At 27.3% G+C, this 57,671-nt stretch carries 54 protein-coding genes and 12 tRNA genes (2 of these 66 only partly in view); 29 read left to right on the top strand and 37 right to left on the bottom strand.

All coding sequences use genetic code 11. From position 1 onward, the window contains the following. The 3 genes in view from CKV87_RS09515 to gpmI are tightly spaced (at most 3 nt apart) and all read right to left on the bottom strand, a layout consistent with a single transcriptional unit that may run on beyond the window. A protein-coding gene (locus CKV87_RS09515) for a transglycosylase domain-containing protein (RefSeq protein ID WP_012147826.1) crosses the window boundary here: on the bottom strand, positions 1–261 show its start. 1,719 nt of this gene lie to the left of the window's left edge; 261 of the gene's 1,980 nt are visible here — the first part of the coding sequence; its start codon is at positions 259–261; its stop codon lies beyond the left edge, outside the window. 3 nt (positions 262–264) lie between these two features. Then, a complete protein-coding gene (locus CKV87_RS09510) occupies positions 265–954 on the bottom strand; it encodes an ATP-binding cassette domain-containing protein (RefSeq protein WP_012147825.1) in 690 nt (229 codons plus the stop codon). Then, a complete protein-coding gene (gene gpmI / locus CKV87_RS09505; protein WP_012147824.1) occupies positions 954–2,429 on the bottom strand; it encodes a 2,3-bisphosphoglycerate-independent phosphoglycerate mutase in 1,476 nt (491 codons plus the stop codon). Before gpmI ends, CKV87_RS09510 begins: the two co-directional genes overlap by 1 nt. 69 nt (positions 2,430–2,498) lie before the next feature. Between gpmI and mraY the strand changes: the two genes are divergently transcribed. The 19 genes from mraY (at position 2,499) to CKV87_RS09410 (ending at position 19,637) form a co-directional block, all read left to right on the top strand. Further along, positions 2,499–3,560, top strand: a complete 1,062-nt coding sequence (gene mraY / locus CKV87_RS09500; RefSeq protein ID WP_004511264.1) for a phospho-N-acetylmuramoyl-pentapeptide-transferase — start codon at positions 2,499–2,501, stop codon at positions 3,558–3,560. 9 nt (positions 3,561–3,569) lie between these two features. Further along, a complete protein-coding gene (gene murD / locus CKV87_RS09495) occupies positions 3,570–4,748 on the top strand; it encodes a UDP-N-acetylmuramoyl-L-alanine--D-glutamate ligase (RefSeq protein ID WP_012147823.1) in 1,179 nt (392 codons plus the stop codon). Between the two features lie 37 nt (positions 4,749–4,785). Further along, positions 4,786–4,861, top strand: a tRNA-Phe gene (locus tag CKV87_RS09490). Between the two features lie 11 nt (positions 4,862–4,872). Then, positions 4,873–4,949 (top strand) — tRNA-Thr (locus CKV87_RS09485). A 57-nt stretch (positions 4,950–5,006) separates the two neighbouring features. Next, positions 5,007–5,091 (top strand) — tRNA-Tyr (locus CKV87_RS09480). 9 nt (positions 5,092–5,100) lie between these two features. Then, positions 5,101–5,177, top strand: a tRNA-Gly gene (locus CKV87_RS09475). Positions 5,178–5,386: 209 nt separating this feature from the next. Continuing rightward, on the top strand, positions 5,387–6,595 hold the full coding sequence (gene tuf, locus CKV87_RS09470) for an elongation factor Tu (RefSeq protein ID WP_004511262.1): 1,209 nt from the start codon (positions 5,387–5,389) through the stop codon (positions 6,593–6,595). A 12-nt stretch (positions 6,596–6,607) separates the two neighbouring features. Further along, positions 6,608–6,778 carry a 50S ribosomal protein L33 gene (gene rpmG, locus CKV87_RS09465; RefSeq protein WP_004511261.1) on the top strand — a complete coding sequence of 57 codons (171 nt, stop codon included), beginning with the start codon at positions 6,608–6,610 and terminating at the stop codon, positions 6,776–6,778. Between the two features lie 40 nt (positions 6,779–6,818). Further along, positions 6,819–6,894 (top strand) — tRNA-Trp (locus CKV87_RS09460). Between the two features lie 78 nt (positions 6,895–6,972). Continuing rightward, positions 6,973–7,155 carry a preprotein translocase subunit SecE gene (gene secE / locus CKV87_RS09455; RefSeq protein WP_004511260.1) on the top strand — a complete coding sequence of 61 codons (183 nt, stop codon included), beginning with the start codon at positions 6,973–6,975 and terminating at the stop codon, positions 7,153–7,155. A 9-nt stretch (positions 7,156–7,164) separates the two neighbouring features. Further along, positions 7,165–7,692: a transcription termination/antitermination protein NusG gene (gene nusG, locus CKV87_RS09450; RefSeq protein WP_004511259.1), complete on the top strand. Its 528-nt coding sequence runs from the start codon at positions 7,165–7,167 to the stop codon at positions 7,690–7,692. Between the two features lie 94 nt (positions 7,693–7,786). Further along, a complete protein-coding gene (gene rplK, locus CKV87_RS09445) occupies positions 7,787–8,212 on the top strand; it encodes a 50S ribosomal protein L11 (protein WP_004511258.1) in 426 nt (141 codons plus the stop codon). A gap of 75 nt (positions 8,213–8,287) precedes the next feature. Beyond that, on the top strand, positions 8,288–8,986 hold the full coding sequence (rplA, locus tag CKV87_RS09440; protein ID WP_004511257.1) for a 50S ribosomal protein L1: 699 nt from the start codon (positions 8,288–8,290) through the stop codon (positions 8,984–8,986). Positions 8,987–9,146: 160 nt separating this feature from the next. After that, complete coding sequence (gene rplJ, locus CKV87_RS09435; RefSeq protein ID WP_004511256.1) at positions 9,147–9,635, top strand: 50S ribosomal protein L10; 489 nt, start codon at positions 9,147–9,149, stop codon at positions 9,633–9,635. Between the two features lie 51 nt (positions 9,636–9,686). Continuing rightward, entirely contained in the window at positions 9,687–10,058 is a 372-nt protein-coding gene (gene rplL / locus CKV87_RS09430) for a 50S ribosomal protein L7/L12 (RefSeq protein WP_004511255.1), read from the top strand. Positions 10,059–10,214: 156 nt separating this feature from the next. Beyond that, entirely contained in the window at positions 10,215–14,363 is a 4,149-nt protein-coding gene (gene rpoB / locus CKV87_RS09425; protein ID WP_004511254.1) for a DNA-directed RNA polymerase subunit beta, read from the top strand. Beyond that, the gene (gene rpoC / locus CKV87_RS09420; protein WP_012147822.1) at positions 14,353–18,888 is read left to right on the top strand and encodes a DNA-directed RNA polymerase subunit beta'; all 4,536 of its coding nucleotides are present in this window, start codon (positions 14,353–14,355) and stop codon (positions 18,886–18,888) included. Before rpoB ends, rpoC begins: the two co-directional genes overlap by 11 nt. A gap of 236 nt (positions 18,889–19,124) precedes the next feature. Beyond that, positions 19,125–19,307, top strand: a complete 183-nt coding sequence (locus tag CKV87_RS11785) for a hypothetical protein (RefSeq protein WP_226790377.1) — start codon at positions 19,125–19,127, stop codon at positions 19,305–19,307. Positions 19,308–19,349: 42 nt separating this feature from the next. Continuing rightward, a complete protein-coding gene (locus CKV87_RS09410; RefSeq protein WP_004511250.1) occupies positions 19,350–19,637 on the top strand; it encodes a YciI family protein in 288 nt (95 codons plus the stop codon). 52 nt (positions 19,638–19,689) lie between these two features. On the opposite strand, the gene trxA is transcribed toward CKV87_RS09410, so the two are convergent. The 6 genes from trxA to CKV87_RS09380 form a co-directional block, all read right to left on the bottom strand. Next, positions 19,690–20,007 (bottom strand): thioredoxin, encoded by a 318-nt coding sequence (gene trxA / locus CKV87_RS09405; protein WP_012147820.1) that lies wholly within the window; start codon positions 20,005–20,007, stop codon positions 19,690–19,692. An 11-nt stretch (positions 20,008–20,018) separates the two neighbouring features. Next, positions 20,019–20,615, bottom strand: coding sequence for a peroxiredoxin (locus CKV87_RS09400; protein WP_004510345.1), 597 nt, complete (start codon positions 20,613–20,615; stop codon positions 20,019–20,021). A gap of 165 nt (positions 20,616–20,780) precedes the next feature. Next, positions 20,781–20,855: transfer RNA gene (locus CKV87_RS09395), tRNA-Gln, on the bottom strand. Between the two features lie 17 nt (positions 20,856–20,872). Then, positions 20,873–20,949, bottom strand: a tRNA-Thr gene (locus tag CKV87_RS09390). Between the two features lie 10 nt (positions 20,950–20,959). After that, positions 20,960–21,036 (bottom strand) — tRNA-Met (locus CKV87_RS09385). 234 nt (positions 21,037–21,270) lie between these two features. Then, positions 21,271–22,725: a hypothetical protein gene (locus CKV87_RS09380; protein WP_041645005.1), complete on the bottom strand. Its 1,455-nt coding sequence runs from the start codon at positions 22,723–22,725 to the stop codon at positions 21,271–21,273. A gap of 278 nt (positions 22,726–23,003) precedes the next feature. On the opposite strand from CKV87_RS09380, the gene CKV87_RS09375 reads away from it, so the two are divergent. Further along, entirely contained in the window at positions 23,004–23,723 is a 720-nt protein-coding gene (locus CKV87_RS09375; RefSeq protein ID WP_012147818.1) for a hypothetical protein, read from the top strand. A gap of 22 nt (positions 23,724–23,745) precedes the next feature. On the opposite strand, the gene CKV87_RS09370 is transcribed toward CKV87_RS09375, so the two are convergent. The 5 genes from CKV87_RS09370 to CKV87_RS09350 all read right to left on the bottom strand — a co-directional run bounded on the left by CKV87_RS09370 (position 23,746) and on the right by CKV87_RS09350 (position 28,769). Next, entirely contained in the window at positions 23,746–24,498 is a 753-nt protein-coding gene (locus CKV87_RS09370; RefSeq protein ID WP_041645004.1) for a replication initiation protein, read from the bottom strand. Positions 24,499–25,070: 572 nt separating this feature from the next. Further along, entirely contained in the window at positions 25,071–26,606 is a 1,536-nt protein-coding gene (locus tag CKV87_RS09365) for a tyrosine-type recombinase/integrase (protein WP_012147816.1), read from the bottom strand. A 154-nt stretch (positions 26,607–26,760) separates the two neighbouring features. Continuing rightward, positions 26,761–26,837, bottom strand: a tRNA-Met gene (locus CKV87_RS09360). Positions 26,838–26,870: 33 nt separating this feature from the next. After that, positions 26,871–26,947: transfer RNA gene (locus CKV87_RS09355), tRNA-Gly, on the bottom strand. A gap of 118 nt (positions 26,948–27,065) precedes the next feature. Further along, the gene (locus CKV87_RS09350) at positions 27,066–28,769 is read right to left on the bottom strand and encodes a sensor histidine kinase (RefSeq protein WP_012147815.1); all 1,704 of its coding nucleotides are present in this window, start codon (positions 28,767–28,769) and stop codon (positions 27,066–27,068) included. A gap of 75 nt (positions 28,770–28,844) precedes the next feature. On the opposite strand from CKV87_RS09350, the gene CKV87_RS09345 reads away from it, so the two are divergent. After that, on the top strand, positions 28,845–29,525 hold the full coding sequence (locus CKV87_RS09345; RefSeq protein ID WP_041645002.1) for a response regulator transcription factor: 681 nt from the start codon (positions 28,845–28,847) through the stop codon (positions 29,523–29,525). Between the two features lie 23 nt (positions 29,526–29,548). Here CKV87_RS09345 and CKV87_RS11740 read toward each other — a convergent pair whose 3' ends face one another. From CKV87_RS11740 to CKV87_RS09320, 6 genes are all read right to left on the bottom strand, one after another. Next, on the bottom strand, positions 29,549–29,689 hold the full coding sequence (locus CKV87_RS11740) for a hypothetical protein (RefSeq protein ID WP_012147813.1): 141 nt from the start codon (positions 29,687–29,689) through the stop codon (positions 29,549–29,551). Between the two features lie 33 nt (positions 29,690–29,722). Next, entirely contained in the window at positions 29,723–29,941 is a 219-nt protein-coding gene (locus tag CKV87_RS09340) for a cold-shock protein (RefSeq protein ID WP_004511244.1), read from the bottom strand. Positions 29,942–30,147: 206 nt separating this feature from the next. Further along, complete coding sequence (locus tag CKV87_RS09335) at positions 30,148–31,305, bottom strand: TolC family protein (protein WP_012147812.1); 1,158 nt, start codon at positions 31,303–31,305, stop codon at positions 30,148–30,150. Continuing rightward, a complete protein-coding gene (locus CKV87_RS09330; protein WP_012147811.1) occupies positions 31,305–32,003 on the bottom strand; it encodes an efflux RND transporter periplasmic adaptor subunit in 699 nt (232 codons plus the stop codon). Before CKV87_RS09330 ends, CKV87_RS09335 begins: the two co-directional genes overlap by 1 nt. Positions 32,004–32,005: 2 nt before the next feature. Then, positions 32,006–35,086 (bottom strand): efflux RND transporter permease subunit, encoded by a 3,081-nt coding sequence (locus CKV87_RS09325; RefSeq protein WP_012147810.1) that lies wholly within the window; start codon positions 35,084–35,086, stop codon positions 32,006–32,008. Next, complete coding sequence (locus CKV87_RS09320; RefSeq protein ID WP_012147809.1) at positions 35,086–35,640, bottom strand: hypothetical protein; 555 nt, start codon at positions 35,638–35,640, stop codon at positions 35,086–35,088. The genes CKV87_RS09325 and CKV87_RS09320 overlap by 1 nt, the downstream gene beginning before the upstream one ends. A gap of 212 nt (positions 35,641–35,852) precedes the next feature. On the opposite strand from CKV87_RS09320, the gene CKV87_RS09315 reads away from it, so the two are divergent. From CKV87_RS09315 to CKV87_RS09290, 6 genes are all read left to right on the top strand, one after another. Beyond that, complete coding sequence (locus tag CKV87_RS09315) at positions 35,853–37,979, top strand: TonB-dependent siderophore receptor (protein WP_012147808.1); 2,127 nt, start codon at positions 35,853–35,855, stop codon at positions 37,977–37,979. Between the two features lie 114 nt (positions 37,980–38,093). Further along, entirely contained in the window at positions 38,094–38,435 is a 342-nt protein-coding gene (locus CKV87_RS09310) for an ArsR/SmtB family transcription factor (protein ID WP_012147807.1), read from the top strand. A 4-nt stretch (positions 38,436–38,439) separates the two neighbouring features. Continuing rightward, the gene (locus CKV87_RS09305) at positions 38,440–40,563 is read left to right on the top strand and encodes a heavy metal translocating P-type ATPase (protein WP_012147806.1); all 2,124 of its coding nucleotides are present in this window, start codon (positions 38,440–38,442) and stop codon (positions 40,561–40,563) included. A 128-nt stretch (positions 40,564–40,691) separates the two neighbouring features. Continuing rightward, positions 40,692–40,997, top strand: coding sequence for a hypothetical protein (locus CKV87_RS09300; protein ID WP_004511235.1), 306 nt, complete (start codon positions 40,692–40,694; stop codon positions 40,995–40,997). Between the two features lie 8 nt (positions 40,998–41,005). Next, complete coding sequence (locus CKV87_RS09295) at positions 41,006–42,589, top strand: PepSY-associated TM helix domain-containing protein (protein ID WP_012147805.1); 1,584 nt, start codon at positions 41,006–41,008, stop codon at positions 42,587–42,589. 10 nt (positions 42,590–42,599) lie between these two features. Continuing rightward, positions 42,600–43,091: a hypothetical protein gene (locus tag CKV87_RS09290; RefSeq protein WP_012147804.1), complete on the top strand. Its 492-nt coding sequence runs from the start codon at positions 42,600–42,602 to the stop codon at positions 43,089–43,091. A gap of 20 nt (positions 43,092–43,111) precedes the next feature. Here CKV87_RS09290 and CKV87_RS09285 read toward each other — a convergent pair whose 3' ends face one another. The 13 genes from CKV87_RS09285 to CKV87_RS09225 form a co-directional block, all read right to left on the bottom strand. Next, positions 43,112–43,414, bottom strand: a complete 303-nt coding sequence (locus CKV87_RS09285; protein WP_012147803.1) for a hypothetical protein — start codon at positions 43,412–43,414, stop codon at positions 43,112–43,114. 43 nt (positions 43,415–43,457) lie between these two features. Continuing rightward, positions 43,458–45,914 (bottom strand): ferrous iron transport protein B, encoded by a 2,457-nt coding sequence (feoB, locus tag CKV87_RS09280; RefSeq protein ID WP_012147802.1) that lies wholly within the window; start codon positions 45,912–45,914, stop codon positions 43,458–43,460. Next, positions 45,911–46,135, bottom strand: coding sequence for a FeoA family protein (locus CKV87_RS09275; RefSeq protein ID WP_004511231.1), 225 nt, complete (start codon positions 46,133–46,135; stop codon positions 45,911–45,913). The genes feoB and CKV87_RS09275 overlap by 4 nt, the downstream gene beginning before the upstream one ends. A 13-nt stretch (positions 46,136–46,148) precedes the next feature. Continuing rightward, the gene (locus CKV87_RS09270) at positions 46,149–47,762 is read right to left on the bottom strand and encodes a DUF4857 domain-containing protein (protein WP_012147801.1); all 1,614 of its coding nucleotides are present in this window, start codon (positions 47,760–47,762) and stop codon (positions 46,149–46,151) included. Next, complete coding sequence (locus tag CKV87_RS09265) at positions 47,762–48,604, bottom strand: ABC transporter ATP-binding protein (RefSeq protein WP_012147800.1); 843 nt, start codon at positions 48,602–48,604, stop codon at positions 47,762–47,764. Before CKV87_RS09265 ends, CKV87_RS09270 begins: the two co-directional genes overlap by 1 nt. After that, complete coding sequence (locus CKV87_RS09260) at positions 48,594–48,713, bottom strand: hypothetical protein (protein WP_004511228.1); 120 nt, start codon at positions 48,711–48,713, stop codon at positions 48,594–48,596. Before CKV87_RS09260 ends, CKV87_RS09265 begins: the two co-directional genes overlap by 11 nt. A gap of 181 nt (positions 48,714–48,894) precedes the next feature. Further along, positions 48,895–48,971, bottom strand: a tRNA-Ile gene (locus CKV87_RS09255). A gap of 4 nt (positions 48,972–48,975) precedes the next feature. Further along, positions 48,976–49,066, bottom strand: a tRNA-Ser gene (locus tag CKV87_RS09250). A 94-nt stretch (positions 49,067–49,160) separates the two neighbouring features. After that, complete coding sequence (gene pyrF / locus CKV87_RS09245) at positions 49,161–49,847, bottom strand: orotidine-5'-phosphate decarboxylase (RefSeq protein WP_197697170.1); 687 nt, start codon at positions 49,845–49,847, stop codon at positions 49,161–49,163. A 13-nt stretch (positions 49,848–49,860) separates the two neighbouring features. Continuing rightward, the gene (nusB, locus tag CKV87_RS09240) at positions 49,861–50,256 is read right to left on the bottom strand and encodes a transcription antitermination factor NusB (protein ID WP_004511226.1); all 396 of its coding nucleotides are present in this window, start codon (positions 50,254–50,256) and stop codon (positions 49,861–49,863) included. 2 nt (positions 50,257–50,258) lie between these two features. Beyond that, positions 50,259–50,729: a 6,7-dimethyl-8-ribityllumazine synthase gene (gene ribH / locus CKV87_RS09235; RefSeq protein ID WP_004511225.1), complete on the bottom strand. Its 471-nt coding sequence runs from the start codon at positions 50,727–50,729 to the stop codon at positions 50,259–50,261. Positions 50,730–50,762: 33 nt separating this feature from the next. Then, positions 50,763–51,566 carry a 3-deoxy-8-phosphooctulonate synthase gene (kdsA, locus tag CKV87_RS09230; RefSeq protein ID WP_012147798.1) on the bottom strand — a complete coding sequence of 268 codons (804 nt, stop codon included), beginning with the start codon at positions 51,564–51,566 and terminating at the stop codon, positions 50,763–50,765. A 12-nt stretch (positions 51,567–51,578) separates the two neighbouring features. Continuing rightward, positions 51,579–52,463, bottom strand: coding sequence for a DMT family transporter (locus CKV87_RS09225; protein WP_012147797.1), 885 nt, complete (start codon positions 52,461–52,463; stop codon positions 51,579–51,581). Between the two features lie 117 nt (positions 52,464–52,580). Here CKV87_RS09225 and murA point away from each other — a divergent pair, with 117 nt between their 5' ends. Beyond that, positions 52,581–53,849, top strand: a complete 1,269-nt coding sequence (gene murA / locus CKV87_RS09220) for a UDP-N-acetylglucosamine 1-carboxyvinyltransferase (protein ID WP_012147796.1) — start codon at positions 52,581–52,583, stop codon at positions 53,847–53,849. A gap of 2 nt (positions 53,850–53,851) precedes the next feature. Next, positions 53,852–54,418: an HNH endonuclease gene (locus CKV87_RS09215; protein ID WP_012147795.1), complete on the top strand. Its 567-nt coding sequence runs from the start codon at positions 53,852–53,854 to the stop codon at positions 54,416–54,418. Here CKV87_RS09215 and CKV87_RS09210 read toward each other — a convergent pair. The 4 genes in view from CKV87_RS09210 to bcp are tightly spaced (at most 11 nt apart) and all read right to left on the bottom strand, a layout consistent with a single transcriptional unit that may run on beyond the window. Beyond that, a complete protein-coding gene (locus tag CKV87_RS09210) occupies positions 54,415–55,200 on the bottom strand; it encodes a YihY family inner membrane protein (protein WP_012147794.1) in 786 nt (261 codons plus the stop codon). The genes CKV87_RS09215 and CKV87_RS09210 overlap by 4 nt on opposite strands. A gap of 7 nt (positions 55,201–55,207) precedes the next feature. Further along, positions 55,208–56,596 (bottom strand): FAD-binding oxidoreductase, encoded by a 1,389-nt coding sequence (locus CKV87_RS09205; protein ID WP_012147793.1) that lies wholly within the window; start codon positions 56,594–56,596, stop codon positions 55,208–55,210. Further along, a complete protein-coding gene (locus CKV87_RS09200) occupies positions 56,596–57,600 on the bottom strand; it encodes a plasminogen-binding N-terminal domain-containing protein (protein WP_012147792.1) in 1,005 nt (334 codons plus the stop codon). The genes CKV87_RS09205 and CKV87_RS09200 overlap by 1 nt, the downstream gene beginning before the upstream one ends. 11 nt (positions 57,601–57,611) lie before the next feature. After that, a protein-coding gene (gene bcp, locus CKV87_RS09195; RefSeq protein WP_004511217.1) for a thioredoxin-dependent thiol peroxidase crosses the window boundary here: on the bottom strand, positions 57,612–57,671 show its 3' end. Its footprint extends 447 nt past the window's final position; the window shows 60 of its 507 coding nt (coding positions 448–507); its start codon lies off the right edge, out of view; the stop codon is at positions 57,612–57,614.

Raw genomic sequence — 57,671 nt, 5'->3', positions numbered from 1 at the left:
AAAAAATTGTGTATCTTCAATAGCAACTAATCCTTCTATTACACGAGCAGGGATATCATCATATTTCACATATTCTCTATTTTCGTCTTTAAAAGTATTTGCTAAAAGCCTTCCTTCTTTATCAAAGAACTGTGTACTTTGTTTTGGAGAATAGTTTACAACTTTATCAACGTCATCTTTTATTTGATCGTACAAATCATATAAAAAACCTGCAATGGCAAGTCCTAAAACAACAGCTAAACCAAAAATATATTTCATCATATTTTAAATCCTAAAATCTTTATTTTTAAAAGTCGAATTAATCAAACTTTTTGTGTATTCATCTTTTGGTGAAGATAAAACATCTTTTGTCAAACCTTTTTCAACAATCTCTCCATTTTTTAAAATAACAATATTTTCACAAATATCTTTAATCGATTCTATATCATGAGTTACAAAAAGAATTAAAATATTTAGTTGTTTTTTTAAATCATTTACTATATTTATTATATTATTTTTATTTTCTATATCCAAAGCTGTTGTTGGTTCATCAAGCAAAAGTAATTTTATATTTCTGCTTAATGCTATTGCAATAACAACTCTTTGGATTTGACCACCACTTAGTTGTGATGGAAATTTATTTAAGATTGATTTATCTAAATCTAAAAGTTTTAAAACTTCCTCTTTTTTTTCATTTGAACAGAAAAATTGATTTTTGATTTTTGTCATAGAAGATAAAGAAGTAAATGGATTTTGTGGAATAAATCCTATTGAATCATAGTTTAACTCAAAAGGTGAATCTATCTCTTTTTTTAATTTCAAATTTGATGGAAGAAGATTTAATAATGCTTTTAAAGTTAAAGATTTTCCACTTCCACTCTCTCCTATTAATGCACAAGAGTTAGTTATCTCAAAAGAGATATTTACTAACATTTTGTTTTGTGAAGAGATTTGTAATTTTTTTATATTTAACATTATATTAAAGGTTCATCCATCTCTTTTGGAATCTCTAAATTCATAAGTTTTAAAACTGTTGGAGCAATATTATTTAAACTTCCAGTTTTTACTTCTTTTACTTTTGGTGAATAAACAAAACAATAAACATCTCCAACTGTATGATTTGTTAAGATATTTCCTTCATCATCTTTCATCATTTCACAATTTCCATGGTCTGATGTTAAAATAATATTGTAATTTTGTTTTTTTGCTAATTCAAAAATTTGACCTAATTCAAAATCAACTGCTTCAACTGCTTTAACTGCAGCTTCAAAAACTCCTGTGTGCCCAACCATATCACCATTTGCAAAATTTACAACTATAAAATCTATGTTGTTATTCATAGCAGTTCTTACAGCACTTCCAACTTCAGGAGCTGACATTTCAGGTTTTAAGTCATAAGTTGCAACTTGAGGAGAAGGAATTAAAACTCTTGATTCATTTAAAACAGGTTCTTCAACTCCTCCATTAAAGAAAAATGTAACATGAGCATATTTTTCAGTTTCAGCTGTGTGAAGTTGAGAAAGTCCTGCATTTGAAATAACTTCTGCTAAAGTATTTTTTGGATTATCTTTAGGGAAAAGTACAGGAATAAATACATTTTTATCATATTGTGTCATAGAAGCAAAATTTAAACTACCTTTAAAAGTATCAAATTCATTAAAATCAGCTTTTGCAAAAACACTAGAGATCTCTCTCATTCTATCACTTCTAAAGTTACAGAAGATTATTCCATCATTTTTTTCTATTCCATTATATCCTTCAAAAGAAGTTGGTTCGATAAATTCATCAAAAATTTCATTTTTATATGAAGTTTCAATATAAGATAAAATATCATCTTGAGTTTTTGGATTTGCAAAAGTTATTGAATCATAAGCTTTTTTTACTCTATCCCATCTATTATCTCTATCCATAGCGTAATATCTTCCAGAAATTGTAGCGATTTTTATATCTTCATCACAAATTTCTAAAATCTGATTTATATAAGTTTTTGCACAATTTGGTGCAACATCTCTTCCATCAGTGATAATATGAATAAAAACTTTTTTGCCCATGTTTTTTGCTATTTTTGCCATTGCAATAATATGATTTATGTGAGAGTGAACACCACCATCGCTAGCAAGTCCTAAAAGATGAATATTATTTGATTTTGAAATTGTATTTTTTAAAACTTCATTATCTTTTAATGTATCATTTTTTATTGCAAGATGTATTTTTACTAGATCTTGATATAAAACTCTTCCACTTCCTATTGTCATATGTCCTACTTCACTATTACCCATTTGCATATCAGGTAATCCAACATATTCTCCATAAGTATGAATTAATGAATATGGTACATTTTCAAATAGATAATCATAAGTTGGTTTTTTTGCTGTATAAAAGGCATTATTCTTATTTGAAGAGTTATGTCCTATTCCATCTGTTATTATAAGTAGTGTTTTATTACTCATTTATTTAAACCTTTTAAAAAGTATAATATATTATAATCGCGCCTATTATATCAAAATCAAGGTTTAATTTTGTTTTATTGGCTTTATAGACACCTAGAAATCAACATCTTACAGTATATTTCTGTTCGTGCAGGAATCAGTTTTTTTATAGCATTTGTTTTAACTATGTATTTGATGCCTAAATTTATTAGGTGGGCAAGAGCCAAAAAAGCTTCTCAACCGATTTATGAATTAGCTCCTGAAAATCATAAAATAAAAGCTGGAACTCCTACTATGGGGGGAGTTGTTTTCATATTTTCTACAATTATTGCTACTGTTTTAACTGCCAAACTTAATAATTTTTATATAGTTGGTGGAATTTTAACTCTTGCTCTTTTTTCATTAATCGGAATTCAAGATGATTACTCAAAAATATCAAAAGAGAAAAATAGTGCAGGTTTAACTCCTAGAATGAAATTAATATTTCAGTTTTTATGTGCTGCTTCAATAGCTGGGATTCTTTTTTTATACGGTCATTCTACTGAACTTTTTACACCATTTTATAAGTTTCCATTATTTGAAATGGGAGTTTTTGGGATAGTATTTTGGATGTTTGTAATTGTTGGATCTTCTAATGCAGTTAATTTAACAGATGGATTAGATGGACTAGCAACTGTGCCATCAATTTTAGCATTTTCTACTTTGTCAATATTAGTTTATGTTGTTGGTCATGCTGTTTTTGCAAACTATTTATTATTTCCAAATATTCAAATTGCTGGTGAATTAGCTATTATGGGAAGTGCAATTTGCGGTGCTTTAATTGCTTTTTTATGGTTTAATTCTCATCCTGCTGAAGTTTTTATGGGAGATTCTGGTTCTTTACCTCTTGGTGCATTTATGGGATATTTAGCAATAGTTGCAAAATCTGAGATTTTATTACTTGCAATTGGGTTTATTTTTGTTTGGGAAACAGTTTCTGTTATTTTACAAGTTGGTTCATATAAATTAAGACAAAAAAGAGTTTTTTTAATGGCACCAATTCATCATCACTTTGAGCAAAAAGGTTGGAAAGAAAACAAAATTATTGTAAGGTTTTGGATTATTGCATTTATGTCAAACTTAATTGCATTGTTAAGTTTAAAAATCAGATAAAGAAAAATTATGAAAATAGATAATAGAAAAATTAGAGTTTTAGGAAAAGGTGTTACTTCTCTTGCATTAAAAGATAAATTCCCAAATGCAACACTTTATGATGATAGCGATTTTAATTCATATGATAAAAATTCAGATGAATTAACAGTTGTAAGTCCTGGAATTCCTCCTTACAATCAAATGATTTCAAATTCAAAGAATCTTATTAGTGATTATGATTTATTTGAGGACATTATGCCTTTTTCTATTTGGATATCAGGAACAAATGGAAAAACTACGACAACACAAATGTGTCAACATTTATTAGAAAAATATGATTCAATCTATGGTGGAAATATTGGTGTTCCTTTAAGTTACTTAGATGAAAATAAAAAAATTTGGATTTTAGAAACTTCATCATTTACTTTACATTATACATATAAAGCAAAACCAAACATTTATATATTACTTCCGATTACAGAAGATCATATAACTTGGCATGGAAGTTTTGAAGAATATAAAAAAGCAAAATTAAAACCTTTAGAATTAATGAATGAAAATGATATAGCAATAATTCCAAATGAATTTAAAGATGTAAAAACAAAGGCTTTTGTAATCACATATAATGATAGTGATGATTTATGTGAATTTTTTAATATTGATAAATCAAAAATTAAATTTAAAGAACCATTTTTATTAGATTCGATTTTATCATTATGTACAAGTAAAATAATTTTTGATGAAATTAACTATGATTTGATAAATGAATTTATTATTGATAAACATAAAGTTGAAGAATTTTATGATAAAAAAAATAGATTATGGATTGATGATAGTAAAGCTACAAACGTTGATGCAACAATAAAAGCATTAATTCCTTATCAAAAAAGTAATATTCATATTATATTAGGCGGAGATGATAAAGGTGCAAATTTAGTTCCATTATTTGAAAATATAAAAAATTTAGATATTACAGTTTATGCTATTGGAACAAATGCAAATAGAATTTCGCAATATTGCGAAGAATTTTCTATAAATGTGTTTAAGTGTGATTTTTTAAATATAGCAGTTGAAAAAATTAGTGAAAATATGAATCAAGATAGTATTGCAATTTTATCTCCTGCAGCTGCTTCTTTGGACCAATTTAAGTCTTATGCTCATAGAGGAGATGAATTCAAAAATAAAGTGCATAATTTAAGTTTAGATTAATATATTAAGATGTATAATCTCACTCCAATTTGGCATTGGTTCGATAGCTCAGTCGGTAGAGCAAAGGATTGAAAATCCTTGTGTCGACAGTTCGATTCTGTCTCGAACCACCATTTTATTTGGCGCTGGTGTAGCTCAGTTGGCTAGAGCAGCTGATTTGTAATCAGCAGGTCGGGGGTTCGACTCCCTTCACCAGCTCCATTTTGTCGTGCGTAATCTAAATGAGCAGCGCTTGACCAGAACAATAATTTTTTTAACGGTGAGGTTGGAGAGTGGTCAAATCCTGCGGACTGTAAATCCGCCGCCTACGGCTTCGAAGGTTCGAATCCTTCTCTCACCACCACGCAATGTTGCGGGAGTAGCTCAGTTGGCTAGAGCTTCTGCCTTCCAAGCAGACTGTCGCGAGTTCGAGTCTCGTCTCCCGCTCCATTTTATTGATTACTGGGAGCTGAGTTATAAGCACAACTTTTTATAACTCTTTTATTAATTTACTCCCATTAAAGTTATTTTTAGTATTTTTATTATATAATACGCAACACAATTTTGTGTATAAAACACAATCCCCTCTGAATAGAGAAGCCTTTGGGCTTATCTACTCAGAGGGCAATTAAGCAAAAAATTTTAGAAGGAGATTTCCTATGGCAAAAGAAAAGTTTTCAAGAAATAAGCCACACGTTAATATTGGTACAATCGGTCACGTTGACCACGGTAAAACTACTTTAACAGCTGCTATTTCTGCGGTTCTTGCAGTTAAATATGGTGGAGAGATGAAAGATTATGATCAAATCGATAACGCTCCAGAAGAAAGAGAAAGAGGTATTACAATTGCTACTTCTCACATTGAGTACGAAACTGCAAAAAGACACTATGCTCACGTAGATTGTCCAGGACACGCGGATTATGTTAAAAACATGATTACTGGTGCTGCTCAAATGGACGGAGCTATCTTAGTTATCGCTTCAACTGATGGACCTATGGCACAAACAAGAGAGCACATCTTATTATCAAAACAAGTTGGTGTTCCATACATCGTTGTATTTATGAACAAAGAAGATCAATTAGATCCTCAAGATAAAGAAGAGATGTTAGAACTTGTTGAAATGGAAATTAGAGAATTATTATCTACTTACGATTTCCCAGGTGATGATACTCCAATTATTGCTGGTTCTGCATTCCAAGCGTTAGAAGAAGCTAAAGCTGGTGCTGTTGGTCCTTGGGGAGAAAAAATCGTTGCTTTAATGGACGCAGTTGATGAATATATTCCAACTCCAGAAAGAGATATCGATCAAGCATTCTTAATGCCAGTTGAAGACGTATTCTCTATCTCAGGAAGAGGAACAGTTGTTACTGGAAGAATTGAAAAAGGTACAATTAAAGTTGGTGAAGAGATCGAAATCGTTGGATTTGGAGATACTAGAAAAACAACAGTTACTGGTGTTGAAATGTTCAGAAAAGAAATGGATCAAGGACAAGCTGGAGATAACTGCGGTATTCTTTTAAGAGGTATCAAAAAAGAAGATGTTGAAAGAGGACAAGTATTAGTTAAACCAGGTACAATTACTCCACATACTAAATTTAGATGCGAAGTGTATATCCTTTCTAAAGAGGAAGGTGGAAGACATACTCCATTCTTCTCAGGATATAGACCACAGTTTTATGTAAGAACAACAGACGTAACAGGTTCTTGTACTTTACCAGAAGGTACTGAAATGGTTATGCCAGGTGATAACGTAGAAATGACAGTTGAATTAGTTGCTCCAATTGCTCTAGACAAAGGTACTAAATTTGCTATTAGAGAAGGTGGTAGAACTGTAGGTGCTGGAGTTGTTGCTGAAATTATCGCATAATAAGGATTGTTTATGGCAAATGCAGTAAGAATTAAAATAGGATTAAAATGCCAAGAAAGTGGAGATATTAACTACACTACTTGGAAAAATCCAAAAACTCACACTGAAAAGTTTGAAGTTAAAAAATATTGTCCAAGATTAAAAAAACATACTACTCATAAAGAAGTTAAGTTAAAATCTTAAGACAACTTTTCTTGGACTTGTAATTTTACAAGTCCAAATTAGGTCAGTAGCTCCAATGGTAGAGCGCCGGATTCCAAATCCGATGGTTGTGGGTTCGAATCCCCCCTGGCCTGCCACTAAATTTTTCTTAAAGAAGTTGAGACTTTTTTAAAAAGAATTTAAAATCTATATAGTAATTAAAATCGGAGTTAACTGTGAATAAATTAAAAAATTATTATTCTAGTGTAAAGTCAGAATTATCAAAAGTAATTTTTCCTATAAAAGAACAAATTAGAACAGCTTATATATCTGTTTTTATTGTAGTAACAGTAATATCTCTATTTTTAGCTTTGATTGATGGAATAATGTCAATAAGCTTATCTTCTATTATAAATTAAGGGTATAAAATGGCACATAAATGGTATGCAATACAAACTTATTCAGGTAGTGAGTTGTCTGTAAAAAAAGCTTTAATTAAATTAGCTGAAGAGATGGCTGATGATAGAATTCAAGAAGTTTTAGTGCCAACAGAAGATTTAATTGAAATTAAAAAAGGTAAAAAAACTATTGTTGAAAGACCTTTATATCCAGCATATGCGTTTGCTAAAATCGATTTGGATACTGGGTTATGGCATAGAATTCAATCAATGCCAAAAGTTGGAAGATTTATTGGCGAATCTAAAAAACCAACTGCTTTATCTGATAAAGATATTAATTTAATTTTAGAAAAAGTTAAAAATAGAGCAGCTGCTAAACCAAAAGTTTCTTTTGATACAGGGGAAATGGTTAGAATAAATGAAGGTGCATTCGCAAACTTTAACGGTTTAGTTGAAGATTTTGATATGGTTTCTGGAATTTTGAAATTAAATGTATCTATATTCGGTAGAAATACTCCTGTTGAGATTTCTTATACACAAGTTGAAAGAATAGTATAATTCTTTTTAATATAGGCATTAGGCAAAAAAACTAGCTTCTTTATAGTTTTCTTGCCTAATGTCTAATCATTAAAATATTTTTTAAAGGAATAGCATGGCTAAGAAAATACAAGGGTTTTTAAAACTTCAAATACCTGCAGGTGCAGCGAACCCATCACCACCAGTTGGACCAGCTTTAGGTCAAAGAGGTGTTAATATTATGGAATTTTGTAAAGCATTTAATGAAAAAACAAAAGATAAAGCGGGATATAGAATTCCTGTTGTTCTTACAATTTATACAGATAAAAGCTTTACTTTCGAATTAAAACAACCACCAATGACAGAATTAATTAAAAAAATTTCTGGGGTTAAAAAAGGTAGTGATAATCCACTTAAAAATAAAGTTGGAAAATTATCAAAAGCACAAATTATGGAAATCGTTGATATGAAAATCAAAGATTTAAATACAGATGATAGAGAAGTTGCAGCAAAAATTGTTGCTGGTTCAGCTAGATCAATTGGTATTGAAACAGAATTATAAGATTCTGTTTTAAGAAAGTCTTACCACCGGACTTTATAATGGCGGTAGCAAAATAAAAATATTGCGGAGAAAATAATGGCAAAAGTTTCAAAAAGATATAAAGCGTTAGCTGAAAAAGTTGAAGAAAGAAAATACTCTTTAGCTGAAGCTTGTACAACTGTAAGAGATTTAAAATCAGCTAAATTTGATGAGAGTGTTGAAATCGCTCTTAACTTAAACGTAGATCCAAGACATGCTGATCAAATGATTAGAGGTGCAGTTGTTCTTCCAAATGGTACTGGAAAAACAGTTAGAGTTGCAGTATTTGCAAAAGGTGTTAAATTAGATGAAGCAAAAGCAGCTGGTGCTGATGTTGTTGGAAATGATGATTTAGCTGAAGCTATTCAAGCAGGAAATATTAACTTTGATGTATTAATTGCAACTCCTGATTGTATGGGAATTGTTGGTAAAGTTGGAAGAATTTTAGGACCAAAAGGTTTAATGCCAAATCCTAAAACTGGAACTGTTACAATGGACGTTACAAAAGCAGTTAATGACGCTAAAGGTGGACAAGTTACATATAGAGTTGACAAAAAAGGTAATATGCAAGCAGCTGTTGGAAAAGTTTCTTTTTCTGCTGAAGCTATTAAAGAAAATGTTGAAGCATTCGTTGCTGCAATCAACAAAGCAAAACCTTCAACTGCAAAAGGAAGATATATCACTAATGCAGCGATTTCTTTAACTATGAGCCCATCTATTATTTTAGATAATATGGAATTAATGGAAATAAGATAAGGATTTTCCTTATCTTTTCTAATATTCAAATGTGTTGATATTTTATCAATATTTTTGAGTGTTATTCAAAGCACTGAAATAAAACTAAAGACAGCTGGTAAGAAACTTTCCTCGTTTCTTGTAAGTCCCGCCTAAGTCGATGTTTTGAAAGGAGGAAAATATGACAAGAGAAGAAAAATCGCAAGTTATTGATTTTTTAACAGCAGAATTTAAAAGTTCATTAGCAGTTGTTGTTTGTGACTATAAAGGACTTACTCATAAAGAGTTAGAAACTTTAAGAAAAGAAGCAAAAGCTAATAATACAAAAGTTCAAGTAGCTAAAAATACTTTAGTTACAGTTGCAGTTAAAAATGCTGAACTTGGAGATATCGAATTAAGTGGAACAAATATTTTCTTATGGTCTGATGATCAAATTTCAGCTTGTAAAGTAGCTGATAAATTTGCATCTGCAAATAAAGAAAAATTTGCTATTAAATCAGGAATCATTGAAGGTCAAATTTCAGATGCATCTAAAGTTAATGCATTTGCTAAATTACCATCTAGAGAAGAACTTCTTGGAATGCTTGCATCTGTATGGATGGGACCAGTTAGAAACTTTACTATTGGTCTTGATGCTCTTAGAAGAAAAAAAGAAGAAGAGGCTGCTTAATTATTAAGCAATAAATAAAAATTAAAAAAATATATTAAAAAGGAAAATGAAATGGCTGTTTCTAAAGAAGATGTTTTAGAATTTATCTCTGGTTTATCAGTATTAGAATTATCAGAATTAGTAAAAGAATTTGAAGAAAAATTTGGTGTATCTGCTCAACCTGTAGCAGTTGCTGGTGGTGCTGTAGCTGCTGTTGAAGCTGTTGAAGAAAAAACTGAATTCGATGTTATCATTGTAGATTCAGGAGATAAAAAAATCAACGTAATTAAAGAAATCAGAGCAATCACTGGTTTAGGATTAAAAGAAGCTAAAGATGCTGCTGAGCAAACTCCTTCAACAATTAAAGAAGGAATCTCTAAAGCTGACGCTGAAGCATTTAAAGCTCAATTAGAAGCTGCTGGTGCGAAAGTAGAAGTAAAATAATTTAACTGTTATGCAGGGATTTATCCTTGCATATAGTTTAGCATCTTTGAGGGTTAAGATTAAAATTTAAGGGAATTTTAATCTTATCCTTTATGGATGCTTTTGTGCTTTATACTAAAAAAGCAAACTTAACCAAATTTTATAACAAGGCCTAAAATGTTAAACTCTTTAAAATCTGGTAATAGACTTAGAGTTGATTTTGCAAAAAATCCACAAAAAATTGAAATTCCAAACTTACTACAGTTACAACAAACTTCATATGACACATTTTTAATGATTGGTCAGGAAGATAGAACTACTGCTGGTATAGAAAAAGTATTCAAATCTATTTTTCCAATTCATGATGTTCAAAATAGACTTACACTTGATTATTTAGGTAGCGAAGTTGGTAAACCTAAATATGATGTTAGAGAGTCAATGGTTAGAGGACTAACTTACTCAATTCCTCTTAAAATTAATATTAGATTAACTTTATGGGATTTAGACGAAAAAACTGGTGAAAAAATCGGTGTTAAAGATATGAAAGAACAATCTTTATTCATCAGAGAAATTCCTTTAATGACTGATAGAACATCTTTTATTGTTAATGGTGTTGAAAGAGTTGTTGTTAATCAATTACATAGATCTCCTGGTGTTATCTTCAAAGAAGAAGAATCAAATACTGCTGATAATAAACTTATTTATACTGGGCAAATTATTCCAGACCGTGGTTCATGGTTATATTTTGAATATGATTCAAAAGATGTATTATATGTAAGAATTAATAAAAGAAGAAAAGTTCCTGTAACAATTTTATTTAGAGCATTAGGTTATTCTAAAGAAGATATTATCAAACTATTTTATCCAATTGTTAATATTAAAATTAAAAATAATAAATTTTTAACTGAATTTAATCCTGACGATTTTATGGGAAGAATTGAATTTGATGTTAAAGATGACAAGGGTAACTTAGTTATTGGTGCTGGAAAAAGATTAACTGCTAGAAAAGCTAAAGCTTTAATTGAAGGTGGATTAAAATTAATTGAATATCCATTAGAATTATTAATGGACAGAAGTACAGCAAATACAATTTATGATCCAGAATCTGGAGAAGTTTTATTTGATGCTTTAACAAATCTTGATGAATTAAAATTAAAAAAACTTTTAGATTTAGGATTTGAATCATTTGATATCGCAAATGATTTAGCTGTTGGAATTGATGCTTCTATTATAAATGCATTCAAAGCTGATGCTGAATCTTTAAAATTATTAAAACAAACAGAACAAATTGATGATGAAAATGATTTAGCAGCAATTAGAATTTATAAAGTTATGAGACCAGGTGAGCCTGTAACTAAAGAAGCTGCAAAAGATTTTGTTAAAAAACTTTTCTTTGATCCAGAAAGATATGATTTAACAAAAGTTGGAAGAATGAAAATGAATCATAAATTAGGTGTAAATGTACCTGAGTACGTTACAACTTTAACTTATGAAGATGTTATCAAAACTGTTCAATATTTAGTAAAAGTTAAATCTGGTCATGGTCATATCGATGATAGAGATCACTTAGGAAATAGAAGAATTAGAGCAATTGGTGAATTACTTGCAAATGAATTACATGCTGGTTTAATCAAAATGCAAAAAGCTATTAGAGATAAAATGACTACTTTAAGTGGAACATTAGAAGACTTAATGCCACATGATTTAGTTAACTCTAAAATGATTACTTCAACAATTACTGAATTCTTTACAAGTGGTCAATTATCTCAATTTATGGACCAAACAAATCCATTATCAGAAGTTACTCATAAAAGAAGACTTTCTGCATTAGGAGAGGGTGGTTTAGTAAAAGAAAGAGCTGGATTTGAAGTAAGGGACGTTCACCCAACTCACTATGGAAGAATCTGTCCAGTTGAAACTCCAGAGGGTCAAAATATTGGACTTATCAATACTTTATCAACTTTCTCAAAAGTTAATGATTTAGGATTTATTGAAGCTCCATATAAAAAAGTTGTAGATGGTGTTGTTACAAATGAAATTTCATACTATACAGCTACTCAAGAAGAGGGACTTGTAATTGCTCCTGGTTCAACAAAAGTTGATGAGAATGGAAAAATTATTGAACCATTGATTGAAGTTAGAAAAAATGGTGAAATTTTATTAATGGAAAGAAATAGTGTTGATTTAATAGATATTTCTTCTCAAATGGTTATGGGGGTTGCAGCTTCTTTAATCCCATTCTTAGAACATGATGATGCCAATAGAGCACTTATGGGTTCAAACATGATGAGACAAGCGGTTCCTTTATTAAGACCAAGTGCTCCTGTTGTTGGAACTGGATTAGAAAAAATCGTTGCACGTGATGCTTGGGAAGCGATTAAAGCTAATAGAGCTGGACTTGTAGAAAAAGCAGATGCAAAAAATATTTACATCAGAGGTGAAGATGAAAACGGTGCTTTCATTGATCACTATACTGTAAATAAAAATGTAAGAACAAATAATAATACATCATTTGGACAAAGAATTGCAGTTAAAGAGGGTGATTTTGTTCAAAAAGGTCAAGTAATTGCTGATGGTCCATCTATGGATAAAGGTGAACTTGCTGTTGGTATTAATGCAATGGTTGCATTTATGCCATGGAATGGATATAACTACGAAGATGCTATTATTTTAAGTGAAAGATTAATTGAAGAAGATGCATTCACATCTGTTCATATTTATGAAAAAGAGATTGAATGTAGAGAATTAAAACATGGTAATGAAGAGATAACAAGAGATTTACCAGGTGTAAAAGAAGAATCAATTTCTCATTTAGACAATTCAGGAATCGTAAAAGTAGGAACTTATGTTACTCCTGGAATGATTTTAGTTGGAAAAGTAACTCCTAAAGGTGAAATTAAACCAACTCCAGAAGAAAGACTACTTAGAGCAATTTTTGGTGAAAAAGCAGGACATGTAATAAATAAATCTTTAGTGTGTCCAACATCAATGGAAGGTACTGTTGTTGATGTAAAAGTATTTACTAAAAAAGGTTATGAAAAAGACGATAGAGCTGTAGCTGAAATCGAATCAGAAAAAGCAGAACTTGATTTAAAACACCATGATAAATTATTGATGTTAGATAGAGAAGAGATTTTAAAAATCAATGATTTATTATTAAAAGCTACTTTAACTAAAGATGTAGAATTAGATGATGTTGTTTATAAAAAAGGTGAAACAATTCCTGTTGATGTTTTAAATAATGTTAATAGATTTGCTATGAAAAAAGTTGTATCTTCATATTCTAAAGAGATAGAAAAAGCATACAATGATATTAAAGAATACTTTATTAAACAAAAAGCTCATTTAAGAGAAGAGCATGAAGAAAAACTTCAAATTTTAGAACACGATGATATTTTATCTTCAGGTGTTATAAAACAAGTAAAAGTTTATATAGCAACTAAAAGAAAAATCAAAGTTGGTGATAAAATGGCTGGGCGACACGGAAACAAAGGTATCGTTTCTAACATTGTTCCAAAAGTTGATATGCCATATTTAGAAGATGGAACAACAGTTGATGTTATTTTAAATCCACTAGGGGTTCCTTCTAGGATGAATATTGGGCAAATTCTTGAAGTTCACTTAGGATTAGCTGGTAAAAAACTTGGTAACCAAATTCAAGATATTTTTGAAGCAAAAAGAGCTGATTTTATTGCAGAACTAAGAGCAAAAATGACTGAAATTGCAAGTGTTGCAAAACTTATGAATGGTAAAGCATTTATGGATTCTTTAAATGATGAAGAATTAGTTCAATATGCACAAGATTGGGCAAAAGGTGTAAGATTTGCTACTCAAATCTTTGATGGAGTAAAAGCAGAAGAATTTGCAAAATTATTTGAATTAGCAAAAATTGATAGCGATGGTAAATGTGTTCTTTTTGATGGGAAAACTGGTGAAAAAATGAAAGAAAGAGTAAACGTAGGTTATATGTATATGCTTAAACTTCACCACTTAGTTGACGAAAAAGTTCATGCTAGAAGTACAGGTCCATATTCTCTTGTAACACAACAACCAGTTGGAGGAAAAGCTCTATTTGGTGGACAAAGATTTGGAGAGATGGAAGTTTGGGCATTAGAAGCTTATGGTGCAACAAATGTACTTAAAGAGATGCTTACAACAAAATCTGATGATGTTGAAGGTAGAACAAAAGCTTATAGAGCAATTGCGAATGGTGAAAATGTTCCTAATTCTGGAGTTCCAGAGACATTCTTCGTATTAACAAAAGAGTTAAAAGCTCTAGCACTAGATGTAGAGATTTTTGGAGAGGTAGAAAACAATGAGCAATAATGAAAAAGTATTGTCACCAATTGAGATAAAAGAGTTAGAAAGACCACAAGATTTTTCAGCTTTTCAACTAAAATTAGCAAGTCCAGAAAAAATACTTTCTTGGTCTTGTGGTGAAGTTAAAAAACCTGAAACAATTAATTATAGAACATTAAAACCAGAGAGAGATGGATTATTTTGTGCTAAAATTTTTGGACCAGTAAAAGATTATGAGTGTCTTTGTGGTAAATACAAAAAGATGAGATACAAAGGTGTTGTTTGTGAAAAATGTGGAGTTGAAGTAACTTCATCAAAAGTTAGACGACATAGAATGGGACATATTGAGTTAGTATCTCCTGTTGCTCATATTTGGATGGTTAGTTCTCTTCCTACAAGAATAGGAACACTTTTAGGTGTAAAATTAAAAGACCTAGAAAGAGTATTATATTATGAAGCATATATTGTAAGTAATCCTGGTGAAGCTTACTATGATAATGAAAAAACTAAAAAAGTTGAAAAATATGATATTTTAAATGAAGAGCAATATAGAACTATCTCTGATTTATTTGAACATACTGGTTTTGAAGCTAATATGGGTGGAGAAATTGTAAGAGATTTATTAGCAGGACTTGATTTATTTGAATTATTAACTCTATTAAAAGAAGAGATGGAAACAACTAAATCTGAAGCTAAAAGAAAAACAATTATCAAAAGATTAAAAGTTGTTGAAAACTTCTTAAATTCAGGAAATAGACCTGAGTGGATGATGCTTACACAACTTCCAGTTCTTCCACCAGATTTAAGACCACTTGTTTCACTTGATGGTGGAAAATTTGCTGTTTCAGACGTAAATGACTTATATAGAAGAGTTATTAATAGAAATAACAGATTAAAAAGATTAACTGAACTTGATGCTCCAGAAATTATTATCAGAAATGAAAAAAGAATGCTTCAAGAAGCAGTTGATGCTTTATTTGATAATGGAAAAACTGCAAATGCAGTTAAAGGTGCAAATAAAAGACCTTTAAAATCTTTATCAGAAATTATTAAAGGTAAACAAGGACGATTCAGACAAAACTTACTTGGTAAAAGGGTTGACTTCTCAGGAAGATCTGTTATCGTTGTTGGACCATCTTTAAATATGGATCAATGTGGTATTCCTAAAAAAATGGCTCTAGAGTTATTTAAACCGCATTTAATGGCTAAATTAGAAGAAAAAGGTTATGCAACAACTTTAAAAGCTGCAAAAAGATTGATTGAAAATGAATCAAATGAAGTTTGGGAATGTTTAAATGAAATCGTTGATGAATATCCAATTTTATTAAACAGAGCTCCAACTCTTCACAAATTATCAATTCAAGCTTTTCACCCTGTTTTAATTGATGGAAAAGCTATTAGATTACACCCACTTGTTTGTGCTGCATTTAATGCGGACTTCGATGGTGACCAAATGGCAGTTCACGTGCCTTTATCACAAGAAGCGGTTGCAGAAGCAAAAATTTTGATGATGAGTTCAATGAATATTCTTTTACCTGCAAGTGGTAGAGCAATTGCTGTTCCTTCTCAAGATATGATTTTAGGAATTTATTATCTATCTTTAGTAAAAGAGGGTGTAAAAGGTGAACATAAACTATTTACTGATGTAAATGAAGTAAAAATTGCATTAGACATGGGACAAATTGATCTTCATGCTAAAATCAGAACAAGAATTGGTGATAGAATAATTCAAACAACTGTTGGAAGATTAATTATTCATGAAATTTTACCAAGTTTTGTACCTGCAAATTTATGGAATAAAATATTAAAGAAAAAAGATATTGGTATATTAGTTGATTATATCTACAAAGAAGCTGGATATGAAGTAACACCAAGATTCTTAGATGACCTTAAAAATTTAGGTTTCAAATATGCAACAATTGCAGGAATTTCTATCTCTATTGATGATATTAGAGTTCCAGAAAATAAAATTATGCATATTAGTAAATCTAAAAAAGATGTTATCGAAGTTCAAAAACAGTTCTCACAAGGACTTTTAACTGAGCAAGAAAGATATAATAAAATTATTGATATTTGGACAGAAGTAAATAATAAACTTGCATCTGAAATGATGGAGCTTGTTAAAGGTGATAAAAATGGATTTAACTCTATTTATATGATGGCTGATTCAGGAGCTAGAGGATCTGCTGCTCAAATTAGACAGTTATCAGGTATGAGAGGACTTATGGCAAAACCAGATGGTTCTATTATTGAAACACCAATTATTTCAAACTTTAGAGAAGGTCTAAACGTACTTGAGTACTTTATTTCTACTCACGGAGCTAGAAAAGGTCTTGCGGATACAGCGTTAAAAACAGCAAATGCTGGATATTTAACAAGAAAACTGATTGACGTTTCTCAAAATGTAAGAATTACAATTGAAGATTGTGGAACGCATGAAGGTATTGAAATTACAGATATTACATCTGGAAATGAATTAATAGAGTCTTTAGAAGAAAGAATTACAGGAAGAGTAATTGCTGAAGATATTATTGATCCAATTTCAAATGAAATTTTATTTGCTGAAGGAACTTTAATAACTGAAGAAGATGCAAAAGTTGTAACTGAAGCAGAAGTAAAATCAGTAGTTATTAGAACACCTTTAACTTGTAAAGTTGAAAATGGATTATGTTCAAAATGTTATGGACTAAATCTTGGTGAGCAAAGAAAAGCTAAACCTGGTGAAGCAGTTGGAGTTGTTGCAGCTCAATCTATTGGGGAACCTGGAACTCAGCTAACACTAAGAACTTTCCACGTTGGGGGAACTGCAAGTGCAACTCAAACAGAAAGAGAGTTAAAAGCAGATAAAGAAGGATTCATTAGATATTACAATATTAAAAAATATGTAACAACTGATGGAAAAATCATTGTAGCAAATAGAAGAAATGCTGGATTATTATTAGTTGAACCAAAAATTAATGCACCATTTAAAGGTAAAGTTACAGTTGAAACAGTTCACGAAGAGATTATTTTAACTATTGCTAATTCAACAGAAGAGAAAAAATACTTCTTAAGAAAAAATGATGTTGCTAAAGCAAATGAGTTAGCAGGAATTTCTGGAAAAATTGAAGGTAAATTATATTTACCATACAAAGATGGTGAAGAAGTTAATCTAAATGAATCTATTGTTGAAATAATCAAAGATGGATGGAATGTTCCAAACAGAATTCCATTTGCTTCTGAGTTAAAAGTTGAAGATGGAGCACCTGTTACATCTAAAATTATTACTGGAGCAAAAGGTATTGTTAAATACTACAAATTAACGGGTGATTATTTAGAAAGAAGACATGATATCAAAGCTGGAGATATAATAACAGAAAAAGGGCTTTTTGCTGTTATTGCTGATACAGAAGATAGAGAAGCTTTAAGACACTATATTTCTAGAGGATCTTGTATTGCTTTAAATGATAATACTGAAGTTGAAAAAGATACAGTTATTTCTGCTCCTGCAAAAAATGAGCAAGTAGTAATTGCAGAATGGGATCCTTATGCAAACCCAACAATTGCTGAAAAAGCTGGGGTTATTTCATTTGAAGATGTTATTCCAGGTGTTACTGTTTCTGAACAATTCGATGAATTAACTGGAACATCAAAACTTGTTATTAACGAGTATATTCCAAGTGGATATAAACCAACTGTTATTTTAACAACTGATGATAATGAAATTATTAGATATTCTTTAGATCCAAAAATTTCATTAAATGTTAGTGAAGGAAAAAGAGTAGAAGTTGCAGATATCATTGGTAAAACGCCAAAAGCAACTCAAAAATCAAAAGATATTACTGGAGGTCTTCCAAGAGTATCTGAATTATTTGAGGCTAGACGTCCAAAAAATATTGCGATTTTAGCATCTTTTGATGGAGTTGTATCATTTGGAAAAGGATTAAGAAATAAACAAAAAATCCTTATTACAGATTCAACAGGAAATAGTGTAGAATATCTAGTAGAAAAATCTAAACAAGTTTTAGTTCATGAAGGTGAGTTCGTTCATGCTGGTGAAGCTTTAACTGATGGACAGATTTCTCCTCATGATATTTTAAGAATTCTTGGAGAAAAAGCATTACATTACTTTATTGTTTCTGAAGTACAACAAGTATATAGATCTCAAGGGGTAAATATTGCGGATAAACATATTGAGGTAATTACATCTCAAATGTTAAGACAAGTTTCTATTTTAGATGGTGGAGATACTAAATTCATTGTTGGTGATATGATTTCTAAAAAGAAATTTAAACTTGAAAATGAAAAAATTATAAAATTAGGTGGAAATCCTGCAATTGCTGAACCTTTATTACTAGGTATTACAAGAGCTGCTGTTACATCTGATTCTATTATCTCAGCTGCTTCTTTCCAAGAAACTACAAAAGTTTTAACAGAAGCTGCAATTAGTGCTAAAATGGATATGTTAGAAGACTTAAAAGAAAATGTTGTTATTGGTAGAACAATTCCAGTAGGAACAGGTCTATATAAAGATCAAAAAGTTAAGTTTTCTGAGCAAGAAATCTCTAAATAATAAGGCTTTCTAGCCTTATTAGCTTTAAATATAAAATGGAATATTTATACTTACTTATTATTTTTATTGCTTTTGAGTTATTTGAAGTAAATTGGCAAAAATCCGATTCTTTATATGGCTTACTAGATAATAACTTTTTAGTTTTTAAAAAGAATGTTTTTTTGTATTTCATTTTGCATCCTTCATTTTTTTATACAATATTTTTATCTTTTTATTTAAATAATTTTGGTTTTTTTATGAGTTCTATATTAATATTAAAATTTTTTGATATTAGTATAAAACTTTCTTTGATGAAAGGACTATCAAAAAATAAAGAGATGGAAGATATTGTTCCTTATAATATTAAAATGTTTCCTATAATTAGATATTTTAATGTAATTACATATCCTTTATTTTTTTTACTCGCAACCACTTTATAAACTTTGTGATAGAATAACGCAATCAATTAATAAAGGATATTTATGCAATATTTAGTAATAGCTTATGATAATGACGGTGCATTAGAGCGAAGACTTGAATCAAGAGAAGCACATATTGAAGGTGCTAGAAAATTAATGAGCGAAGGTAAAATAATAGATGCTGGCGCTTTAATAGAAGATGATATGATGGTTGGATCAACTTTATTTGTTGATTTTGAAAATGATGAAGAGATTGATGAATGGCTTTTAAATGAACCTTATGTAAAAAATAATGTTTGGAATATGGATGAATTCCAGATGGTTCCTGTTAAGTTGCTTCCAAAAAACTAATTAAAATAGATTTTAATATATTAAAATTTAGAAGAGTGATTTCTTCTAAATTTTATAATAAACTGTTTAACTTTTCTTCAAGTTTAGCTTTAGTTGTTGCTCCAATCATTTGATCAACAATTTCTCCATTTTTAAAGAAAAGAATAGTAGGAATTGATCTTACTTGATATTCACTTGTTAAATCTGGTTCTTCTTCTGTATTAACTTTGCAAATCTTTGCTTTGTTTTCAAATTCTTCTGCTAATTGATCAATAGCAGGAGCAAGCATTCGACAAGGTCCACACCATGGTGCCCAAAAATCAACTAGAACGACACCTTCTTGAATATTTTCTTTTATATTATTTTTATTTAAATCTATGTATTTTCCCATTTTATAACCTTTTATAATTTACCTTCGTTTTTAGCAAGATAATCAGCAACACCATCTTTGTTTGCTTTCATACCTTCATCACCTTTTTGCCAACCAGCTGGACAAACTTCACCATATTCATTAGTAAATAACATAGCATCAACCATTCTAATCATTTCATCTACGTTTCTTCCTAATGGTAAATCATTGATAACTGCATGTCTTATTGTTCCATCTTTATCAATTAAGAAAGATCCTCTTAATGCAACTGATTCACCAAATAGTACATCATAGTCTTTTGAAATTTGTTTATTTAAATCAGCTACCATTGGGAATTTTACTCTTCCAATTCCACCATTTTCAACTGCTGTTTCTCTCCATGCAAAGTGTGAGAATTGAGAATCAACTGAACAACCAATTACGTTGATTCCTCTTGCTTTAAACTCATCTGTTCTTTTTGAAAAAGCAATAATTTCTGATGGACAAACAAATGTAAAGTCTAAAGGCCAAAAGAATAAAATTGCACCTTTCTCACCAATGTTTTCATATAAGTTAAAATTTTCTACAATTTGACCATCCGCAAGTACAGCTGTTGCTGTGAAATCTGGAGCTTTTTTTGTTACTAACATTTTTAATCCTTTTTTTATAATTTAACTGATGAAATGATATTAATTTAAAGCTTAATTTATGATAAAATTTATTAAAAGAAAAAAATTATCCAATAAAATGGGAAAAATATGATTTTTTAAATAATTTCAATTTATGAATTAAAAGTGTCTTTTGGAAAATAAAAGTGGATGGGGTAGAAGGATTCGAACCTTCGAGTGACGGTACCAAAAACCGTTGCCTTACCGCTTGGCGATACCCCAGAAGATTGATTAAAAAGTGGAGCTGGTGAAGGGAGTCGAACCCCCGACCTGCTGATTACAAATCAGCTGCTCTAGCCAACTGAGCTACACCAGCACACTTAAAATGGTGTCAAGAGAGGGACTCGAACCCTCGACCTCCGGCTTATGAGACCAGCGCTCTAACCAGCTGAGCTACCTTGACATATCTTTGAAACTAGGCTTTTTCTTTGTTTCAAGGTCGAGATTATAACGGGATAAAACTTAAAAAAAGCTAAAAACTATAACAAAACTATTACAAAAAACAACTACTTTTTAACTGGATGATGCGCCGCAAGCAAAGAGATAAAGTAGAAGAGAAAAATGAATAATAAGATAGCACTAGTTTTATTTCCTTTTTAAATTTTTTAAAAAGAATTAAAACTAGGCTACAGGATATTTATATCCTGCTAAGGTTGTTGAGTTCTTGTTTTCTAATTAAAGATTGTTCAATCTTTTTAGATTTAGGTTTAGGTTTGTTTAGAGCTAGTCTAATCTGATCTCTAGTAATTTTTATATTCTGATCTTTTAAAATCTTTTTTAAATATTTAGTTCTATCTCTTAATTTTTGATTTTGTTGTTTTAATGTACCTAGAAATGATTTTTGTTCTTTTTCAAGATTTTGTATATCTAAAGTTAGTTTTTGCTTAATTTGGGTGTTTTCTTGATTTAAAACATTATTTGTATCATTTAATTTATTTTTTTCAACTATTAATTCATTAATTCGATTTTCTTTTTTATCTAATTTGTCATTAAGTTCTTTAATAATTTTGTCTTTTTCTTCAATTTCTTTAACTTTTGAGTTTAATGGTTCACTTATTTTTGAGACAAGTTCCTTATACATTTGAGTAATATTTTCTACCTCAATTCTACTTACTCCTAAGATTGAATTTACTTGTTTTGTATTTTTTCCTAAAATGTTTTTAATATCACTTTTTAATGAATTTAAGTAATTATCAAGATTATCAATTTCTTTTAATTCTTTTACTTTTTCCCGCAAAGTTTTTTCTTCCACTTGTAACTGCTTAAAAACTATTGTTAAATCTTTGTATTCTTGACTAGTTCTATCGTAACTAGATCTTAAATCTTTAATCTCATTCTTTTTAAAATTTACTTCTGTATAAAGTTCTTTTAATGATTTTTCTATATCTTGTTTTTTATTGTTGTATTGTGCTTCAAGACTTATAGTTTTATTTTTTAAATCTATTCCTAGAGTTTTCCAATATTTTGCAGCACTAATATAATTAGAGTTTGTAAAATCTTTTTTTATACCTCTTTCCATTCCAAGTTTTCCAAAGTGTTTATAGGCTATATCTTGTAAAGGTGATAAGTCTTTTGTTTCTCTATTTTTAAAAGTAATAGAGGCTCCCATATTGTCAAAATTTGTAAAAAAATATTGAAAGTGTGGAGTTTTTTCATCAAGGTGTAAAACCATATATTTTGTTTTAATTCCTAAATGTTTTTCCATATCTTTTAAACATTCAATAGCTAGATTTGATAAATCAATTAAACTATATTTTTTGTTTTTCAAATCTTCTTTTAGTTGTTCACTAAAAGTAAAAACACCTTCACCCCATGAGCCACAAGTATCTCTTAGATTTCTTTTATTATATTTTTTATAAATTTCGGTATGTTCAAGTCTATCTTTTTTATATTCACTTGATATTTTTGTATAGAGTTCTTTTTTATTTTCTTTTGTAATTTTAGTAGCTTTTCCATCCAAAAAAATATAATTGAAATTGTTGTTTTCGAGTTGAGATAAGCTCTTGTGAGTGTGTCTAAGATTGTGTTTAATTGCATTTCTAATTTTAAGATTATTGTGTGCTTGTATCCTTGAATTAATATAATTATTCATAGTGTATCCCTTCATTTTGATACCTATTAATTATAAGTTAAAAATTTCGAGTAATGGTAATACTTACATTTGACTTACTAGATTACCACTTCGTGTTAATCTTTAGTAAGTTTAAGGGGTGAACACCCTTAAAAATCCCCTTGAACTTCCCCACCTCTAAGAGAAGAATCACAAAACATTTTTGTTCTTCTAATCTGTAAAAAAACATAAATTTGATTATTTAAGCAACACTTCTATAAGATATAAAAATATATAAATCTATTAGGGGATAAGCTTTTATGTTTATAGGAATTAGTAAAAATTTGGGGAATGGTTTTAGGATTGGTATAGGTACTAAAATAAATTTGGATAACAATAATAAAAAAAATGAAAAGGATAAAAAAGAACAAGAATTTCAAGAATTTTTAAATTCTATGAATACAAAAACTTTAGATTCTGTAAAAAAATTTGTTGAAACAAATGGATATAATTTTGAAGAAATAAGTAAATATGAAATAGATTTAGATGATTTATTTATTGGTAGCAAGAAATATGAAGAATTTATGAAAATAGTATTAGATATAAATAAAATTGCCATGAGAACTTTAGAAATTAAAGATTATGGAGTAGTTGCAAAAAGAAAAATATCAGATTCAGTTTATAATCTTGTAGACTTTGTAGAAGATTATAATAAAAATTTTAATACTTATTTAGAACAAGGTTTAGCAACTAAATCAATAGAGATTGATTATACACAATATAAACGTGTAGAAATTAAAAAAGAAAAAAATATTTCAGAAATTAGTATGGTATATAAAATTTTTATATACATAGGGGTAATTTTTATGCCTTATATTTTTGCTTGGTTTACACTTAAAAAAGGATTTTCAAAAACTTCAAGAATAATATCTTTTGTTTGGCTTGTTCTATTATTGATAGGATTTATTAATTCTCCTAAAAATGATCAAAATACGAATACTACAAATACTACTCAAGAAGTTAATAAAAATATTAAATAGGGAATAAAATTTCCCTATAACTTTAATTATCTTCTATTTTTAATGCTTTCATTTTTTGTTGCAAAGTATTTGCACCTTCTTGTCTTTTAGCTTTTCTTTCTTTTTTGATTTTTTCTATTGTTTCAAAATTATCACAGATCTGAAAATCTATTGAATGAAATGATTTACCAAGTTTTTTAAAACTAAATTCAAATTTTATAGTTGTATTTTTTTTTAAATCTTTTTGTACACTTTCTATCATTACCCTAATATCTTTATTTGTATAAGTATTTGGAATTTTTAAAAGTTTTCTAAATTCATCTATTGTAATTGTTCTATTACCTATAGTTTTATATTGTGTTAGTAATTCAAAAACTTGTATTGAATAAGCACTTCTTAGTTTTAAAATATTACTTATGTTGTATCTTGTGAAATTATCTTTTAGTTCTAATAAATATGGTTTTAATCTTTTATCAAAAGCATATTCTATAACTCCATCATCATAAACTAATCCACTAAACCAATTGAAAACACCTTTTCCAATTTTAAATGGTTTTGACATAATTGACTCACATAAGTTTGTTATATATTCTACGTTTGTTATATCTTTTTCTGAAAAGTTCAGATCTCTTAAATTCATATATTTAATATCAAAACTTTTGTCTTTTTGATTATCTATATTTGATATTAATGTACAAATTAATTTTAATTCGTTTGTTTCATATTTATATTTAGTAGTTGCATTTATTAAAGCATTATGTTTTACTACTAAATTTTCTTTTTCTACTTTACTCATTTTAAATCCTTTTTTAAATTTAAAATTAGTTTTAAGTAACATAAAAATCAAATGGTAAAGAAATTAAAATCTTTTCCTTTTATCTATCAAAAGTTTCCCATTATCTATCAATATTTTCCCATTATCTATCAAAAGTTTCCCATTTAGAGTAAATTAGCTTCGATTTCATGGGGCTTACAAGGGGGCGAAAAAGAGAAAAAGAGAAAAAAGATGATTTTTTCCTACACCTCGTTCCGGTGAAGCAATTAAAATCGCTTCAAAAAATCATATTAAGTTACTTTTTTAATGCTCTGGTGAAACTAAAGTTTCACTTGAACATATTTAAAATATGATTTTAAATATATTCACAAAAAGTATATAATTTTTGCGTGGAAGCTAATCGCCGCAAAAATGTTAATAAATAAACTTCGTTTATTCTCTTTTTACATTCCATCTCTTTTTTTGCCTGCGGCGCATTATCCAGTTAAAAAGTAGTTGTTTCTTTTTTTTATTTTTATTCTTATCTTGTTTTTTTCTATAGTAATCTTTTTCTCAAAACGCTACGGCAAGTTTAATAATTATTTTAGTTATTTTTAATAATTGATATAATCTAACAAACCTTTTAATAGTTTTATATTAATTGGATTACTATATCCAAAAGTAGTTTTATCACTTTGCGCATGTCCTACAAAAGCTTTTATATGTTCCATCTTTTGATTACTTTGAATTAGAGTATCTATAAAACTATGTCTTAATGAATACAAAGTTTTATTTTCATTAATTTGGTTTTTATATGTTTTTCTAAAATATGTACTAAAACTTTTATTATCAATATTGAATAAATTATTATTTTTAGATTTTACAAAATCTAAAAAACCTAGTTCTATTAATTTTGGGTGTATAGGTATTGTTCTAATACTTGCGTCGGTTTTAGTTGTTTTATTTTCTTTTGTGTTAATACTTATGCAAGGTGTACCACCAATTTCAACAATATCTTCTGATCTTAATTGAGTTATCTCTTTTAATCGCATTCCTTGGTATGTTGCTACTCTTGTTATAAATTGATTTTCAATAGTATCATTTTGCATTAAATTTTCAATTTTTTGTATTTCTTCTCTTGTATAATTTTGACGCTTCTTTGAATCTGAACTAAGTTTTGGAATTTTAAAATTTTCTTTTGCAATACAATCTATTTTATACATATAGTCAAGATATTGATTAACTCTAATAATATATTTGTTTACAGTATCATTGGACAAAGTTTCATAGTCATCATTATTACTAATAATAAAGTCTAAATCTTTGTTTTTAAAAAAGTTTTTTGTAGTATATGCTAAAGGTATCTCCAATAATGTATCCCTAAAATCTATCAACTCATCAAATTTAATATCTTTTAAATCTTTATCTTTGAAATACATATTTAAAAGTTTAAAAGCTCTTATGTTTAATTGTAGAGTATCATTTGTCCAATTATCCTGTGTACTTTGATATTTGATATATTTGTCAAAAGTTGAAGCAATAGTATTAACTACTTTAACTTCTTCTTTTACTTCTTTTTTAGTAGGTGTTATTGTTTCATTTGCAGCAAGATTATTTTTTACTAAGTTTATTTTTCTAGCTTTATAATATAGACCTTTGTTTATCTTGTCATTAATAGCCTTTAAATGATTTATTTTACTATTTAGTAGGATTTTACCTATTTTTATTATTTCTTCATTATTGGGCTTGTAATCAAGTTTATTTAGTATAAACTCGACTTCTTCTACTTCAAAGATATTATTTTGATAATTATGTTGTAGTTGTTCAATACTATCTTCCAGCATTAAAGCAAAAATTGTATCTTCAGGTTTTGGTGTATTGTATAAGTCTTGTTCGGTAAGTTCTAATTGTGTATTGTGAAATTCTTCCACTAATTGATATATAAAGTCAATGTCAAAAGACATATTATAAACCTCTTTTATAGCATTAAATTTGTTATTTAATAGTGTAGCATATTTTAACGCTAGTTTTTTAGATTTTGTACTTAGTGTACGAACATAAAGAGTTTTATTTTTGAAAAATAATTTTAAATGATTTGGGATTGATTTTCGATAATAGAAAATATTGTTTCTAAGATATATATTTGTCATTTTCAAACTTTACTTAAAATTTTGAAACGTGAAAAACTATAACAAACTATTACAAAAAAGTTATATTTTATTGAAAAGATAGATTTCATGGGATTTGTCAAAGCTTATGAGACCAGCGCTCTAACCAGCTGAGCTACCTTGACATTTTATAAATTGGTTGCGGAAATAGGATTTGAACCTATGACCTTCGGGTTATGAGCCCGACGAGCTACCTAGCTGCTCTATTCCGCGATATGTGAAAAAAATTTAACTTTAAAGTTAAAGTGGAGCGGGAGACGAGACTCGAACTCGCGACAGTCTGCTTGGAAGGCAGAAGCTCTAGCCAACTGAGCTACTCCCGCAAAATCTTTAAAAACTATATAAAGCTTTTAAGGAGTGTGATTATAATTGAATTTATATTAAAAAAGACTTAATATTAAACTATTTTAATAACTATTTATAAAATAAATAAAATATTAGTCATATTTCAATAGAAAAAGCGACTCCATCTTTTATATTAAAGACATTTATTTTTCCTTTAAAGTGAGATTCTATAATCATTTTTGACATATAAAGTCCAATTCCTGTTCCTTTTTCTTTTGTTGTAAAATATGGATCAAATATTGAGTTTAAATGCTCTTTTTCTATACCACCAGCATTATCAAGGATAGTTGTAAATGATTTATTATTTTTTGTTTCAAGAATAATTTTTATTTGTGGATTAGATATTTTTCTTAAGATAATTGCATCTTTTGCATTTGTTAAAAGGTTTAATATTACTTGAGAATACTCGTTTTCATAAGCAATTATTTGAGTATCTTCTTTTATTTTAAATTCAAAATTTATATTTAGATTATCAAAAATAGGTTGCATTATTTCGATGGCTTTATATATCTCATCGCTTAAATAAAAGTTCTCTTTTTGTTTATTAACTTTGTAAAAATCTTTAAAATTATCAATTGTTTTTGACATAAAGTCCAATTGAGAATTTGATTCTTTTATTTTTTCATTTAAGTATTTTATATCTATTTTTTTATCTTCTAAGGCTAATTGAAAATTCATATTTATAAAACCTAAATGAGTTAATGGTTGTCTCCATTGATGAGCAATATTATTTATCATTTCACCCATTGAAGCCAATTTACTTTGGTGAATTAAAAGTTTTTCTTTTTCATTTTTTTCTTTTACTAAAATTTTTAACATATATCCTAATGCAAAACTAAAAATCAAAGATTCTAAAGGTGCGCCAATATGTACAGTATAGATTCCACTAATTGGAATTAAATAGTGTTCGGCTGCATATATAAAAATACAAACCACTAACCAACCAATAGTATAAACTAATGCATTTTTATCGCCTTTAATTACTGCAATTGCTCCTGCAATAGTTGGAATTAAAAATCCTATATAAAAAGGAACATAAATATATAAAATAGAGTATTTATATATAAAAATTGCTATTAAATCCAAGATATTAAGTAGTATAAATATATTTATAAATATATGAATGGCAGGCATTTTTTCTTTAGTTTTTAAAATAGCTTGTGCAAATAAAAGAGTGAATAAAAAACTAAGAGTTTCTGCTGTATCAACTAAAGCTTGATATATAGAAGAGAGGTAAGAGTGATAACTAAAATACATAAATCCAACAAGAGATAAAAGAACAAAAAGTTGCATTAAAGAATAGTATAAAAAACATTTCATTCTAGTTGAAAAAAATATGATTAAATAATATAAAAAAGCACAAAAGATTATTCCATATGCAACTCCATATAATATGCCTTCATATTTTAGAAAATATTTGTATTCAAAGTTATTTATATAATTCCATCGAAATTGGGCAATTTTTTTACTATCATATTTGTATTTAAAAAATATCTCTTTTTCTTGAAATTTATCGAGTTTTACAACTATTATATTATTTATTATTTCATATTTAATATTTGTATAAATTAAACTATCTTTGTCAGAAACGATTGTTAAATAGTAAGTTTTATTTTCAAGTTTTTCAAAATCTAGTTCAAACTTAATTGTAAATTCATCTAAAATTAGATTTCCATAATCTTCGTATTTAAGTTCTCTAAAATTTATATTATCCTCAGAAATATAGTCTTTTATAAAATATCCAAAATTATTGCTGTAAAGATTTGTAAAAAATAAAATAAGAAATAAAATGCTTTTCATTAGATTATTATACAATAATTTAATGAAATAATATTAATTATCATAATTTATGATTATTTTTTGTATAATTGCGCCATGAGTAGAAATGAATTTAAAAATATAAAAGTATTATTCGTAGAAGATGAAGAAAATATCAGAATAAATGCTGTAACTTATCTTAGAAGATTATTTGAAGAAGTATATGAAGCAAAAGATGCTAATGAAGCTTTTGAAATAATTGATAATAAAAAACCACATATTATAATAACAGATATAAATATGCCTAAAACTAATGGTTTAGAGATGATAAGGAAAATTAGAAAAAATGATCTTTATACTAAAATCATAGTTTTAAGTGCATATACTAAAACAGAGTATTTATTAGAAGCTATTGAATTAAGACTTGAAAAATATTTAGTAAAACCTATTCGTCATGAAACAATATTTCCTATTTTAAGCGATTGCGTAAATAAAATAAAAAATAGCAAAAATATAAAATATTTTTCAAAAGATTGTTATTTTGACCTTTCAAATAAAATTTTATATAAAAATGAAAATATCGAAAAATTATCAATAAAAGAAGTTGATTTATTATCTCTTCTTTGCGAAAATAGCGATAGATTAGTCGATTATGATACTATACAATCTATTGTTTGGAATGATGATTTTATGAGCGAAGGGGCTTTAAGAACAGTAGCAAGAAAACTAAGAAAAAAACTTCCAAAAGATTGCTTATATAATTTTTCAAAGATTGGCTATAAAATTACTACTGTTTAATTATCTTTTATTAGATAAAATAACTATTTGCTGCTTAAATATTCTTTTGCAACTTTGATACATAATCCAGATTTTGAACTTGCATCTATTAGACTTTCACCATCGTTTAAAAGTCTTAGTAAAATTACTTGTTTTGCTTTTATACTAACATTTGTTATTGACATTTTTCTCCTTTACAATTTATTTTATTTTTTATATTAGATAGCTCTAACATTTTTTGCTTGAGGACCTTTATCGTTTTTACCGATTTCAAAAGATACTTTTTGACCATCATTTAATGTAGCTCTTCCGTAATTTGATGAATTAATTTCACTATGGTGAACAAAAAACTCTTGATCTTCATTTTCTAATTGGATAAATCCAAAACCTTTTTCACTGTTGAACCATTTTACTGTTCCGATATTTTGATTTGCCATTTGCAATTCCTTATTGTTTGATGTTGCTTCATATGTGAAGCTATATATAAAGTGTAATATGGAGTTTTATTTTTATTAGGTGTTAGTATTAATTTGTGAGTATCAATAAAAGCAAACTAAAGATGTGATTAAACTCTAAATCATCTTTAATGCGCCGATTGTATCTGAAAAAATAAATAAAAGCAAATTTTAAAAAAATTATTAGATTAAATTGTTTGAAAATATATGTATAAAAGCTCTTTTTTGATATTTAATTTATATTTTTCAATATCTAATTTTCTTATTTCTTTCGAGTTTTTCAGCGTTTGAACATCTTCATCTGCTTTAAATCCGGCATTAAACTCTTCTTGATTTAATTCTAAAAGTTCTTCATAAAGTTTTATGTCATTTAATGCAAGATTTATTCTATTTTCGAATTGTTTTATTGTTTCAATTGAACTATCATAAACTTTTTCTAGTTCAATTGATGTTAATTCTTCTTTTTTTCTATTTTGTAAATATACTAGTTTTGAATATTCTATGTCATTTGAAAAGGTATAATTTAAAGGCATAGTTATACTTGCACCATAATTATAATAATCTTGCGATTTTTTTGTAGTAGAATCTTGATATCCAACTGCTCCAGTTAGGTTTAAAGCTGGAAGATATTTGCTTTTAGTTTTTTTGTATTCATTTTGGCTTACTTGCGATTCTAAATTTGCATATAGTTTTTTTGTAGATTTTTCTAAAAATATATCTTTTGAAATCAAATATATTGAAGGAATACTTAAATTATTTAATTCGTAAGAAGTTAGTTTTTTTATATCATTTTCATAAATAACTTTATTGAGTTTTAGATTCATTTTTGAATCTTCTAATAAGTTTTTTTTCATAATAGCATCGTTTAAATCACTAATATCACTTTGACCATTTCTATATTGAGATTTTTTTATATCAACTTCTATTTCACTATTTTTTATATTCAAGTCATTTTGTAAAATATTTATATCATTTATTTTTAAATCAATAAAGTTTTTATACAAAGTATTTAAATCTTCAAAATTTTCCATTTTTATTTTTAAAGCTTCTTGTTTAAATAAATTATTTGCATAATCAATTTGAGAAGAAATACCACCAAAGTCAAGTATCTTTTGATTTAAATTTAAAGAATAATCTTTTGTTTTTATATTTTCATCATCTTTACTTTGACTAAGTGATATATTCAAATCATTTAACCATTCATATTTATTTACCTCTTTTTTTTCTTCTATGCTTTTTGTTTCTAAATCTCTTATTTCATTTTTTAAAGGCATTAAAACTTCATTTGATTTTTCATTTGCAAAAAGTAAAGAAGAGAATAAAAAACAATATAAAAATTTTTTCATTATTTGAACTCCACAGTTATACTTTTACCAAACTCTTTTGAATCAATTTCTAGTTCTAATTTATATGCAGAAATAAAAGTTTTATCAGGAGTAATATCAAGCTTTTTTATTTTTACATCTGATTTTTTACCATCTAAATAAATCTCTTTTGATTTTATATCTTTATAATCTTCACTATTTAGATAAATAACTAGTTTTGCTTTACTTATATCATATGCAGTTGCGATTTTAGTTCCTACATTTACATAATCATATTTATTAACAACAAACTCTTTTAGATATAAGTTGTCTAAGGCAATCTCTTTTTTGCTTAGAGTATTTTTTGTATTTGCTATTGAAATTTCTAAATCTTTTATACTATTTTTTAATTCAATAATTTCCATATATTTTTCATCTTTTTCAAAATCACTTTTACCTTTTATAGTTTTAAATTTATTGTAATAATCTTGTAAAATTGAGAGTTTTTCATTTAAAAGTTTTAATTGAGTTTGATAAAGGCTAAGATTTTCTTTATCTAAAACATTATCAATTTTTACGATAACACCATTTATAATATTCATCTCTTTATTTTTATCAAGATATGTTATTTCTCCACTTGCATTTGCATAGATACTAAATTCATCTTTTGGTTCAATTTTTGCTATATATGAGTTAGCAAATAAAAATATTGGAAATAGTAAAAAAATATATTTTGTCATTTTTAATCCTTGATTTTATATAAAGTTGCAAAAAGAGCAGGGACATAAACTAAATTTAAAACTGTTCCCCATAAAATCCCAAATCCTAAAGAAACGGCTATTGGTTGAAGCATTATAGATTCTCCTGTTGGAAAAAATATTAAAGTAAATAAACCTAACATTGTTGTAATAGAAGTTATTAAAATAGGGCGAACTCTTAATTTTGCATTTTCAAAAAACTCTTTTTTTGTTCTTGTATGATGTAAAAAATTAAGCATAATAATTCCATCATTTATAACAACACCAGCAAGTCCTAGCATACCAATCATTGATTGTGAATTTAGATTTATTCCCATTATAAAGTGACCAATAATTGGTCCTAAAATTGTAAAAGGAATAACAGACAAAATCACAAAAGTACTTTTAAAAGAGGGGAAGATTATAAGTAAAGTTATAAATATTAAAAATATTGAAACTAAAAAAGCTTTGATAATGTCTAAAGCCAATTTATCGCTTTTTTCTTTTTCTCCTCCAAAATTTATTTGAATACCAGATTTTTTTATATCTTCTATAGTGCCTTCAAGTTTTTCTAAAACTTCAGTTGCATTTACAATATCATTTTGAACATTTGCCATAACTTTTTTATAAATTTGTCCATTGATTTTTTGCATTTCGTTGAAATTTCTTTCAATTTTGAAATCTACAACTTCTTTTAATTGAACAAATTGGTTATTTTCAAGTGGAATATAAAAGTTTTTTAACTCTTTTATACTATCTTTATTTATTGATTTTGTTATTATTTTGATAATTCCATCTTCATTGAAAGTATTTGCTTGTTCTCTTTCTAAAAAGAAACTACTAATAGCTTTTGCTATATCACTATCTGTAAGTCCTAATTGTCTTCCATAAGCATTTACTATATATTTGTATTCACTTTGTCCTAAAATAGTATTATCAGATATATCTTTTACTCCATTTATATTTTTTAGTTTTTCTTTTAATTTTTCAATATTCTGAACTAATAATGAAGTATCATAAGAATTCAATAAAATCTCAATATCTGTTGAATCAATACCCATTTTTTGAGAGATTATATTATAGTCAACGGCATTGTCTTCTTTTAATAAAGGATTGATTAAATCTCTAATCATATTCATAGCATCATTAGAGCTAATAAGTCTTACTTTATCTGATCTTTCAAAATCAAAACTAAAGTTTAAAATAGGATTTATATAGTTTTCTACAAAATTTTCTTCTCTAAACTCTTCAAGTTCCACTGAAAGAATAAAAGCATTTTCTATCTCTTCTTCATTATCTGCAATATCAACATATAATCCAATTGTTGTTGTTATATTTTTTATATAGAGTTCTTTTGCATTATCTAAAAGAGCTTTTTCATATTTTTTTGCAATATTATCGGTTATTTCAATAGGAATAGAGTTCTCAAGTTTAACTGCAATTTCAATATTACTTGAATCAATATCTGGAAAAAGTTGAAATCTACTAGTTTTTATAAGAATAATTGAAATTATGGGAATAGTTATAAAAAATATAACTAAGAAGCTTCTTTTATGTTCTATTACTTTGTGTAAAATATTTTCATAAAAGTTATATACTTTTGTCCAATCTAATTGTTTTTCATTTACCTTTAAAATATGTTTTGCATGAAGTGGTAAAAATAAAAATGATTCAATAATTGATGAAACTATCAAACAAGTAATAACAATAGGAATTAACTTAATAAAAAGTCCCATTTCTCCACTAACAAATAACATAGATATAAAAGCAAAAACAGTTGTAATTCCAGCTATTATAACTGGACCTATCATCTGTTTTGTTCCTTTTAAAATAGCTTTGTCAAGTTCATAACCTTCATCAATATGTCTTTGGATATTTTCACTTACGATAATTGCATCATCAACTACAATTCCAAGAGCTATTAACATAGCCATCATTGAAACCATATTTAGACTATATCCCATCATTTCTAAAAATAGTAATCCAATAATAAATGAAAAAGGAATACCTAAAATAATAACAAATGATAATCTAGGACTAATCAAAATATACATAGCAAATCCAACTAAGATTAATCCTAAAGTTATATTTGCCAAAATCGTATTTAATCTTTCATTGATTAATTTAGAATTGTCTCTTGAAACAACTAAAGTAATATCTTCATAAGAAGCTTCAGTACTTTTAAGTAACTCTTTTATCTCTTTTGTTAGTTTGATACTATCGCCATTTTTATTTTTATATACTCTTAGAGTTAAAGTATTTTCTCCATTAAGTCGAGAAATAGTCTCTTTTTTAGGATATCCAATAGTTATGTTTGCAATATCATTTAGATAAATCTTTTTTCCATCTATTTTTAAAATACTATTTTCCCAAAATTTCGAGTCAAATTTATTGTTAGCAGCACTTAAATATACATGATCGCCAACTTGTTCTATATTTCCAACAGGATAGATATAAGATAATTGTGATATTGCATCAATAACGCTAGAACTATTTAATCCATACATATTTATTTTTTTATTATCTAAAGCTAACTCTATTTGTAAATCTGCATCTCCAAAATTTCGTACTTTGTTTATATTTTTAATTTGCATTAAAGAGTTTTTCAAATTATCTGCAATTTTTAATAACTCTCTTTGATTATATTTTGAAGAAGATAAAGCAATAGATAATAATGACCACTCTTCATCCATAATTCTTACATTTGGTTCTTCCATATCCGAAGGAAAATATCTTTTTGCAAGGCTTACTGCATCTTTTACTTCATTTAATTTTATAGTTTTATCAACTCCATCTTGAAGTTCAATATTGATTGAAAAAAATCCTGAATAAATATATGAAGTGATTTTCCCAAGTCCTGAAATAGAGTTTAGTTGATTTTCTATTTCACTTACTGCAAAGTTATTTAAACTTTCTGCACTAGCTCCTGAGTAACTTCCTTCTATATCAAGTTTTTCAAGTTGAGTTGTAGGAAAAACTTCTTTAGGGATATTTATATATGAAAAAATTCCTAAAATGAGGAAAAAAACTAAAATAGTATGATTAAGTTGAGAATTTTTATAAAAATAGTCTATTAGTTTGTACATTAAAGACCTTGTTTTATAGATAAACTTTTTAATATTTTTTCATTTATTTCATTATTTGAAAAATTAAATCTAAATATTGACTCTTTGATATGAGAATATATATTTTCTTTTTTTATACCTCTAAACTTCTTCAAACGGTTATTTATAAACTCTTGTAATCCAAGAGTTGAGGTATAAAAGCCTACAACTGTGAAATTTTGTGTATGTTTATTGTAAAGGATTCTAATTGCATTTGATTTTGAATTATTTATCAGAGATTTTTTTATTTCATTTTTTATAAAGATTTTTAAATTTGCTAATAATTTTGAATGTTCTTCTATTAAATAAATTGAATTTTTGTTTATAATATAAAAAAAATACTCATTTCTAAATTTTATATATTCTACTTGAAATGTATTTCCTTTTAAAATAAATAAATCATTTATGATTGATTCTCTAAATATTTTGTAATAGTAATTTACAGTTGGTCTACTCAAATTGAGTATTTTTGATGTTTCACTTGCTGTAAAATCTTTACTAAAATATTCACATATTTCTTTTAATTTTAATTTCATAATATATTCTCTTTTTATTTTTTCACTAAGATTGATTAAATTTTGATGGTATTCTAATATAAAAAAATGTCCAAAAAGTGGCTCCTTTGAGAAAAGTATTTATCATGATTGAACTTTTTTGCAGAAAAACTTAAGTGACAATAAGAAATAATTCCAAAACAATACATGAGACTAGTTATTGTAATCATAATAAATAGATAAAAGGAAAACAAATGAATAAAAAAGGAAAAATGATATCAATGTCATTTTGTGTGTCGATGGTTTTGGGAAGCCAACTTTTTGCAGCACAAAATAGTCAAAACACAACAGTACTTGAAGAGATAAAAGTTTCAGAGAATAATTTGATTTTGAATAGTGTAACAGAAGAAACAGGTTCATATACAACAGGAGCTACAAGTACAGCCACAAAATTGGATTTATCTTTAAGAGAAACTCCTCAATCTGTTTTAGTTTTTACTAGACAAAGATTAGAAGATCAAAATATAACTTCTTATCAAGAATTATTATCTAAAACGCCAGGTGTTACTCTAAATAAGTGGGATGAAAGAGTATATCCAACAGCTAGAGGATTTACTATTGATTATAATTTATATGATGGAATGCCTACTTATTCAATTGCTGATTATGGTGCAAATGATACTGATTTAATCATTTTTGATAGAGTTGAAATTGTAAAAGGTGCAAATGGACTTATGACAGGTGCTGGAAATCCTGCTTTAGGTTTAAACTATATTAGAAAGCATGCTAATTCAAAAGAATTTAAAGGAACTATTGATTTAAGCGCAGGTTCTTGGGATAATTATACGTCTTCAGCAGATGTTCAAACTCCACTAAATACTGATGGAAGTGTAAGAGCTAGATTTGTAGCAAAACATCAAGATAAAAAATCATATATGGATAATTATGAAAAACAAACAGATGTTTTTTATGGTGTAGTTGATATGGATTTAACAGATACTACATATTTATCTTTTGGTGCTAGTTATGAAAATATTCAAAGAGATGGAGTAAGATGGGGAGGATTGCCAGCATTTTATACTGATGGTTCAAGAACTAATTTTAGTCGTTCTAAAACAGTTTCAGATGATTGGACTTATTGGGATAATAAAACTACAAGTTATTTTGCAGATTTAAAACAGTATATATATGATGATATTTCAATTAATGCGTCTTATTCAAATAGAACAATGGATTCAAAAACAGCAATAGCATATTATTTTGGAACAGTTAATAAAGTGACTAATAATGCAGATGGATTTTTGTATGATTATGTAAGTGATGCAAAAGAAGAAGAAAATAATCTAAATTTGTATGCCTCAATTCCTTTTGAATTAGCAAAACTTGACCATGAGATAATTACTGGATTTGGATATAACAAATATGATTTTAAAAAGAATAATTTTGCTGGGACTGGTTATATTAGTGCTTCCTCTTTAAATTTTAGTAATATAAATATTGATAATCCGCAATTAAGTGCAAATACTCCTACTTTAGAATTACCAAGTAAAACTATACAAAAAGGTTATTATTTGGCAGGAAGATTTTCTTTAATGGAAGATTTAAAACTTATCTCTGGTATTAGAGTTTCATCTTGGGAATATCAAGCTAAAAATGGAAATGGGAATAGAGAATTTGACGATGAAATTACTCCTTATGCTGGTTTAGTTTACGATATAGATAAAAATTACTCTATTTATGTGAGTTATACGAGTATATTTAAACCAACAGATAGACAAGATAAAGATAATAATTATTTAGACCCAGCAGAAGGGAAAAGCTATGAAACGGGAATTAAAGGGGAATATTTTGATGGACGTTTAAATACTTCTTTATCTATATTTAGAATTGAGCAAACAGGTTTTGAAGATACTGGAATACCAATTGCTAGCAATCCTTTAAAAAATGCCTTTGAAAGAATTGACGGCGTTGTAAGTAAAGGTTTTGAATTGGGAGTACAAGGAAATCTTACAGATGATTTTAGTTTAGATTTTGGATTAGCAAACTTTGAAGCAGAAAATCCTGATGGAAGTAAATTTAATACAGATTCTTCAAGAACAACAGCAAATTTATGGGCTAAATATACTATTAGTAATTATAGATTTGGTGCAGGATTGAACTATAAAAGTAAAGTTTATACAGGAAGTGGTGCAACTAAAATCACACAAGATGCATTTATCACTACTGATTTAATGGCTGGATATAAAATAAATAAAAGTTTAGATTTACAGTTAAATATAAACAATGTTTTTGATGAAAAATATTATGAAGGTATTGGAGTTAACTCTATGCTTTATGGTGACCCTCGAAACTTTACTCTTGGTATGAAATATACTTTCTAAAATTAAGGATAAAAGAGATTAAAAACTTTTTTATCTTCAAATAAAATATAAACTAAAATTAATTCTTTTTAATATATGATTATATGTTCATATGTTTATATAAAAAGGAATAATATGATTGTAAATTGCTGTGAACACTCAAAAGAAGTAGAAAATGTAAGAAAAGCTTTAGCTAGTGATGAAACTTTATATGACGTAGCAGAGCTTTTTAAAGCTTTTGCTGATACTACTAGAATAAAAATAATTGCTATTTTAAAAGAAGAAACTTTATGTGTTGGAGCAATAAGTGAAATTTTAAATATCAGTCAATCTGCGATTTCTCACCAACTAAAAGCACTAAAAAATGCAAAAATTGTAAAGTCAAAAAGAGAAGGTAAATGGATATATTATTCACTTGATGATGAACATATAAAAAGGATTTTTGATATGGGATTTGAGCATATAACAAAAGGATAATTTTATGAAAAAGGTCAAATTACAAAATTTAGATTGTGCATCTTGTGCTTTAAAGATTGAAAAATCTTTAGCTAATATGGAAGAGTTATCAAATGTAAAATTAAATTTTTCTACTTCAACTCTCACTTTTGAGCAAAATACAAAAAAAGATATTTTAGACAAAATAGAAAAAGAGATTCAAAAGATAGAAAAAGATGTAATTATTTTAAAAGATCAGATAAAAACTCAAAAAACATTTTGGCAAAATTTAGATAAAAAACTTTTAATTATCACTTTGATTTCTTTTTTTCTAACTTATATTTCTTACAACTATATAGAAAACAATTATTTAAAATTTACAGTTTATTTAGTAGCATATTTATTAGTTGGTTTTGATGTTTTATTTAAAGCTTTTAAAAATTTAACAAATGCTAGATTTTTTGATGAAAATTTTTTGATGTCAATTGCTACTATTGGAGCTTTTGTTTTGGGAGATTTTGTTGAAGGTATTGCTGTTATGGTATTTTATCAAATTGGTGAAATGTTCCAAAAAGTTGCAGTTAATAATTCAAGAGATAGTATAAACTCACTTTTAGATATAAAACCAGAATATGCAAATGTAAAAGAGGGTGAAAATGTTATACAAAAAGCTCCTGAAGATGTAAAAATAGGGGATATTATTTTAGTAAAAGCTGGTGAAAAAGTTCCTGTTGATGGAATTTTGCAAAGTAATGATTGTTCTTTTGATACTAGTGCAATTACAGGTGAATTTAAACCAAAAACGATAAAAGAGAATGAAGAAGTTTTAAGTGGATTTATAAATATTTCAATAGCTTCTTATGTAAAAGTAACTTCTTTATATAAAGATTCAACTATTGCAAAAATTATAGAACTTATTGAAAATGCAAGTTCAAAAAAAGCAAACGCAGAAAAATTTATAACAAAATTTGCATCAGTTTATACTCCAATTGTTATAGCTTTAGCTTTAATTTTAGCATTTATTCCTCCTTTATTTATCGAAGGTGCGATTTATTCTGATTGGATTGAAAGAGCATTAGTATTTTTGGTTATTTCTTGCCCTTGTGCTTTAGTTGTTTCTATTCCTTTATCATTTTTTAGTGCAATTGGTGCTGTTTCAAAAAAAGGTGTATTAGTAAAAGGTGCAAACTATATAGAAAAATTAACAGAGATTCAAGAAATTATTTTTGATAAAACTGGAACTTTAACAAAAGGAGTTTTTCAAGTTACAAGAGTAGAGAGTTTTAATTTAGATGAAAATAAACTTTTAGAATATGCTGCTTTAGTAGAAAGTTTTTCAACACATCCAATAGCAAAGGCAATAGTAAACGCTTATGATAAAGAGTTAAATTTAAAAGAAGTAAGTTCTTGTGAAGAGTTAAGTGGATTGGGAATAAAAGCAAAGATAAAAAATAAAGATATTTTAGTTGGAAATGAAAGACTACTTAAACAGTTTGGTGTAGAAGTAAGAAAAGAGATAAAAGAAGAATTAAATATCGTTTATATTGCTATTGATTCTAAATTTGAAGGATTTATTGTTGTAAGTGATATTATAAAAAATGAAGCAAAAGATTTTATAAATGAACTTAAAAAATTAAATATTTCTAAAACTTATATGCTAACAGGTGATAAAAAAGAAGTTGCTTTAAAAGTAGCAGATGATTTACAAATTGATGAGGTAAAATATGAACTTCTACCTCAAGACAAACTAAAAAGTTATGAAGAGATAAAAAACAAAACAGGAAAGATTACAGCTTTTGTAGGTGATGGAATAAATGATGCTCCAACTTTGGCAAATTCTGATGTAGGTTTTGCTATGGGAAAAGTTGGTAGTGATTTAGCTATAAAATCAGCAGATATTGTAGTTTTAAATGATAATTTAAATTCAATAAGTGATGCTATAAAAATTGCTAAAAAAACAAAAACTATTGTGTATCAAAATATCATTTTTATTATGTTTATAAAAGTTATATTTTTAGTTTTAGGTGCAGATGCAATTATTGGTATGAAAGAAGCGATTTTTGCGGATATGGGAGTTGCATTAATAGCGATATTTAACTCGATGAGAATTTTAAAAACAATAGAAGAAAAACCTAAAAAAGACTCTTTTTGTTCATATAAAAAAAGCTAATTCTTAGCTTTTTTTGTCTCTTATTTATCATGATTGAACTTTTAAGCAGAATTGTTTAAGCTAAATATGGAAATAATTACGATTTTATGAAATTAATTATCATAATATCTTTTCTTATAAGGAGAATAATGAAAGAGTTAATAAAATCTTTAAGTGTTCCCGAAGCAAGCGGGAAAAAGATCGGACTTTTTAGGACGCTCTGTGCTATATTTGGTGGATTAATAGTTGCATATTTAGGTATGACTTTACTTATTTATATGATTCCTGGAAAACCTGGAGAATCTATTGTTGTACCACTACTTTTTAATACTATGGCTTGGGCGATAGTTGCTTTATGGATTAGTTTAGCATATAGTAAATTAAGCGCAATATTAAGAGTGATTATTCCAACTTTGATATTTTCAATTTTAATTGCAATTTTATATAATATTTAAGGTAAGAGATGAATCAAGAAATAACGCAACAAGAAAAAAAGAAATTATTTAATCAAAGACTTCAAAGAGTTCATGTTACAACAGGAATAAGTTTTTCACTTCTTATGTATGTAGCAGTATTTTTTGGAATTTTTGCAATTTTACTTCCTTATATTCAAGTATGGGAAAAACCATCAAGACATTTTAAAGTAGCTGAACCTACAACTATAAACTATGGTGCAATGGTAGATCCAGTTTTAGCAGATCCTGAATATCCAAAAATAAATCCAATTTCTATCATTTTTCCAGGATATATGGAAGATCCAGCTCTTAGAATATCAACAGACTTTGTAGAAACAAAAGTATTTAATCCAAATACAAGTTTAGAAGTTAAAAATGAAGGTGATTTATCACGACTTGCAAGTTTTTTAAATCATATGCATTATGGAAGACCATTTAAAGATTTTGGATATTTTTTATTTGGTTTTATGGCTGTGGGAGTTATGTTTTTAGTTATTGGTGGAGTTATATTAATACTAAAAATAAAGTATAAAAATAGTACAGGCACAAAAACAGGAGTATTTTCAAAATGGCATAGGAAAATATTTACTTGGGTATTTCCTCCTTTTATAATTATTACATTAACAGGCGCTTTTATGAACATAGGTTATGATGGTTCTGCTCCTATGACTTATCTTGCTTCTAAAGGTGAAACTCATGAAATATGGAAATTAACAGGACCTGTTTTATATCCAGATGAACCAAGAATTGAAAAGAAAAATGATATTGTAGCTATGCTTCCAATGAATGAATTGTTAAAAAAAGCAAAAGAAATTGCTCCTGAAATTGATTTTCAAAGAGTAAAAATTATAAATTGGTATGATAGTAGTGCAATTGCAAAGTTTGAAGGTTATAATCCATATATGCCATTTCTAAATGGTATTTCGAATAAACCAAGTGTTACTTTAAGTGGAGTTGATGGAACTCTTATATCACAACAAAAAGTTATGGATAAACATTGGAGTGGATTATTTTATGATAGTGTTTTTTTCTTACATTTTTTGTTTGGAGTTGATACTTTTACAAGATTATTTATAGCTACTTTAATGACAGTTTCTACTTTTGCAATAGGATTTGGAGTATTACTTTGGCTTGAAAAAAGAGCTAGAAAATTTCCTTTAGATATTCCAGTTTATCAAGGCTTTGGAAAACTTTCTCTTGCAGTTATGATTGGTGTTATTCCTGCAACTGGATTATTATTTTTTTTACAATGGATACTTCCTTTTGATATGGAAAATAGAGTTTTAATTCAAAAAGGTTTATTTGCTGTTCTTTGGATAGGAACTTTGACTTGGGCATTTTATAGGTTAGATTCATATAAAACAGCAAAAGAGTTTTTATATCTTGGTGGAATATTATTTATTTTAAGTCCAATTGTTCATTTTATAAATAGTGGTTTTTCTCCTATTAGACTGATAAATGAACAAATGTATGTAATTTTAAGTGTTGATATTGGTTTATTTATATTTGGAGTTATTTTACTTTTTGTTGCAAAAAAACTTCCAACACAAAGAGAAAAAATCCAAGCTTTTTGGACTAAAGAAAGAAATTAAAAAAGGAAAAATGATGAAAAAGATATTTGTTTTTATGTTTTTAAGTGTTAGCTTATTTGCACATAATTTGATAATGAATGTAATAGATAATAAAGATAATACAATAACAGTAATTGGAGAATTTAGTACAGGAGAAGATGCAGCAGGAGCATTAGTAAGAGTAGAATCTTTAATAAGTGGAGATGTGTTGTATAAAGAGAGACTACCAGAAGCAAGTGAACTTACTATTACTATTCCAAAAGAGCCATATCAAGTAGTTCTTGATGGAGGACCAGGACATACAATAGTAAAAGAAGGAATAGCTCCATTAGAAGGGTTTAAAGAAGAATTAAAAAGTAAGAATGATTCGACAAAGAAATTATCAGTAGCACAAAATGCAAATAATGAATGGGATTTAATAACAATAGTATTTTTTGTATTGTGTTTAATATTATTTGCAATGGCTATTTATTTTAGTAATAAAAATACAAACAAAATCTTACAACAGCTAAAAGAGAATTGATTTCCTCTTTTAGTTATTATTTATTGAGTTATATCTTTACTTTTGATATAAACTTCGTGTCCTTCTCCAGCATCTAAAATAGCTCTAAAATCACCATTTGGCTTTTTGAAAGTTACTTCACTGTTTTCATTCATTTTTGTTTCAAAAATTTCTTTACCATTTTGTTCAATTATAAAATAAACACCACTAGCACTACTTCCATCACTAAATCCACCTTCACAAGTGATAGTTCCATCTCCATTATCAAAACAATTCATAATTGCTGAATGAGCAAAAGCTGAACTTGCTAGTATAGTAAGAGAAAATACTGTTTTTTTAATCATTTCATATCCTTTTTATTAAATAAATTTTTAAATCCTATTATTATCAAGAGTTTTTTAATCCTCCTTTCCAATTGATAGATTTATTTGGATAAAGTCCAAGAATCAGTGTGATTAATAACACTACGATGTAATAATAAGTCATTGCTTCAAATCCACTCCAAGAGTACATATTTCCTAATGTAAATATTATTGCTGATGATATTATTCCAAGACCTATTGGGAAAAATATTGCAAATAACATCCATTTAAAACTATTTGTTTGCATTTTAACAACTATCATTGTAGCAATACAAGGAGGAGTTAAAAGCATAAAGATAATAATTGCAGTTGCATGAAGTGGAGTATAACCACTATTTTGAGCCATTGCTTCTTCTGCTCTTTGATTATCTGCTTTATTGTTTTCGTATAAACTTCCTAAAGTTGCAACAGCACTTTCCCGTGCAGCAAATGAACTTAAAAATGCTACATTTATTTTCCAATCAAATCCTGCGTATTTTGTCAAAGGTTCGATTGATTTTCCTGCCATTCCAAGAAGAGAAGTTTCAACTTTTTCATTTTTTATCTCTCTTAAAATATTTTTTCTATCATTTGATAGTTTTTTCAAAGCATTATTTACTTTTTTTGCTTCTTCGTCTTTTATTGGTCTTATAAATTTATAAAATAATTCATTTTGTTTAATAAAACTTTCATCAACACTATCAGAAGAATTTATCATTTTCTTAGTTCGATAATTATCATAATAATTTAGAAGTTGTGAAACTTTTTCTTTTGAATTTATATGTTCATAATAAGTTGAATCTTTTATTTGTAAATCAAATTCACTTAAAGCATTATTTGACATATTTTCAAATTTTACTTTTGATTCATCACTAAGACCTGGAAATTGAAGTAGAGCAAAAAGTACAATTGCAACTGCAAGTACGATAGTTACAACTTTTTTAATATATAACCAAACTCTTTGAGATGAACGAATCACAACACCTTTTAAAGTAGGTAAGTGATAAGGTGGCAATTCCATAACAAAAGGAGCAGTTTCTCTATTTTTTAAAACAGTTGTTGTTAAAATTTTTGCAACAATTAAAGCACTAAAAACTGTAATTGTAGAAATATAAAACATCATAATTGCCATATCCGTTCTAAAAAATGCTGCAAGAAGTAGTGTATAAAATGGAACTTTTGCTAAACAGTTCATATAAGGAACTGTTAAAATTGTAGCCATTCTAGCTCTTTCATCAGCAATTCCTTTTGTTGACATAACTCCTGGAACTGCACATCCACCAACCATCGCACCACCAAGAACTAAAGGAAGAGTTGATTGTCCGTGAAGACCAAATTTTCTAAATACTCTATCAAGAATAAATGCCATTCTTGGCATATATCCAACATCTTCCATAATAGCAATTAATGCAAATAAAATAAAAAATATTGGAATATAGTTTAATAAGGCATTTGCACTATTTACCATCCAAATAGCAAAATCAGTAATCATTGGAACATCTGTAAAACTTGCTTCTGGCATAAAATCAATTACTAGATTTTTGAAACTTGCAAGTATTGGCCAAGTATAATCTGTTAGTTTATAACCCATAACAATAGATATTTCATAAACTAAAAACATTAAAGTAAATAAAATCGGTAATGCTAAAAATCTATTTAAAACTATTTTATCAGCTTTATCTGTCAAAGTTTCTTGATTTTTATTTTCATGTTTTACAGTTTTTTGATATATTATTTCTGCACTGTCATATCTGAAAGTTGCAAGGAATGTAACAATATTTTTATCATATCTTGTTTCAAATAAAGAGTTTTGTTTTTCTAAAGTATCTTTAATAGTTGGAAATTCATCGTTTAGATACTTTATGATAGTTTCATCACCTTCTAAAGCTTTTATTGCTAACCATCTTTTTGATAAATTTGAAGTTGAATCTTTGATTTGTTCTTCTATTTCTAAAATAAAACTTTCTAACTCTTCATAATTTATTTTAAACTCTTCAAAATTTGTTTTATTTTCATATAAAGATACAACTGATTTCATTATTTCATCTCCACCAATACCTTTTGCTCCACTTGCTTCTACAACTGGACAATTAAGCATTGATGAGATTTTTTGGCTATCTATTTTTATTTCTCTTCTAGAAGCTACATCCATCATATTTAAAACAACAATAACTGGTAATCCCATTTCTAAAAGTTGAAAAGTTAAGTACAAATTTCTTTTAAGATTTGATGCATCTACAACATTTATTATAATATCTGGTTTTTCGTTTATAATATACTCTTTTGCAACTCTTTCTTCTAGTGAGTAAGAGCTAAAAGAGTAAGTTCCTGGTAAATCAACCATTTGTATTTTGTAATCTTGGTATTTAAAAAAACCTACTTTTTTATCTACTGTAACACCAGGGTAATTTGCTATATGTTGTTCTATTCCACTAACAAGATTAAAAATTGTAGATTTCCCACAGTTTGGTTGTCCTGCTAATACTGTTTTTAAATTCTTCATATCATATTCACTTCTATTAATTTTGCTTCACTTTTTCTCAAAGTTAAATTGTAATTATGTATTTTTAACTCCATTGGATCATATAAAGGTGCTTCTCTTATTACTTCTACAACAGCACCATTTACAAATCCCATATCAAGTAATTTATATAATAGTGCTCCTTTTGCATTAAGTTTTGAGATTTTTACAATAGAGCCTTTTTTTATTTCATTTAATCCCATAAATATTCTCCTTCTAATCTTTAAAGTTAATTTCTTTTATTTTTTTATAATCATCTTTTGAGTAAATAACTGCATAATAGTTTTTTTGATCATCGTATCTAATGAGATAATTTACTGGATCAGCAATAAATTTTAATCTCATTTTTTTATAATCAAACTCTTTCAAATCAAGTCTTATAAACTCAAAATCCCAAGTTAAAAGATAAAAATTGCTATTTTTATCTATTGCATAACCGCTTAAATTTTGTTGTTTATTTTCTGCAATATTTATATAAACAATATCTATATTTTTAGGATATTCAATCTCTTTTATTTGTATATTGTTATTCTCTTTTTTTAGATTGAAAAGTCTATTTTTATTATCTATTATCAAATATCCTAAATCAAAAGGTTTTATATTTGTAGTTTTACCCCAAATATTTTTTACAGGATATGAAAAATCTATTTCTTGTAATTTTTTATTTAACTCTTTAGAATCTTCCTTTAAATGGTCATTGTCAAAATCATAAATTTTTGCACCATCTTTAAAAATACCAAAAAACTCTTCTGGAAATTTAATCATTCCTTCATTAGTTTGAGGATTAAAAAGTGGATAAAGTTCAGTCTCTTGTTTTTTTAGTAATTTATAGTTGTAATCAAATCCTAATTTCGAATCTTTGATTTCATCTTTAGTAAAAACTTTTTCATTTATAGTAACTGGAAGTTTTTTCTGAATATCCAAATCTCTCCAATAAACAAAAGGAAGATATGATTCATACTCTTTTTGTAAAAAAGTTCTATCATCTTTTATCCCATACTCAAATCTATGTTCTCCAAAATTTTTTTGATAAACAAACTCTTCTAAAATATCTGAATAAAAAATGTAGTATTTATAAAACTCTTTTTGATAATTCTCTTTATAATTTAAAAAAGATGAGGATAAAAGAATAAAAGAGATAATAAAAAAGCCAACTTTATAAAATATTTTTAATCTTTGTTGTTTTACGCTATAAAAACTATCAAGTAAAATAAATGGTGAAAAGATTAAAACAGTAAATAGAATAAAAAAATCATTTATAAAAAATTGTTCTTTTACAAATACGAATAAAAATAAAACCGAAATTAAAGCTTTTAAAAATAAAATTTTTTTGTTTTGTTCTAAAATCAAAGCTGAAACTAAAATATAAAAAATTATAGAAATAAGACTAAAAGCTAAAGTATCTTTAAATATTATTTGCACAATTTCTTCTGGATAATAGTGTGCACAAATTGCTAAAATAGATAAAGAGATAAAACTATAATAAAATATGATAAATACTAAACCAATAAAAATATGAGAAAAAACTATTTGAGCCAAATTTAAAGGTAGATGAATAGTTACTTTTACTCTTTTTTGAATAAGTTCTGGCAAAAACTGAAATAAAGCAAATAAACAGCCAAAAATGAGATAATAAAATATTAAATCAAAATATGGTTTTTGTTCTAATTGAACAAATCTATACCACATCATAGATTCAGGTTCGACCGTTGAAAACTCGAAGTTTAACCTAAATGCAAAATATCCTAAAATTATTATTGAAGTTAGAATTGAGAATAATAAAAAGCTTTTTATTTTTAGCCACTCTTTTATAAAAATTGATTGAAACATTAGTATTTCCCTACATATCCCAAAAATTTGTCTTCAAAATCAACTTGTAATTCTTCTAATGAATCAAAATTTTCAAATGTATAAATTTTTTTGTAATTTTTGTGAGATTCAACTCTATGTACATTTTTTAAATCTATTTGTTCATTTTCGTTTAATTTATAACATCTAAAATTTTCTATAAAATTTTTCATACTATTTTTATAAATCTCTTTATCTTTTTGTATGATTGCGATGTCATCAATCAAATCAACTAAATCACTCATAATATGTGAAGTGATAAGTACAGTTTTATTTGTTTCTTTTACATAATCTTTTAAATAATCAATAAATAGCTTTCTGTATCCTGCATCAAGTCCCATCGAATAATCATCAAGAATTAGTAGTTTTGCATCTTGAGCAAATAAAAGTCCTAAAATTACTTGTGATTTTTGCCCAAAAGATAAAGTTGAGAGTTTTTGATTATGATTTAAATTCATAAGATTTATTAACTCATAAAAAACAGGTTTTTTCCAATTTGGATAAAAAGGTGCAAAATATTTTTCTATCTCTTTTATGCTCATAAAATCATAAGTTATAAATCCTTCATATAATAAAGCAATATCTTTTTTTATTTGTGCACTCAAGTTATGAGATGGCTCTCCAAAAATCAAACATTTTCCACTGTTTGGTTTTAAAAAGCCCATTAAAATATTTATTAAAGTAGACTTTCCTACACCATTCTTTCCTAAAAGACCAAAAATAGTGCCTTCTTTTATTTGCAAGTTTAGATTTTCATAAATCCTTTTAGAATTGTATGAATAGGATAAATTTGAGATATCTATTATAATATCACTATTTTTCATTTGATTTACAAGAACCTTTTCCGCAATTGCAACCGTTATTTTTGAAAATTTTTTTGTATAGATAAAAAAGTGCGCCTAAAGTAATAATTGATAATATGATGTTTTCCATAATAATTCCTAAAATTAAAATAAATGTTTGATGATAGCGAAATAAAGCTTTAGTAATAGTAATTATTAATTTTACTATGATTGCTTATAAAAGAATTTAATAAATTTTAGTTTTAGAAATTGTAAATGTTTTGCTAAATTGATAAGTATATATGGATTTTTAAGGGAATGTTTTAAATAAGTGGTGGGTCATGAAGGACTCGAACCTTCGACCACTCGGTTATGAGCCGAGTGCTCTAACCAGCTGAGCTAATGACCCACGATGGCGGACAGTGAGGGATTTGAACCCTCGGTACCGTTGCCAGTACGTCTCCTTAGCAGGGAGGTGGTTTCAGCCAACTCACCCAACTGTCCATTCTTCAGCTGTCTGAATTTATTTTAATAAAATCAGGATGGGAATTATAATAACATATCTCTTAAATATGACTTAAAATGTGAAAAAGGGATATTAAATGCTTTTTAATATCTCTTCTACAACTTTTTTTGGATTATTTGATTTGTAAATAGGTCTTCCAACAACTATAAAATCTACTAAATTTTCTTTTGAAAAAGCAATATCAGCAACTCTTTTTTGGTCACCACTATCTTCTCCAAAAGGACGAATTCCTGGACATAAAGTAATAAAATCTTTTGAAGTGTTATTTTTTATATCTAAACTCTCAAAAGCTGAGCATACAACCCCATCCATTCCTGCTTCAAAAGTATCTTTTGCAAATTGTCTTGCTTTTGTTTCTATATCTTCATTATAAATTGCTTTAAAATTTTCATTATCAAATGATGTAAGAGCAGTTACAGCTAGAACTAAAGGTTTATTTGGAATATCTTTTATCCTTTCCATAACTGTTTTCATAGCAATAATTCCAGCACTTGCGTGAACATTGAACATATCAATTATTCCAAATTTTGATATATCTTCAGCTGCATCAGCCATTGTATTTGGAATATCGTATAGTTTTAAATCTAAAAATATTTTAAAATTTGGATTTATAGCTTTTAACTCTTCTAAAAACTTTTTACCATCTCTTAAATAAGTTCTAAACCCAACTTTTAACCATACATCAAAATCTTTTAACTGTTTTACAAGGTCTAAATTTTCTTTAGCTGTTTCTAAATCTAAAGATACACATAATTTCATAGCTTTATTCATTTTAAGCCTTTACTATTTTATCAAGTAAACCATTTATAAATTTTGGAGCACCATCACTAGCTAATCTTTTTGATAGTTCGATAGCTTCATTTATAATTATTGCTTTTGGTAAACTTTCAAATAAAATTTCATAAATTGCAAGTCTTAAAATAGATTTTTCAACAGAACCTATATCACTTAATGTTCCTTGATTTAAGTTTGAAACTATATTTTCATCAATTTGGCTTAAATTTTTGATAGTTCCATTAAATAAATTAAGTGCAAAATCTTTTTGATTATTTCTTATTTTTTTCTCTTCTAAAATTTCATCTACAAATTTAGTAATACCATCATTTCCTAAATCATAAGCATATAATAGACCAATAACAGACTCTCTTGCTTGTGTTCTAGTTGCCAAAATTATTTCCCCATTTCGTTATATAAATCTAACATTTCAATAATAGTAACCATAGCTTCAGCACCTTTGTTACCAACTTTTGAACCAGCTCTTTCAATTGCTTGTTCTATTGTATCAGTTGTTAAAACACCATTTGATACAGGTTTCCCATATTTTAGTCCAACTGTAGCAATACCTTTTGTAGCTTCTGCACTAATGTAATCAAAGTGTGGAGTTGCTCCTCTTATTACTGCACCAACACAACAAACAGCATCATATTTTCCACTTGATAATGCTTTTTCTAAAGCAAATGGAATTTCAAAAGCTCCTGGAACTAAAATCAAATCTAAATTGTCTTCATTCCCACCATGTCTTTTGAAAGCATCACGTGCACCTTCTACTAATCTATCTGTTATTATGTGATTAAATCTACCATTTATAACGGCAATTTTTTCATTTCCTTTAAGTCTTAAAACACCTTCTATTACTTTCATCTGTTTCTCCAAAATTTGTTTAAAAATAAGGTATCAATTATACCCTAAAGCTTCTTTGATTGCAAAAATCTCATTCATAGTTTTATATAAATCATCAATTTGTAGCATATTTGGTCCATCACTTTTTGCAGTTTTTGGATCAATATGTGTTTCAAAGAAAAATCCATCTACTCCAACACTTGCTGCTGCTCTTGCCATATATGGTACAAAAGAGCTATTTCCTCCTGTTGTTCCACCAGTACTTGGTATTTGTACACTATGAGTTGCATCAAAAATTACTGGAGCATATTGTCGTAGAAGTATAAGGTTTCTCATATCCACAACTAAAGCACCATATCCAAAAGTATTTCCTCTTTCACAAAGCCAAACACCAGCTTTTTGCGAGTTTTCATAAGATACTTCGTCTATTCCTCTTGTATTTAATACTTTTTCAACAGGATGTTTCATAGCATCAGCTGCAAGGAACTGTCCTTTTTTGATATTTATTTTTGCAGGAGTTTTTGCAGCTGCTACGAGTAAATCTGTTTGTCTACATAAAAAAGCAGGAATTTGTAAAATATCTATTATTTCTCCAGCAGGAGCTGCTTGGTATGACTCATGAATATCAGTTACAACTTTATATCCAAACTCTTTTTTTATCTCTTCAAAAATTTTTAGTCCTTCATCAAGACCTGGTCCTCTAAATGAACTTAAACTTGTTCTATTTGCTTTATCAAATGAAGCTTTAAAATAAAATTCTACTCTTTTATCTTCACTTAAAGGTTTTAATTTTTCAGCGATTTTCATCACTGTATCTCTATCTTCAAGGACACATGGTCCTGTCATTATTTTTAACATTTAAAAAATCCTTCAATTTTTTTTAGTAGATACTAATAATCCACTTATAATAATCAAGATTATACCTAAAACTATCAAAAATGAAGGGATTTTATCTCCTAAAAGAGTTCCTAATATTATTGAAAATGCTATATCACTATATGAAATAGTGCCTATAATTCCAGCTTTTGCAAAAGAATATGCTTTTGTCATAAAGATTTGTGCAAAAGTTGCAAAAATTCCTAATAAGATAATAAATATCCAATCATTTACTTCTGGCATTATAAAAGTTGCTAACATAAAATCAAGATGAGGGTTTGTATAAAAATTTCCAATTATCATTAAAATTAGTGGTCCAAGTGCTCCTATTGCCATAAAAGATAAAACTATTGCTCTTGAATCATAATATCTTCTTAATTCTCTCACAGAAGTATATGCAAGTGCAGCTCCTATTCCTGAAAGTATCCCTAAATAGTCACTTTTTTCTAAATTTGTTCCATTAAATTCAGTGATAAATAAAATTCCTATAAATCCTACAAAAACTCCAATCCAGCCTTTAAAACCAAGTTTTTCTTTTAAAAATAAATAAGCAAAAATTGCTGTGAAAATCGCTGAAGTTTTTGAAAAAGTCATGGCTTCACCTAAAGGGATATTTGCAATATTATAAAAGAAAAATAAAAGTGAAACAAAGCCAATAAATCCTCTAAATACTAATAACCAAAATTTTCCACCAAGTTGTTTTAATGGAGAGCGATAAATAGATATTAAAATAAATATTACTCCAAAAATATTTCTAAAAAATACAACTTCTACTGAGCTCATAGAGTTACTTAAATGTTTTGCAGCAACACTCATAAGTGCAAATAAAAATGAAGCAAGAAGTATATATTTTATTCCTTTTGATAATTGTTCATCCAAAATAATTCCTTAATCGTATAAAAATGCGATTGTAGTGCTTATGCTATTAAAATAAGGTAAAAAATAAAGCTTATTTTAGATAATATTAGCCCAAAAATGACTGTTTATAGGAAGATTATGGAATATTTAAAAATTGTTGGTGGAAAAGATATTTCAGGAAGTGTAGAAATATCTGGAGCAAAAAATGCTGCTTTACCTTTGATTGCTTGTACAATTTTAGGAAAAAATGAGATTACTATTGGTAATTTACCAAATGTTGTAGATATAAATACTTTTTTAAAACTTATTTTAAAACTTGGTGGAAGTTTTGTAAAAGAAGAAAACAAAGTAAAAATAAATACTTCAACTATAAATAATACGACAGCAACTTATGATATTGTAAAAACTATGAGAGCTTCAATTTTAGTTTTAGGTCCATTATTAGCTAGATTTGGACATTGCGAAGTTTCTCTTCCAGGAGGTTGTGCAATAGGTCAAAGACCAGTTGATTTACACTTAAAAGCATTAGAGCAAATGGGTGCAAAAATAGAGATTCTTCAAGGATATATAAAAGCAACAGCACCAAATGGTTTAAAAGGTGCAAAAATTGTATTTGATAAAGTAACTGTTGGTGGAACTGAAAATATAGTTATGGCAGCAGCTCTTGCCCATGGTGTAACAACAATTATAAATGCAGCAAAAGAACCTGAAATTGTACAGCTTTGTGAAGTTTTAGCAAATAGTGGTGTTAAAATAGAAGGTATTGGAACATCAAAAATTGTAATAGAAGGAACAGGACAAAAATTAATTGATATAAAACCTTTTGATGTAATTCCTGATAGAATCGAAGCTGGAACTTATATGTGTGCTGCTGCAATTACAAATAAAAAGTTAAAAATAAACAAAGTTATTCCTTTACATCTTGAAGCAGTTATTTCAAAACTTGAAGAAATGAATTTTGAAGTATTACAAGATGAAAATAGTGTTACAATTTTACCAACAAATGAAATAAAACCTGTAAACATAATCACAACAGAATATCCTGGATTTCCAACAGATATGCAAGCACAATTTATGGCACTTGCAACTCAAGCAAATGGAACAAGTACTATTGATGAAAGATTATTTGAAAATAGATTTATGCATGTTAGTGAACTTTTAAGACTTGGAGCAGATATTCATCTAAATGGAAATATTGCGACAATCAATGGTAAAATGGGAAGCTTAAATGGAACAGATGTTATGGCTACTGATTTGAGAGCTTCTTCTGCTCTTGTATTAGCTGCACTTGTAGCTAACGGAGAGACAAATATTCACAGAATTTATCATCTTGATAGAGGGTATGAAAATCTTGAAGGTAAACTTTCTCTTATTGGTGCAGATGTAAAAAGATCTAAAGAGGACTAATTTTGATTGAGACACTAAAAAAGATGTTTTCTACAAAAGAAGATACTAAAATTGATGAATTTGAAATATTTTTAGAAATTTTAGAATCTTATATGAAAACTAATCATCCAAAAATTAAAATAGATTACAGTGTCTCAAAACATTTTGAAAATGAAACAAATCTAAAAGTTAGAAAAAGTTTAATGATTGAAAATATTGTTAAACAATTTCAAAACTTTGAATATATAAAAACTACTCAAAAATCAATTCAAAAAGATAAACTTTGGAATGGATATAACTTAAATTCGGCAACAAATTTTAAATATCCAGTTGACTGGCTAAAAAGAAAAGAGTTTGTTTATAGAAGAGATGAGGGTTGTTGTAATAGATGTGGAAAATTTTTAGCTGAATTAACTGATGTTCATACAGCTTTTGCAAAAGAGATAAAAGATGGTGGTACTTACCATTTTGAAAATATTATAATATTGTGTTTTGATTGTTATAAAATTGTAGATTTTAATCAAAATGATTCAAAAGGAAATTTACACATTTCTTTAAATGATAAATTATTAGATTTAGTGAAAAATTAAGATTTTTTCATTTTTAAATCTAGTTTGTGACACATCTTTATTCCATATAAATATATTATCCATGAAACATAAATCCAAAAAAATGTAAACAATAAAGTAGCAAGTGAACCATAAATAGTTGTATAAGTTTTATTATAAATTACATAATAAATAAATAGATTTTTAGAGATACTTAAAACTGCTAAAGTAAAAAATGATGATATTAAAGCTGCATAATTAGCTATTTTTTTATTTGCACTTAATTTAAATAAACTAAAAAATATAAACCAAGTAAATATAAAAGATATAGAGTTTCGCAAAAAATCATTTTCTAAGAATGACAAAACAAAAGTTAAAATGACAAAAAATAGAGGAAATATTATAAAAAATAAAGAATAAATAAAAAAAGATAATATAACAGGACGTCTTATTGTTTCGTGAATTTTATTTACAATATAATCATAATCTTTAAAAAACATCACAAAAACAAATATCATATAAATAATTCCTAAAAATCCTAATTTGTTTGAATTAGAAATATAGTTTTCTAAAGCTTCGATTATATCTTTTGAATGAGTTGGATTTATAAAATTAAACAGATAAATAGTAAAAGTATTCATATAAGCATGAAATTCTGGAAAATTTGAAATAATTGCTATTGCTAGAGCAATTATTGGTAAAATAGAGAAGATAGTAAAAAAACTTAAACTCGCTGCATAGTAAGTTGTATCATCATTAAAAAATGAATCAACAGCAAGAATAAATTTTTTTAAAAGATTTATATTACCATCTTCTTTTTGCATAACTAAATTATAATCCCATTTTAAAAGGATTTAAGATGTTATTTGGGTCAAAAGCTTTTTTGATACTTCTAAATAGATTCATCTCAGCTTCAGTAAATGCAATATTCATAAATGGTGCTTTTGAAAGTCCAATACCATGTTCTCCACTTAAAGTTCCACCTAAATCTACAACATATTGAAAAATTTCTTCGATAGCTTTATGTCCATCTTCCATCTCTTTTTCATTTGTTTTGTCTTTAACCATAACATTTACGTGGATATTTCCATCTCCTGCATGACCAAAACAAGGAACGTTGAATCCATATTTTCCACCAATTTTATAGATTCCTTCTAATGCAACTGGTAATTTACTTCTTGGAACAGAAATATCTTCATTTAATTTTTTAGTTCCATAAATCATAGTTGCTGGACTTGCATTTCTTCTTGCAAACCAAAGCTTTTTGCTCTCTTCTTCATCACTTGCCACTATAAAATCAATAGAACCATTTTGTGCAAAAGAGTTTTTTAAAGTTTCTAATTGAGAGTTTATTTCATCTTCACTACTTGCATCAACATCACCAACTAAAATTCCACCTGCATTTTCAGGAAGGCTAATATGAGGAAATTTTTGTTTTAATGCTTTAATTACAAGAGCATCTAAAAATTCCATTGCAACAGGATTAGCACCAGCAGCAAGTGATTTAAAAACAGCTGTCATGGCACTATCAACGCTAGGAAAAACTCCCATATATGTTTTTTTGAATTTTGGTTTTGGAATTAGTTTTAAAGTAATTTCAGTGATAACTGCTAAAGTTCCTTCACTTGCTATTAAAATTCCAGCTGTGTTATAACCTGCTACATCTTTAATAGTTTTTTTACCAGCAACTATAATATCTCCATTTGGTAAAACTGCTCTTAATGCCATTACATAATCTTTTGTAATACCATATTTTGCAGCTCTCATTCCACCTGCGTTTTCACTTACATTTCCTCCAAGAGACGAATATTCCTCACTTGCTGGATCTGGTGGATAAAATAGTCCTACTTCTTCAACTGCTTTTTGAAATTGCATATTTATAAGTCCTGGTTGAACAACTCCAACCATATTTTCCATATCAATTTCAAGTAGTTTATTCATATGTCTTTCAAGTGAAAGAATAATTCCACCATTTGCTGGAAGTGCACCACCAGTAAAACCTGAACCAGCTCCTCTTGGAACGATAACTATTTTATGTTCATTACAATATTTTAAAATATCACTAACGTCCTGTTCATGTCTTGGAAAAACTACAGCATCAGGTTCAAATCTACTTCTTGTTGCATCATAACAAAAAGCAATTAAGTGAGCTTTATCACTTTTTATATTTTCAACACCTACAATAGAAGTTAAATAATCTAAATGTTTTTTATCAATCATTATTTTAATCCTAAAATTTGCTTATAATAATCATCATAACCTAAATCTTCTTTATCAGAGAAAAATGGAATAGATGAAAAATCAATAAGAGGTCCTTTTATCTCTTCAACTCTTGTATAAAATGGCATTTGTTTCTCTTTTATATTTACAGGAAAGCTATAAACATCTAATATAGCAAATGTTTTTGTATCAAGAATATATACTTTACTATCTAATACAAAGAAGATTGTTCCTAAGTTTTGTTCAATTGCAAATTTTTGAATATCTTCTTTTGTTGGGAAAGGTTGATTATTTACTTTTAATTTTGTACCAAAAATATCTGAGTGAATAAAGTTATTTTGTTTAAAATCACTTCTTACTGCTTGGAAGCTATCATAATCAGGTGCAATTAATAAAGATTGATTGTACATATAATTTAAAACGATTACATCATTATTTGTTACAACTCTTTTTGTAGTTGGAATAGCATCTTGTTTTAAGTCATCAAAAGGAAAATATTCAACAACTGATGAAGTAGGAGTTGAACTGATAACTTTTGCATTTGCAACAATTAATCTTTTATCATTATCATAAATATGTACAACAATACCAGATTGTCCAACAGTTAAATTACCAATTTCAATTGTACTTTGGTTATCTTTTAGATTTACAACTTTTGCACCAATAGGTTTGATTGAAAACTCTTTTTTAGAATAGTTTAAACTATTTGCATAAGTTTTAGGTGTATTTGATAAAGCTTGATTTGTATTTTTATAAAAATAGTATGAATAGCTAAGTTTATTTTGAGATGTTGTAACTTGAATATCTAAAATATCCCAACCAGATTTTTTCATATCATTTAAAGTCAATTTTCCTTCACAAATTCCACCATCAAGTTTTGAAGTTTCAATTTGAGAAGGTAAATCTAAACCATTTTTATAACAAATAGTTTCATCAGCTAATAAATTACTTGAAAGTAGAGATATTGCACCTAAAAATAGAGCTTTGTTAAACGTTTTTTTCATCATTTTTCCTATTAGTTTGATTGTAATTCTTGAAGTTTAGTTCTAACTTCATCAACATGTAAAATTTCGAT

The organism is Aliarcobacter butzleri (assembly GCF_900187115.1).
Lineage (GTDB): Bacteria > Campylobacterota > Campylobacteria > Campylobacterales > Arcobacteraceae > Aliarcobacter > Aliarcobacter butzleri.
This window is presented reverse-complemented; position numbering and strand designations above follow the sequence as displayed.

Excerpts from the sequence above, each read along its gene's own strand:
- CKV87_RS09310 (WP_012147807.1), top strand. The coding sequence starts at position 38,094 with ATGATTGTAAATTGCTGTGAACACTCAAAAGAAGTAGAAAATGTAAGA.
- nusG (WP_004511259.1), top strand. The coding sequence starts at position 7,165 with ATGGCACATAAATGGTATGCAATACAAACTTATTCAGGTAGTGAGTTG.
- CKV87_RS09275 (WP_004511231.1), bottom strand. The coding sequence starts at position 46,135 with ATGGGATTAAATGAAATAAAAAAAGGCTCTATTGTAAAAATCTCAAAA.
- CKV87_RS09315 (WP_012147808.1), top strand. The coding sequence starts at position 35,853 with ATGAATAAAAAAGGAAAAATGATATCAATGTCATTTTGTGTGTCGATG.
- CKV87_RS09380 (WP_041645005.1), bottom strand. The coding sequence starts at position 22,725 with ATGAATAATTATATTAATTCAAGGATACAAGCACACAATAATCTTAAA.
- CKV87_RS09410 (WP_004511250.1), top strand. The coding sequence starts at position 19,350 with ATGCAATATTTAGTAATAGCTTATGATAATGACGGTGCATTAGAGCGA.
- ribH (WP_004511225.1), bottom strand. The coding sequence starts at position 50,729 with ATGAAAGTAATAGAAGGTGTTTTAAGACTTAAAGGAAATGAAAAAATT.
- CKV87_RS09325 (WP_012147810.1), bottom strand. The coding sequence starts at position 35,086 with ATGTACAAACTAATAGACTATTTTTATAAAAATTCTCAACTTAATCAT.
- CKV87_RS09285 (WP_012147803.1), bottom strand. The coding sequence starts at position 43,414 with ATGATTAAAAAAACAGTATTTTCTCTTACTATACTAGCAAGTTCAGCT.
- CKV87_RS11785 (WP_226790377.1), top strand. The coding sequence starts at position 19,125 with ATGAGTTCTATATTAATATTAAAATTTTTTGATATTAGTATAAAACTT.
- CKV87_RS09345 (WP_041645002.1), top strand. The coding sequence starts at position 28,845 with ATGAGTAGAAATGAATTTAAAAATATAAAAGTATTATTCGTAGAAGAT.
- CKV87_RS09305 (WP_012147806.1), top strand. The coding sequence starts at position 38,440 with ATGAAAAAGGTCAAATTACAAAATTTAGATTGTGCATCTTGTGCTTTA.
- CKV87_RS09375 (WP_012147818.1), top strand. The coding sequence starts at position 23,004 with ATGTTTATAGGAATTAGTAAAAATTTGGGGAATGGTTTTAGGATTGGT.
- CKV87_RS09270 (WP_012147801.1), bottom strand. The coding sequence starts at position 47,762 with ATGTTTCAATCAATTTTTATAAAAGAGTGGCTAAAAATAAAAAGCTTT.
- kdsA (WP_012147798.1), bottom strand. The coding sequence starts at position 51,566 with ATGTTAAAAATAATGACAGGACCATGTGTCCTTGAAGATAGAGATACA.
- CKV87_RS09340 (WP_004511244.1), bottom strand. The coding sequence starts at position 29,941 with ATGGCAAATCAAAATATCGGAACAGTAAAATGGTTCAACAGTGAAAAA.
- rplL (WP_004511255.1), top strand. The coding sequence starts at position 9,687 with ATGGCTGTTTCTAAAGAAGATGTTTTAGAATTTATCTCTGGTTTATCA.
- CKV87_RS09210 (WP_012147794.1), bottom strand. The coding sequence starts at position 55,200 with ATGCAAAAAGAAGATGGTAATATAAATCTTTTAAAAAAATTTATTCTT.
- CKV87_RS09260 (WP_004511228.1), bottom strand. The coding sequence starts at position 48,713 with ATGGAAAACATCATATTATCAATTATTACTTTAGGCGCACTTTTTTAT.
- CKV87_RS11740 (WP_012147813.1), bottom strand. The coding sequence starts at position 29,689 with ATGTCAATAACAAATGTTAGTATAAAAGCAAAACAAGTAATTTTACTA.
- CKV87_RS09205 (WP_012147793.1), bottom strand. The coding sequence starts at position 56,596 with ATGATTGATAAAAAACATTTAGATTATTTAACTTCTATTGTAGGTGTT.
- CKV87_RS09510 (WP_012147825.1), bottom strand. The coding sequence starts at position 954 with ATGTTAAATATAAAAAAATTACAAATCTCTTCACAAAACAAAATGTTA.
- CKV87_RS09350 (WP_012147815.1), bottom strand. The coding sequence starts at position 28,769 with ATGAAAAGCATTTTATTTCTTATTTTATTTTTTACAAATCTTTACAGC.
- gpmI (WP_012147824.1), bottom strand. The coding sequence starts at position 2,429 with ATGAGTAATAAAACACTACTTATAATAACAGATGGAATAGGACATAAC.
- CKV87_RS09300 (WP_004511235.1), top strand. The coding sequence starts at position 40,692 with ATGAAAGAGTTAATAAAATCTTTAAGTGTTCCCGAAGCAAGCGGGAAA.
- CKV87_RS09330 (WP_012147811.1), bottom strand. The coding sequence starts at position 32,003 with ATGACAAAATATATTTTTTTACTATTTCCAATATTTTTATTTGCTAAC.
- murA (WP_012147796.1), top strand. The coding sequence starts at position 52,581 with ATGGAATATTTAAAAATTGTTGGTGGAAAAGATATTTCAGGAAGTGTA.
- CKV87_RS09290 (WP_012147804.1), top strand. The coding sequence starts at position 42,600 with ATGATGAAAAAGATATTTGTTTTTATGTTTTTAAGTGTTAGCTTATTT.
- tuf (WP_004511262.1), top strand. The coding sequence starts at position 5,387 with ATGGCAAAAGAAAAGTTTTCAAGAAATAAGCCACACGTTAATATTGGT.
- CKV87_RS09265 (WP_012147800.1), bottom strand. The coding sequence starts at position 48,604 with ATGAAAAATAGTGATATTATAATAGATATCTCAAATTTATCCTATTCA.
- CKV87_RS09200 (WP_012147792.1), bottom strand. The coding sequence starts at position 57,600 with ATGAAAAAAACGTTTAACAAAGCTCTATTTTTAGGTGCAATATCTCTA.
- pyrF (WP_197697170.1), bottom strand. The coding sequence starts at position 49,847 with ATGAAATTATGTGTATCTTTAGATTTAGAAACAGCTAAAGAAAATTTA.
- rpoC (WP_012147822.1), top strand. The coding sequence starts at position 14,353 with ATGAGCAATAATGAAAAAGTATTGTCACCAATTGAGATAAAAGAGTTA.
- rplK (WP_004511258.1), top strand. The coding sequence starts at position 7,787 with ATGGCTAAGAAAATACAAGGGTTTTTAAAACTTCAAATACCTGCAGGT.
- rplJ (WP_004511256.1), top strand. The coding sequence starts at position 9,147 with ATGACAAGAGAAGAAAAATCGCAAGTTATTGATTTTTTAACAGCAGAA.
- CKV87_RS09370 (WP_041645004.1), bottom strand. The coding sequence starts at position 24,498 with ATGAGTAAAGTAGAAAAAGAAAATTTAGTAGTAAAACATAATGCTTTA.
- CKV87_RS09320 (WP_012147809.1), bottom strand. The coding sequence starts at position 35,640 with ATGAAATTAAAATTAAAAGAAATATGTGAATATTTTAGTAAAGATTTT.
- CKV87_RS09335 (WP_012147812.1), bottom strand. The coding sequence starts at position 31,305 with ATGAAAAAATTTTTATATTGTTTTTTATTCTCTTCTTTACTTTTTGCA.
- feoB (WP_012147802.1), bottom strand. The coding sequence starts at position 45,914 with ATGAAGAATTTAAAAACAGTATTAGCAGGACAACCAAACTGTGGGAAA.
- rpoB (WP_004511254.1), top strand. The coding sequence starts at position 10,215 with ATGTTAAACTCTTTAAAATCTGGTAATAGACTTAGAGTTGATTTTGCA.
- CKV87_RS09365 (WP_012147816.1), bottom strand. The coding sequence starts at position 26,606 with ATGACAAATATATATCTTAGAAACAATATTTTCTATTATCGAAAATCA.
- trxA (WP_012147820.1), bottom strand. The coding sequence starts at position 20,007 with ATGGGAAAATACATAGATTTAAATAAAAATAATATAAAAGAAAATATT.
- rpmG (WP_004511261.1), top strand. The coding sequence starts at position 6,608 with ATGGCAAATGCAGTAAGAATTAAAATAGGATTAAAATGCCAAGAAAGT.
- rplA (WP_004511257.1), top strand. The coding sequence starts at position 8,288 with ATGGCAAAAGTTTCAAAAAGATATAAAGCGTTAGCTGAAAAAGTTGAA.
- murD (WP_012147823.1), top strand. The coding sequence starts at position 3,570 with ATGAAAATAGATAATAGAAAAATTAGAGTTTTAGGAAAAGGTGTTACT.
- CKV87_RS09295 (WP_012147805.1), top strand. The coding sequence starts at position 41,006 with ATGAATCAAGAAATAACGCAACAAGAAAAAAAGAAATTATTTAATCAA.
- CKV87_RS09400 (WP_004510345.1), bottom strand. The coding sequence starts at position 20,615 with ATGTTAGTAACAAAAAAAGCTCCAGATTTCACAGCAACAGCTGTACTT.